46 protein-coding genes, 1 tRNA gene, 1 rRNA gene and 5 pseudogenes (1 of these 53 running past the window's edge) are annotated in these 57671 nt (G+C 37.7%); 39 read left to right on the forward strand and 14 right to left on the reverse strand.

Features of this window, described 5'->3' with window-relative positions:
* Positions 1-106 precede the first annotated feature (106 nt).
* From rrf to tsaD, 6 genes are all read left to right on the forward strand, one after another.
* A 5S ribosomal RNA gene (gene rrf, locus AC2YHV_RS24300) occupies positions 107-222 on the forward strand.
* A gap of 66 nt (positions 223-288) precedes the next feature.
* Positions 289-362, forward strand: a tRNA-Met gene (locus tag AC2YHV_RS24305).
* 201 nt (positions 363-563) lie between these two features.
* The gene (gene tsaE, locus AC2YHV_RS24310; RefSeq protein WP_034306358.1) at positions 564-1016 is read left to right on the forward strand and encodes a tRNA (adenosine(37)-N6)-threonylcarbamoyltransferase complex ATPase subunit type 1 TsaE; all 453 of its coding nucleotides are present in this window, start codon (positions 564-566) and stop codon (positions 1014-1016) included.
* Entirely contained in the window at positions 1016-1708 is a 693-nt protein-coding gene (gene tsaB, locus AC2YHV_RS24315; protein ID WP_053533462.1) for a tRNA (adenosine(37)-N6)-threonylcarbamoyltransferase complex dimerization subunit type 1 TsaB, read from the forward strand. The genes tsaE and tsaB overlap by 1 nt, the downstream gene beginning before the upstream one ends.
* Before the next feature lie 21 nt (positions 1709-1729).
* Positions 1730-2182: a ribosomal protein S18-alanine N-acetyltransferase gene (gene rimI / locus AC2YHV_RS24320; RefSeq protein ID WP_053533463.1), complete on the forward strand. Its 453-nt coding sequence runs from the start codon at positions 1730-1732 to the stop codon at positions 2180-2182.
* Positions 2179-3192 carry a tRNA (adenosine(37)-N6)-threonylcarbamoyltransferase complex transferase subunit TsaD gene (gene tsaD / locus AC2YHV_RS24325; RefSeq protein WP_053533464.1) on the forward strand — a complete coding sequence of 338 codons (1014 nt, stop codon included), beginning with the start codon at positions 2179-2181 and terminating at the stop codon, positions 3190-3192. The genes rimI and tsaD overlap by 4 nt, the downstream gene beginning before the upstream one ends.
* Positions 3193-3470: 278 nt before the next feature.
* Here tsaD and AC2YHV_RS24330 read toward each other — a convergent pair whose 3' ends face one another.
* Positions 3471-5390, reverse strand: coding sequence for an ABC transporter ATP-binding protein (locus AC2YHV_RS24330; RefSeq protein WP_487374357.1), 1920 nt, complete (start codon positions 5388-5390; stop codon positions 3471-3473).
* Between the two features lie 133 nt (positions 5391-5523).
* On the opposite strand from AC2YHV_RS24330, the gene moaC reads away from it, so the two are divergent.
* A complete protein-coding gene (gene moaC / locus AC2YHV_RS24335; RefSeq protein WP_034306347.1) occupies positions 5524-6030 on the forward strand; it encodes a cyclic pyranopterin monophosphate synthase MoaC in 507 nt (168 codons plus the stop codon).
* A gap of 33 nt (positions 6031-6063) precedes the next feature.
* Positions 6064-6723, forward strand: coding sequence for a redox-sensing transcriptional repressor Rex (locus AC2YHV_RS24340; RefSeq protein WP_034306345.1), 660 nt, complete (start codon positions 6064-6066; stop codon positions 6721-6723).
* Positions 6724-6751: 28 nt separating this feature from the next.
* Here AC2YHV_RS24340 and AC2YHV_RS24345 read toward each other — a convergent pair whose 3' ends face one another.
* Together AC2YHV_RS24345 and AC2YHV_RS24350 are read right to left on the reverse strand one after the other, a co-directional pair.
* Positions 6752-6964 (reverse strand): YdiK family protein, encoded by a 213-nt coding sequence (locus tag AC2YHV_RS24345; protein ID WP_034306342.1) that lies wholly within the window; start codon positions 6962-6964, stop codon positions 6752-6754.
* On the reverse strand, positions 6961-7686 hold the full coding sequence (locus AC2YHV_RS24350; protein ID WP_034306339.1) for a CPBP family intramembrane glutamic endopeptidase: 726 nt from the start codon (positions 7684-7686) through the stop codon (positions 6961-6963). Before AC2YHV_RS24350 ends, AC2YHV_RS24345 begins: the two co-directional genes overlap by 4 nt.
* 333 nt (positions 7687-8019) lie before the next feature.
* Here AC2YHV_RS24350 and groES point away from each other — a divergent pair, with 333 nt between their 5' ends.
* Complete coding sequence (gene groES / locus AC2YHV_RS24355) at positions 8020-8304, forward strand: co-chaperone GroES (RefSeq protein ID WP_034306337.1); 285 nt, start codon at positions 8020-8022, stop codon at positions 8302-8304.
* Positions 8305-8362: 58 nt separating this feature from the next.
* Positions 8363-10000, forward strand: coding sequence for a chaperonin GroEL (groL, locus tag AC2YHV_RS24360; protein ID WP_034306335.1), 1638 nt, complete (start codon positions 8363-8365; stop codon positions 9998-10000).
* A gap of 490 nt (positions 10001-10490) precedes the next feature.
* Here groL and AC2YHV_RS24365 read toward each other — a convergent pair whose 3' ends face one another.
* From AC2YHV_RS24365 to AC2YHV_RS24375, 3 genes are all read right to left on the reverse strand, one after another.
* Entirely contained in the window at positions 10491-10637 is a 147-nt protein-coding gene (locus AC2YHV_RS24365; protein ID WP_127777491.1) for a BH0509 family protein, read from the reverse strand.
* Between the two features lie 435 nt (positions 10638-11072).
* Positions 11073-11546 (reverse strand): hypothetical protein, encoded by a 474-nt coding sequence (locus AC2YHV_RS24370; RefSeq protein ID WP_487374358.1) that lies wholly within the window; start codon positions 11544-11546, stop codon positions 11073-11075.
* A gap of 97 nt (positions 11547-11643) precedes the next feature.
* Positions 11644-11739: a hypothetical protein gene (locus AC2YHV_RS24375; RefSeq protein ID WP_487374359.1), complete on the reverse strand. Its 96-nt coding sequence runs from the start codon at positions 11737-11739 to the stop codon at positions 11644-11646.
* 338 nt (positions 11740-12077) lie between these two features.
* On the opposite strand from AC2YHV_RS24375, the gene AC2YHV_RS24380 reads away from it, so the two are divergent.
* From AC2YHV_RS24380 to AC2YHV_RS24420, 9 genes are all read left to right on the forward strand, one after another.
* On the forward strand, positions 12078-12656 hold the full coding sequence (locus tag AC2YHV_RS24380; RefSeq protein WP_403088730.1) for a hypothetical protein: 579 nt from the start codon (positions 12078-12080) through the stop codon (positions 12654-12656).
* A gap of 18 nt (positions 12657-12674) precedes the next feature.
* Entirely contained in the window at positions 12675-13049 is a 375-nt protein-coding gene (locus tag AC2YHV_RS24385) for a YhaI family protein (RefSeq protein ID WP_262871071.1), read from the forward strand.
* A 733-nt stretch (positions 13050-13782) separates the two neighbouring features.
* Complete coding sequence (locus AC2YHV_RS24390) at positions 13783-15828, forward strand: CocE/NonD family hydrolase (protein WP_487374360.1); 2046 nt, start codon at positions 13783-13785, stop codon at positions 15826-15828.
* Positions 15829-15854: 26 nt separating this feature from the next.
* Entirely contained in the window at positions 15855-17147 is a 1293-nt protein-coding gene (locus tag AC2YHV_RS24395; protein ID WP_095679975.1) for an MFS transporter, read from the forward strand.
* A 299-nt stretch (positions 17148-17446) separates the two neighbouring features.
* Positions 17447-18133, forward strand: a complete 687-nt coding sequence (locus AC2YHV_RS24400) for a TetR/AcrR family transcriptional regulator (protein WP_057276534.1) — start codon at positions 17447-17449, stop codon at positions 18131-18133.
* A 495-nt stretch (positions 18134-18628) separates the two neighbouring features.
* Positions 18629-19969 (forward strand): sensor histidine kinase, encoded by a 1341-nt coding sequence (locus tag AC2YHV_RS24405; RefSeq protein WP_222620050.1) that lies wholly within the window; start codon positions 18629-18631, stop codon positions 19967-19969.
* Positions 19966-20601 (forward strand): response regulator, encoded by a 636-nt coding sequence (locus tag AC2YHV_RS24410; protein WP_063574469.1) that lies wholly within the window; start codon positions 19966-19968, stop codon positions 20599-20601. The genes AC2YHV_RS24405 and AC2YHV_RS24410 overlap by 4 nt, the downstream gene beginning before the upstream one ends.
* Positions 20602-21134: 533 nt before the next feature.
* Entirely contained in the window at positions 21135-22466 is a 1332-nt protein-coding gene (locus AC2YHV_RS24415) for a peptide MFS transporter (protein ID WP_063574468.1), read from the forward strand.
* 755 nt (positions 22467-23221) lie between these two features.
* Positions 23222-23911 (forward strand): SH3 domain-containing protein, encoded by a 690-nt coding sequence (locus AC2YHV_RS24420; protein WP_240520808.1) that lies wholly within the window; start codon positions 23222-23224, stop codon positions 23909-23911.
* 3075 nt (positions 23912-26986) lie between these two features.
* On the opposite strand, the gene AC2YHV_RS24425 is transcribed toward AC2YHV_RS24420, so the two are convergent.
* A complete protein-coding gene (locus tag AC2YHV_RS24425; protein ID WP_487374373.1) occupies positions 26987-27466 on the reverse strand; it encodes a polysaccharide pyruvyl transferase family protein in 480 nt (159 codons plus the stop codon).
* A gap of 684 nt (positions 27467-28150) precedes the next feature.
* Between AC2YHV_RS24425 and nikA the strand changes: the two genes are divergently transcribed.
* The 7 genes from nikA (at position 28151) to AC2YHV_RS24460 (ending at position 34362) form a co-directional block, all read left to right on the forward strand.
* Positions 28151-29776 (forward strand): nickel ABC transporter substrate-binding protein, encoded by a 1626-nt coding sequence (nikA, locus tag AC2YHV_RS24430; protein WP_187050361.1) that lies wholly within the window; start codon positions 28151-28153, stop codon positions 29774-29776.
* 17 nt (positions 29777-29793) lie between these two features.
* Positions 29794-30738, forward strand: coding sequence for a nickel ABC transporter permease subunit NikB (gene nikB / locus AC2YHV_RS24435; protein ID WP_057276529.1), 945 nt, complete (start codon positions 29794-29796; stop codon positions 30736-30738).
* Positions 30735-31565, forward strand: a complete 831-nt coding sequence (gene nikC / locus AC2YHV_RS24440; RefSeq protein WP_057276528.1) for a nickel ABC transporter permease subunit NikC — start codon at positions 30735-30737, stop codon at positions 31563-31565. Before nikB ends, nikC begins: the two co-directional genes overlap by 4 nt.
* An 18-nt stretch (positions 31566-31583) precedes the next feature.
* Entirely contained in the window at positions 31584-32411 is an 828-nt protein-coding gene (gene nikD, locus AC2YHV_RS24445) for a nickel import ATP-binding protein NikD (protein ID WP_487374361.1), read from the forward strand.
* A 33-nt stretch (positions 32412-32444) separates the two neighbouring features.
* A complete protein-coding gene (nikE, locus tag AC2YHV_RS24450) occupies positions 32445-33266 on the forward strand; it encodes a nickel import ATP-binding protein NikE (RefSeq protein WP_487374362.1) in 822 nt (273 codons plus the stop codon).
* A gap of 369 nt (positions 33267-33635) precedes the next feature.
* Positions 33636-34127 carry a DUF2975 domain-containing protein gene (locus AC2YHV_RS24455; RefSeq protein WP_034306308.1) on the forward strand — a complete coding sequence of 164 codons (492 nt, stop codon included), beginning with the start codon at positions 33636-33638 and terminating at the stop codon, positions 34125-34127.
* 10 nt (positions 34128-34137) lie between these two features.
* The gene (locus AC2YHV_RS24460; RefSeq protein WP_063574460.1) at positions 34138-34362 is read left to right on the forward strand and encodes a helix-turn-helix domain-containing protein; all 225 of its coding nucleotides are present in this window, start codon (positions 34138-34140) and stop codon (positions 34360-34362) included.
* 238 nt (positions 34363-34600) lie between these two features.
* Here AC2YHV_RS24460 and AC2YHV_RS24465 read toward each other — a convergent pair whose 3' ends face one another.
* Positions 34601-35140, reverse strand: coding sequence for a VanZ family protein (locus tag AC2YHV_RS24465; protein WP_487374363.1), 540 nt, complete (start codon positions 35138-35140; stop codon positions 34601-34603).
* Between the two features lie 1263 nt (positions 35141-36403).
* On the opposite strand from AC2YHV_RS24465, the gene AC2YHV_RS24470 reads away from it, so the two are divergent.
* The 3 genes and pseudogenes from AC2YHV_RS24470 to AC2YHV_RS24480 all read left to right on the forward strand — a co-directional run bounded on the left by AC2YHV_RS24470 (position 36404) and on the right by AC2YHV_RS24480 (position 39771).
* The gene (locus tag AC2YHV_RS24470; protein ID WP_487374364.1) at positions 36404-38563 is read left to right on the forward strand and encodes a S8 family serine peptidase; all 2160 of its coding nucleotides are present in this window, start codon (positions 36404-36406) and stop codon (positions 38561-38563) included.
* A gap of 320 nt (positions 38564-38883) precedes the next feature.
* Positions 38884-39167: pseudogene (locus AC2YHV_RS24475) on the forward strand (tyrosine-type recombinase/integrase); the annotation flags it as partial.
* A gap of 52 nt (positions 39168-39219) precedes the next feature.
* Positions 39220-39771: a GNAT family N-acetyltransferase gene (locus tag AC2YHV_RS24480; protein WP_063574457.1), complete on the forward strand. Its 552-nt coding sequence runs from the start codon at positions 39220-39222 to the stop codon at positions 39769-39771.
* A 351-nt stretch (positions 39772-40122) separates the two neighbouring features.
* Here AC2YHV_RS24480 and brnQ read toward each other — a convergent pair whose 3' ends face one another.
* Entirely contained in the window at positions 40123-41487 is a 1365-nt protein-coding gene (gene brnQ / locus AC2YHV_RS24485; RefSeq protein WP_082854471.1) for a branched-chain amino acid transport system II carrier protein, read from the reverse strand.
* Positions 41488-42338: 851 nt separating this feature from the next.
* Between brnQ and AC2YHV_RS24490 the strand changes: the two genes are divergently transcribed.
* A complete protein-coding gene (locus tag AC2YHV_RS24490) occupies positions 42339-42488 on the forward strand; it encodes a hypothetical protein (protein WP_034306261.1) in 150 nt (49 codons plus the stop codon).
* 797 nt (positions 42489-43285) lie between these two features.
* Positions 43286-43720 carry an SRPBCC family protein gene (locus tag AC2YHV_RS24495; RefSeq protein WP_225989259.1) on the forward strand — a complete coding sequence of 145 codons (435 nt, stop codon included), beginning with the start codon at positions 43286-43288 and terminating at the stop codon, positions 43718-43720.
* A 703-nt stretch (positions 43721-44423) separates the two neighbouring features.
* Here the strand turns inward: AC2YHV_RS24495 and AC2YHV_RS24500 are convergent.
* Complete coding sequence (locus tag AC2YHV_RS24500; protein ID WP_487374365.1) at positions 44424-45809, reverse strand: cytochrome P450; 1386 nt, start codon at positions 45807-45809, stop codon at positions 44424-44426.
* 806 nt (positions 45810-46615) lie between these two features.
* Here AC2YHV_RS24500 and AC2YHV_RS24505 point away from each other — a divergent pair.
* A pseudogene (locus AC2YHV_RS24505) lies at positions 46616-46714 on the forward strand (NUDIX hydrolase); the annotation flags it as partial.
* A gap of 1011 nt (positions 46715-47725) precedes the next feature.
* Entirely contained in the window at positions 47726-48148 is a 423-nt protein-coding gene (locus AC2YHV_RS24510; RefSeq protein WP_487374366.1) for a DUF3992 domain-containing protein, read from the forward strand.
* Between the two features lie 147 nt (positions 48149-48295).
* On the opposite strand, the gene AC2YHV_RS24515 is transcribed toward AC2YHV_RS24510, so the two are convergent.
* Complete coding sequence (locus AC2YHV_RS24515) at positions 48296-48649, reverse strand: hypothetical protein (protein WP_487374367.1); 354 nt, start codon at positions 48647-48649, stop codon at positions 48296-48298.
* A 483-nt stretch (positions 48650-49132) separates the two neighbouring features.
* The gene (locus AC2YHV_RS24520; RefSeq protein ID WP_487374368.1) at positions 49133-50257 is read right to left on the reverse strand and encodes a cytochrome D1 domain-containing protein; all 1125 of its coding nucleotides are present in this window, start codon (positions 50255-50257) and stop codon (positions 49133-49135) included.
* 831 nt (positions 50258-51088) lie between these two features.
* On the opposite strand from AC2YHV_RS24520, the gene AC2YHV_RS24525 reads away from it, so the two are divergent.
* The 3 genes and pseudogenes from AC2YHV_RS24525 to AC2YHV_RS24535 form a co-directional block, all read left to right on the forward strand.
* The gene (locus tag AC2YHV_RS24525) at positions 51089-51274 is read left to right on the forward strand and encodes a hypothetical protein (protein ID WP_034306238.1); all 186 of its coding nucleotides are present in this window, start codon (positions 51089-51091) and stop codon (positions 51272-51274) included.
* 709 nt (positions 51275-51983) lie between these two features.
* A pseudogene (locus AC2YHV_RS24530) lies at positions 51984-52468 on the forward strand (recombinase family protein); the annotation flags it as partial.
* Between the two features lie 859 nt (positions 52469-53327).
* Positions 53328-53985, forward strand: a pseudogene (locus tag AC2YHV_RS24535) (collagen-like protein); the annotation flags it as partial.
* On the opposite strand, the pseudogene AC2YHV_RS24540 reads toward AC2YHV_RS24535, so the two are convergent.
* A pseudogene (locus tag AC2YHV_RS24540) lies at positions 53948-54267 on the reverse strand (hypothetical protein); the annotation flags it as partial. The pseudogenes AC2YHV_RS24535 and AC2YHV_RS24540 sit on opposite strands and share 38 nt — an antisense overlap.
* Positions 54268-54482: 215 nt before the next feature.
* Complete coding sequence (locus AC2YHV_RS24545; RefSeq protein WP_095394956.1) at positions 54483-55133, reverse strand: TetR/AcrR family transcriptional regulator; 651 nt, start codon at positions 55131-55133, stop codon at positions 54483-54485.
* 266 nt (positions 55134-55399) lie between these two features.
* Between AC2YHV_RS24545 and AC2YHV_RS24550 the strand changes: the two genes are divergently transcribed.
* The 3 genes from AC2YHV_RS24550 to AC2YHV_RS24560 all read left to right on the forward strand — a co-directional run.
* Positions 55400-56251, forward strand: coding sequence for an SDR family NAD(P)-dependent oxidoreductase (locus AC2YHV_RS24550; protein WP_063574438.1), 852 nt, complete (start codon positions 55400-55402; stop codon positions 56249-56251).
* Positions 56251-56376 carry a hypothetical protein gene (locus AC2YHV_RS24555; RefSeq protein WP_262983613.1) on the forward strand — a complete coding sequence of 42 codons (126 nt, stop codon included), beginning with the start codon at positions 56251-56253 and terminating at the stop codon, positions 56374-56376. Before AC2YHV_RS24550 ends, AC2YHV_RS24555 begins: the two co-directional genes overlap by 1 nt.
* Before the next feature lie 396 nt (positions 56377-56772).
* On the forward strand, positions 56773-57671 hold the 5' portion of the coding sequence (locus tag AC2YHV_RS24560) for a DoxX-like family protein (protein WP_487374369.1). Its footprint extends 16 nt past the window's final position; the window shows 899 of its 915 coding nt (coding positions 1-899); the start codon lies at positions 56773-56775; its stop codon lies beyond the right edge, outside the window.

Consider the following 57671-nt stretch of genomic DNA (forward strand, 5'->3'; position numbering starts at 1 on the left):
AAAAATGAAATACCTTCTTATTATCTAGTTTTGAAGGAATGAAAATTTCTTCTTGCATTTTGACTTCATACATGTTATGATAGTAAATGTGCTAAAAGATTAAATGTTTGGTGGCGATAGCGAAGAGGTCACACCCGTTCCCATTCCGAACACGGCAGTTAAGCTCTTCAGCGCCAATGGTAGTTGGGGGTTTCCCCCTGTGAGAGTAGGACGCCGCCAAGCTATAATCTTTGTATTCTTTTTGAATAAACGGGAATACTAAATTTATAAAAGAAACATTTATACCGTCGCGGGGTGGAGCAGTCCGGTAGCTCGTCGGGCTCATAACCCGAAGGTCGCAGGTTCAAATCCTGTCCCCGCAATCATGAAAAAAACGAAACCTAGGTTTCGTTTTTTTGTTTTATCTGTTATTCGAATAATATGTCCTTAACTTATTTGTTTCTTCTTTTGAAACAAGGTAAACTACATATAGAATGGTTTTTGTTCCATAATATTGCGTTTATGGTTCTCGACATGAACTATAGGACGGACGTTTTCCTAATAATGATAAAGGTGATTGATATATGCAACATGTTGAATGGATTTCTCAGAATGAGGAAGAAACAGCGCAATTTGCGCACAAATTGGCACAAAAGCTTTCCAGTGGAGATGTGCTGGCTCTAGAAGGTGACTTGGGTGCAGGGAAGACGGCATTCACAAAAGGGCTGGCTAAAGGATTGGGTGTTACCAGAATGGTGAATAGCCCTACCTTTACGATAATAAAGGAGTACATGGGTCGCTTACCTTTGTATCATATGGATGTCTATCGGGTAAGTGAATCGGAAGAAGATTTAGGCTTTGATGAATATTTTGATGGTGATGGTGTGACTGTCGTTGAATGGGCCCATTTAATAAAGGATCACCTCCCAGAGGAGATCTTGACCATTTATATCTATCGTTTGGGCGATACAAGCCGGCGTATCGTTTTGGAAGCCAAAGGCGAACGATATGTAAAGTTATGTAAGGAGATTATTTGATGAAGGTTTTAGCTATAGATACATCGAATTTCACATTAGGGATTGCACTTGTAAACGGGAATCAAGTAATTGGTGAGTATACGACGAACCTAAAGAAAAATCATTCGGTGCGGGTAATGCCAGCAATTGAAACACTGCTGAGGGACTGTGATACTAAACCGAAGGAATTGACTAAGATAGTGGTCGCTCAAGGTCCAGGCTCCTATACAGGGGTCAGGATTGGAGTGACGATAGCGAAAAGCTTGGCCTGGACGCTTCAGATTCCGTTATCAGGTGTTTCCAGCTTAGAGGTTTTAGCAGCTAATGGACGTTATTTTAACGGGTTGATATCTCCCTTGTTCGATGCAAGAAGAGGGCAGATTTATACTGGATTATATGAAATGGAAAAGGATTCTTTAAAGACAGTCATTGAAGATTGTAATATTCTATCCTCTGAGTGGGCGAATCAATTGAAGGAATTAAATCGTCCTGTTTTATTTGTTGGTCAAGATGTTGACATCCATCGGGTTGCAATTACTGATGCATTAGGTGAATTAGCGGTATTTGCTCCAGTACAGTCATATAATTCAAGGCCAAGCGAACTGGCCTTCATTGGTCTTGATAAGGCTGAAGTGGATGTTCACCAGTTTGTACCGAATTATATCCGCATGGCTGAAGCAGAAGCTAAGTGGCTTGAACAGCAGGGGAAATAAACAAGGAAAGCGACGATCATTATGAGTAAAACATTGACGTTCCGAAAGATGAATACGGCAGATATCGACCAAGTGCTTAACGTGGAAAAGCAGTCCTTTACTTTGCCTTGGAGCCGGGAAGCTTTTTTTAATGAATTGAATCATAATCAATATGCTGTATACATGGTGATAGAGGATGAAGGGAAAATTGCCGGTTATTGTGGTGCCTGGATCGTCATTGATGAATCGCACATCACCAATATTGCGATATTACCAGAATATCGAGGGCAAAAGCTTGGAGAAGCTTTGCTCAGGAAGATGATTGAAATCTCCATTTCAATGGGTGTGGTGAGGATGACACTTGAGGTCCGTGTCAGTAATGCCGTAGCCATTTCGCTTTATGAAAAACTTGGTTTCCAAAAGGGCGGAATCCGAAAGAATTATTATACTGACAATCAAGAGGATGCTTATGTTATGTGGGTGAATTTTTCATGAAAAAAGATCAAATTATTTTAGGAATTGAAACAAGCTGTGATGAAACTGCGGCAGCCGTCATAAAAAATGGAACGGAAATACTGAGTAATGTCGTGGCTTCACAAATAGAAAGTCATAAACGTTTTGGCGGTGTCGTCCCGGAAATAGCTTCCCGTCATCATGTAGAACAAATTACTATTGTTCTTGAAGAAGCACTGCTGCAAGCGGGTGTGACATATGAAGACTTGGATGCCATTGCCGTTACAGAAGGTCCCGGCCTTGTAGGGGCACTATTAATAGGTGTGAATGCGGCGAAGGCTGTAGCTTTCGCACATGGAATACCAATTGTCGGTACGCATCATATCGCTGGTCATATCTATGCAAATCGGCTTATTCAGGAGATTGAATATCCTGCGCTTTCTTTAGTCGTTTCGGGAGGTCATACGGAATTGGTGCTTTTAGAAGAACCGGGTTCTTTCAAGGTGATCGGGGAGACTCGGGATGATGCAGCAGGGGAGGCGTATGATAAAGTGGCTCGAACCTTGGGGCTCCCTTATCCTGGCGGGCCTCATATCGATAGGCTTGCGCAAGAAGGCTCACCATCTTTGAAACTGCCTAGGGCATGGTTGGATGGCAGCTATGACTTTTCTTTCAGCGGGTTGAAATCAGCGGTAATCAACACTTTGCATAATGCAGAACAGCGCGGGGAAAAAATTGAACCTAAAGATTTAGCGGCAAGTTTCCAAGCAAGCGTGATAGAAGTGCTTGTAATGAAAGCTGTGAAGGCTGCAAAGGAATATAATGTGAAACAGGTATTGCTTGCTGGAGGAGTTGCGGCAAATAAAGGCCTTAGGGAAGCATTAACGGAAGCTTTTAAGGATTTACCTATGGATATATCCATTCCGCCCCTCTATCTTTGTACCGACAATGCTGCCATGATTGGTGCTGCTGGCAGTGTCATGTTTGAAAAGGGAAAGCGATCCGGTTTGGATTTGAACGGAAATCCTGGATTGGATATAGAAGCATTTTAATGGACGAGAAGACAGGATCCGTCACTTTGGCATCCTGTCTTTTTATCGTGTTAATAAAATAATAGAATATTCTGTGGATAAAGTTTTTTTGATAATCATCCTGCATGTGTATAAAGGGGTGTTTTTGTGGATAAGTGGATATGTTTCTGTGGATAATGTGTATAACTCAAATTAATGGCTAATGAGCGGTAAGTGGTTTGTTAATAAGTTTGTGGATAACTTTCAAGTGACACTTTGGTTGGAAAAGAAAAAGACCGAGTCAATTGACTCGGTCTTTTTCATTCTTCCAGTTCAGCCCATTCTTCGAGAAGCTGATCCAAACTTTCTTGTGCATGATCAAGTTTTGTTTGGACTTCCATTACCTTTTCGTGGTCCTGAAAAACATTTGGATCACATAGGAGGTCATTATATTCGTTTATTTCGGTTTCAAGAAGCTCCATGGCTGCCTCGATTTCCTCAATGCGCCGTTTTCGCTGGCGTTCAGCTTTTTTTGCTTCTTTATCAATTTTGTAATTTGTTTTTTCTACAGCCGCATCTAAAGATTTAGCCTGATCCTGCTGTTCAAGTGCTTGGATTTCCGCTTGCTCCTGTTTCTTCTCTAGATAGTAATCATAATCACCGAGGAATTCTTCGTTGCCGTCTTTGGAGAGCTCTATCACTTTCGTTGCTATCCGATTTATGAAATAACGGTCATGTGAGACGAATAGAATAGTTCCCGGATAATCAATTAATGCATTTTCAAGCACCAATTTACTATCGAGGTCCAAATGGTTCGTTGGTTCATCAAGAATTAAAAAATTGCCTTTTTGCATCATCATTTTGGCTAGAGCAAGCCGGGCCTTTTCGCCCCCGCTTAGTGTGGAAACGGTTTTCAAAACATCATCCCCGCTAAATAGGAAATTACCGAGTACGGTGCGAATGTCCTTTTCCGGTTTAAGGGGATAGTCGTCCCATAATTCATTGAGTACGCGTTTATTGGAAACAAGGTTAGCCTGTTCTTGATCGTAGTAGCTGACTTCTACGTTCGTTCCAAAACGGAAATCTCCAGAAAGGGCAGGCAGCTTGGAAATGATCGTTTTCAAAAAAGTTGATTTTCCAACTCCATTTGGGCCGACAAGAGCTATGCTCTCTCCTTTTGTCATCCGGGAATTAATATTCTTTGATACCGTTTCCCCTTCGTATCCGATAGCCAGGTCCTGGAGGTGGAGTACTTCATTTCCGCTTTGCCTTTCAATCTGGAAAGAAAAATTCGCGGATTTTTCATCACCTTGCGGCTTGTCCAGTACATCCATCTTTTCGAGCTGTTTACGTCTGCTTTGTGCTCTTTTCGTTGTGGAAGCCCTTGTGATATTACGTTGGACAAAATCGCGAAGCTTTTCGATTTCCCCTTGCTGTTTCTCGAACAGTTTCATGTCCCGCTCATAATCCTCCGCTTTTCCCTCTAGGTAAGAACTATAATTACCATGGTATTTTTTCATGTTATTCCGGGAAATCTCATATACCAGGTTTACTACTTTATCTAAAAAATAGCGGTCATGGGAAACAATGAGGACAGCTCCCTGGTAGCCTTGTAAATATTGTTCAAGCCAAGAGAGGGTTTCGATATCCAAATGGTTCGTCGGCTCATCCAGAATCAATATATCCGGTTTCCTTAAAAGCAGCTTACCTAAGGCAAGCCTTGTTTTTTGCCCGCCGCTTAATGTGGAAATTGGGGTAGAATAGTCAAAGTCGGCAAACTGAAGACCATGCAATACGGAACGGATATCCGCTTCATATTGATAACCTCCCTTCTCTTTGAATGCCACCATCAAAGTGTCGTATTCATTCAGCACTTTTTGGTAAACCGTTTCGTTTTCAAAGATGTCAGGTCTGGCCATATCAGCCTCAAGGCGACGCAGTTCCTTTTCCTGCTCTATAAGATCAGTGAATACAGTAAGCATTTCATCCCAAATGGTCAATGCGGATTCCAATCCAGTATCCTGGGCCATATAGCCGATGGTGACGCCTTTTGGTTTGATTATTTCACCGCCATCATGGGAAAGCTGCCCGGCAATGATTTTTAGCAGAGTGGATTTGCCGGCGCCATTTCGGCCGACAAGGGCAATTCGATCTTTATTTTGAACTTCGAGCTTCATATTTGATAAAATAAGTTCAGCTCCATAATATTTCGATAGTTGATTGATTTGTAATAAAATCATAGATTTCACCTCAATTGATTACTGTTAGTTTAACGTATTTTAGTTATTATCGGCAACAGCTTGGTTCCAAGCTGAAAGAAAAGCTATTACATAAAGTGGAATAATAGTGTATGATTTAGGAGGGGTTACTTAAATGGGAGACTTAACGCATTTTAATGAACAGGGCAGGGCCAAAATGGTCGATGTGAGTGCTAAGCCTGAAACAACCCGGACGGCAGTGGCTCAGTCGAGCATTTTATTGAATGATGAAATATATGAATTGGTCACGAACCATAAAATGAAAAAAGGTGATGTACTGGCTGTTGCACAAGTTGCAGGAATCATGGCCAGCAAAAATACATCCAATATAATTCCGATGTGCCATCCCATTGCTCTGCAAGGGGTCAATATAGCCTTTGATTGGGAAAAAGAAGAACAAGGATATAGGCTTAGGATTGAAACGGAAGCTAAGACAAAAGGGAGTACAGGTGTGGAAATGGAAGCGTTAACAGCTGCATCCGTGACTGCCTTGACTGTTTATGACATGTGTAAGGCCATTGATAAGGGAATGGTGATCGGGCCTACATTCTTAGTGGAGAAAACAGGCGGAGTGTCTAGTAGCGATTATAAAAGGCAAGTAAAACGAACAGATAGAGATTAAGTTGAAAAGCATGTGTGAAGGCGGGGAAGAACAATGAACCATGACCCAAAGATACCGCAGGCAACAGCCAAAAGGTTGCCATTGTATTATCGATTTTTAAAGAACTTACATTCCTCAGGCAAACAAAGAGTTTCCTCGGCTGAGCTAAGTGAAGCCGTAAAAGTGGATTCTGCTACCATTCGCCGTGATTTTTCCTACTTTGGCGCGCTTGGGAAAAAAGGCTACGGCTACAATGTCAATTATTTATTATCCTTCTTCAGAAAAACACTTGATCAAGATGAATTGACCAAAGTCGCTTTAATCGGAGTGGGAAATTTAGGAACCGCTTTTTTAAATTACAATTTCATGAAAAATAATAATACAAAAATTGAAATGGCTTTCGAAGTATCTGAAGAAAAGGTCGGCAAGCGAATAGCTGATGTGCCCATCTACCATATGGATCAAATCGATACACTATTGCAAGAAAATAATATTACTGCAGCGATATTGACAGTGCCTGCACAGGTAGCCCAGACGATAACCGATCGTCTAGTCAAAGCTGACATAAAAGGAATATTGAATTTCACACCTGCACGGCTGACCGTGCCTCCATCCATAAGGGTCCACCACATTGACCTGGCCGTGGAACTCCAGTCGCTCATCTACTTCCTGAAGCATTATCCGGTAGTGGAAGAAGCCGCATTGGAGGAATGAAAAAACGCTGCATTTATGCAGCGTTTTTTTATTTTTTCTTATTTTTTTGTGCGGCTTTAATCTTAAAGTGCAGCATGATCATGCGTAATCCCGATCCAAAATCAAGAGTCGCAATAAGGACAAGTATGTAGGCAAAGAGTCCCCATCCAGAAGAATTGACGGTTTGAATTGCGATAGCGGTAAAAAGAGCCCCTAAGCCTGCATAAATGATGCCCATGAATAATGGTGATTGACGTTTCATAATAAACCTCCGATGAAGGCCTGTGCAGTATCTAGCATCTTCTCAATATCCTCCCGATATACCACTTGAAGGATGATAACAAGCGTGTTCATCGCAATATGAGCGCTCATGGAAACGAGAATGCGGCCTGTTTTCGCATAAAGGAAAGCAAAAGTGAAGCCCATTGCCGTATATAAAAGAAGATGTTCAAATTCACCATGCGCCAAGCCGAAAATAACTGAGCTGATTAAAGCTGAAATAAAGAAGTTAAAGCGTTTATGAAGTGATCCGAAAATAATTTTACGGAAAATTAATTCTTCCAATATAGGTCCAATTACTGAAGTGACGAAAATGACCATGGGGACTTTGTAAATGAGTGAAATGAGTTGCTGCGTATTTTCAGATTCAGACTCCACCCCAAGCATTTGTTCAATGCTTCCGGCAATGCTTTGCGCAAAAAGAGCCATGAACACTCCTGCAATTGCCCATAATATGGACATGGATACGGAAGTTTGGTTTCTCGTGTCCAGCTTTTCCCTCATATCCTTTCTCATTAAAAAAAGAATCAGGAATAAAGCAGCGAGAAAACTGAAAACTATCCAGTATGCTGCAGATTTCACTTCGAGTTCATCAGCCGGCATTCCGGTATAAGACCCGATCAGCATGAAAATGGGTACCCCGACAATACTGGATAATTGCATGGCAATATAAGTGATGATGACGAACCAATATTCTTTTTTCAAAAATGAAAACTCCTTTTATAGTCACCCATCCGCTTGGAACGCTACTGACATGGGGACAATCTATAAACGCATACTACAAAATGGTATCAAAAATTGGGGCAGAACACCACTTAAAGGTACCCCTAACATGACATTTCAATGACTAAGTTTAGGAAATCATTATGCTAAAGTAGTATACCCGTAATTTATCAGAAATTAATAAAAAATTTTCAATAAGATACTTGCAAAAAAGGCTCGGTTTATTTAATATTATAAATGTGTTAGCACTCGATGATGATGAGTGCTAATAATCATGAAACAAATTATCAAGAGAATATGAGGAGGTTGTTTCACTTGTTAAAACCATTAGGTGATCGCGTTATTATTGAACTAGTTCAAACTGAAGAAAAAACTGCAAGCGGTATTGTTCTTCCTGATACTGCTAAAGAAAAGCCACAAGAAGGTAAGGTAGTAGCAGTTGGTACTGGCCGTGTCCTTGAAAATGGCGAACGTGTTGCTTTAGAGGTTGCCCAAGGCGATCTAATTATCTTCTCAAAATATGCAGGTACTGAAGTTAAATACGAAGACACTGAATACTTAATTTTACGTGAAAGCGACATTCTAGCTGTAATCGGCTAATTATACATCATACTTAACTGAACGAAAATTTTCTTAAATTTTAGGGAGGTACTTATAAATGGCTAAAGAAATTAAATTTAGTGAAGAAGCTCGCCGCTCCATGCTTCGCGGTGTGGACGCACTTGCAGATGCAGTTAAAGTAACGCTTGGACCAAAAGGTCGTAACGTGGTTCTTGAGAAAAAATTCGGTTCGCCGCTTATCACAAATGACGGTGTGACGATCGCTAAAGAAATCGAATTGGAAGATGCATTCGAAAACATGGGTGCGAAATTGGTTGCTGAAGTAGCAAGCAAAACAAACGACGTAGCTGGTGACGGTACAACTACTGCAACGGTTCTTGCGCAAGCGATGATCCGTGAAGGTCTTAAAAACGTAACAGCTGGTGCGAACCCAATGGGTATCCGTAAAGGAATCGAGAAAGCGGTCAATACTGCAATCGCAGAATTGAAAGCCATTTCCCAACCTGTTGAAAACAAAGAATCAATCGCACAAGTTGCTGCAATCTCTTCAGCTGATGAAGAAGTGGGCCAACTGATTGCGGAAGCAATGGAGCGCGTTGGTAACGACGGCGTCATCACAATCGAAGAGTCTAAAGGTTTCACAACTGAGTTGGACGTAGTGGAAGGTATGCAATTCGATCGCGGATATGCATCTCCATACATGGTTACTGATTCAGATAAAATGGAAGCTGTCCTTGAGAATCCATATATCTTGATCACTGATAAAAAAATCACGAATATCCAAGAAATCCTTCCTGTACTTGAGCAAGTTGTACAACAAGGAAAACCGCTATTATTGATTGCTGAAGATGTAGAAGGCGAAGCACTTGCAACTCTTGTTGTGAACAAACTTCGTGGAACATTCAACGCTGTTGCGGTTAAAGCTCCTGGATTCGGTGACCGTCGTAAAGCAATGCTTGAAGACATCGCAGCTCTTACAGGCGGCGAAGTAATCACTGAAGAAATCGGACTTGATCTTAAATCTGCAACAATCGATTCATTAGGCCGTGCGTCTAAAGTGGTTGTTACAAAAGAAAATACAACAATCGTTGAAGGATCTGGAGATACAGCTCAAATCCAAGCTCGTGTAAACCAAATCCGTGTTCAATTAGAAGAAACAACTTCTGAATTCGACCGTGAAAAATTACAAGAACGCCTTGCTAAATTAGCTGGTGGTGTAGCGGTAATCAAAGTCGGTGCAGCTACTGAAACAGAATTGAAAGAACGTAAACTTCGTATTGAAGATGCATTGAACTCCACTCGTGCCGCTGTTGAAGAAGGTATCGTAGCTGGTGGTGGTACAGCACTTCTTAACGTATACAATAAAATCGCTGAAATCCAAGCGGAAGGCGACGTAGCAACAGGCGTGAAAATCGTTCTTCGTGCCATCGAAGAGCCTGTTCGTCAAATCGCTCACAATGCTGGACTTGAAGGCTCTGTAATCGTAGAACGCCTTAAAGGCGAAGCAGTAGGCACTGGCTTCAACGCAGCTACTGGACAATGGGTGAACATGATCGAATCAGGAATCGTCGATCCTACTAAAGTAACTCGTTCAGCTCTACAAAATGCTGGTTCTGTAGCAGCAATGTTCTTAACTACAGAAGCTGTCGTTGCTGACAAACCAGAACCTGCTGGTGCTGGCGGCATGGGCATGCCTGACATGGGCGGCATGGGCGGCATGGGCGGCATGATGTAATCATTCGCTAAATCCCTTAATAGAGGGGTTTAACGAGGATATAGAATGAGCTCACCTAACATGTGAATATCAATTTTAATGAAAAAGGCCTCTCACAGTTTACTGTGGGAGGCCTTTTCTTCGATGTTGAAAGGGAAACTTCATACATCCAATTTAACGAAAGACATACATATAGTTCTTGGCGATGGGGGAACAACAAATACTAGAGTCCTTAAAAGGAACTGTTAAAAGTTGATTGAAAATGTTTTTAACTTAGTGAAGGATCGCCCAAAGGCAGTTTTCCCTTTACAAGCATCTTTTGCTTCGGTTATTTTTGTATGAGTTTGATATGAAGCCCATAGTTGTAGATATATCAGGAGAGTCCATTAGTGGTAAAAGTGGTTTACTTCTACTCTGTCCATCGGTATGGGGGAGTCCTAAAGAATAAAAGTAAAAGCGGGAAACCATGAATTATCAATGTTTTTCCCGCTTTTATCATTTTATATTTGAGTTACATATAATCATAAACAGAGTCATCAAAATAGAGCCAGTGATAATATTCAATCTGTGAATCTGTCATCTTGGAAATGTCTTTCTCATTGAATTTTTGTTGCTCAATTAATTTCTGCACTTTGGATTTTCTTTCTACTTGGCTCATCTTAAATCCTCCTTATAGTATGAGAAGTAACGAAGTATTTAAATATTGAAAACGCTTTCTTTTTTCTTGTTTTTATTATATATCTCATTGTGAGATTAAACAAATATCAAATATAGATGATTTTTAAGGAAATAATATAGAAATGTTATTTATCTATTTTCTTTGAAGCAGTTAAAGAGGCAAGGTCGAATTCCCAAAGCCTGAGTTTTGTTAAAATATCAAGCCCAAATTCTAGTTACTTCCTTTTTCAGGGAATAACTCAAATGATTTTTGGTTTTCACTTTTAAATAAGGAAAAGCTAAATTTCACTTGTAGTTTACACATCAAAAAAACTATTTTTGTCTGTAAGTTATTGGTTCACTAGTGAACATGGCCATTCTTCTTTAGGATTAGCTTTCTTCTCATTTGCTATATAATCTCCCGCAGGACCTTATGTCAAAGAACCAAATCCAGGTAATGCAGCCAATACTGCCTGAAAACACATCTCGGGCTTACTATCTGAATATCATCTTCTGAGAGATCGATAAAATCTAGCTTCTTTTTTACTTCACCATCTTGATAAAAAGCAAGTGTTAACGAATTTTGTTTTAGGCCAAGTTTTGAAGTATCTTCTTTAGCATGATAAATATTTAAATCAATGTTTTTTGCTTTAGCTATACGTTCAATTTCCTTAGTAATGAAATCTTCTTCTTCTTTTCTACTCTCAAATGGTGACCTTACATATAAAAAGCCTGTTTCATACTTTTCAGCTTCCTCTAGACTCAATTCAGTTGTTTTACCATTTCCTTTTACACCATCACACCCACAAGCTGAAACATTCAATGTTACTATTAAATTATTAATTGAATGGGCGGGCATGATGCATCGCTTAAATCCCTTAATATAGGGGGTAACGGGAGATTCAGTCATGAATGCTCACACCAAACATGTGAATATTTTTAAAGTTGAAGGCCTCCCACAGTTTACTGTGGGAGGCCTTTTCTTTGATAGTTAAATTCGTTATGTCCTAATCGTTGTTGGATTTTTTAATTCCTACTACAGCTTCGATCAATTGGGAAGTGTAGGTATGCCTAAATAAGTGTGGAGTAATGTTCTTTTCCATTCCTGCTTTTTTCGGAAGCCGTTTAAGCTGGGTGTCAAATATTCGGAGCTTCTATGACATGTTAATAGCATTTCATCTATCTTAATCGTACGTAAAGAACCCTTTGTTTTTGGTGTTAAAAGTTGCCCATTTTAAGGGAATTGATCACCGATTCTTAAACCGGTATAGGGAATACACGATTTCTACTAGGGAAGCATCGCTGGAAAATAAGGGAATTATGAAATGTGAATTATATCGTTTCATTTTTGGAACGAGGGGATTTACTAAATATATTAGTATAAAGATAGAAGTGCGGAAACATTTACCCTAACCCCATTGTTAAAAGGAGTTTGACCAATATGAAAATTATTAGAGTTAGAGAAATTGGTGTTAAGAGAATTATAGTTCCAGCTGTTGCAAGTGCTTTTCTATTTTCAGCTTTTGCTCCATTTTCAAAAGCTTCTGCTTCTGAACTAAATGAATCAACAATTCGAACAAATACTGAAATTGGTTCTATAATAGTAACCGAGCAAACCAAAATTAGCCTAGAAGAAATAGAAAGTGTCATTGCTGACCAATCGACTCCCTCAAGTTTGTTAATGCAACAGGCCAACCCCGTCAACCCTTATGATGGTACTCAAATGTCATCTGAAATTATTCAACAATTAGAAAATGAGTCCAAAAAAAGGGGATTTAAAAAGACAGTTGTAGTGTATGCACTAAAGTATGGTGGTACAGCAATGGGCAAAATTGTTGGTAGTTTATCACCTGCCAATGGTAAGCTTTTGAAAAAACATGCTTTTGAAATTGGTGATGCATTAGACAGAATGTCTAATAAAATTGAAGCAAGATTAGTTGATTTCATGATACATGAATTAGGCTTTGCACCAAGTGCTGCTAGATCTATTGCTTGGGCAATTGCACTTTGGGTATTATAATAGTAGGAGTTGAATTTAATGGATGAGTTAATAGATGAATTTAAAAAGATGAAATATCATCAAAAGTTATTACTTACAATTGCTTTGGATAAAAATCCTGAACAATATACTTTTTTTCATTTCATTTTGAATAATGACCTGAGTGAAAAGGATTCAAAGGTAATTTTTGATATACTTCATGCTTTAGAAGATAAAAAAGAAGGTACTTACCAAAAGGGTAAATATGAAGCAGCCATTGCATCATTATTAGGAGATAATCCTTTAGTGTCCATGGATACCTTTGAAAAGGCATTGTTACATGTAAATATTGATGTGAACCCTATTTATCTAATTAAATCCTTGAGAAATCAATATTTTCAAGTTGATTTATGTAATTACCTCTTGGAACAATAAAGTATAATCTCAAAAAGCATCAGTATATTTATATTATTTCGGCAAACTAACTAAATATGCAAAAGCGAGACACCCCTTTTTCTATAGTTGCACTGACCTGAAAAATGAGAAAAGTAAAAACACCTTTTCGTTGAAAAGTAGGTATTGAATATCAGCCAATCAATGTAGAGGTTTTTTTTCTATTTCATGATAATCTCTCCTTTTGAAATTAATAGGGGTTTGAATGATTTAAAAATTCACCATCTAGGGTTGCAAACTTTTCTGCTAACCCAATTTTTATTTTTCATTCCAACGTATAGAATCTCGATTCTTAAAATTCAGGTTACACCAAGAATTTCCCAGTCCATCTAAGAGTAAAAAACCACTTTTAGATGGGCGGGCATGATGTAATCATCGCTTAAATCCCTTAATATAGGGGTTTAACGACGATTTAGAATGAGTGACCACCTAACATGCGATTATTTTTAAAGTTGATGGCCTCCCACAGTTTACTGTGGGAGGCCTTTTCTTTTTATGTAAAGTAAAAATTGAATATAATAATTCTGAAAATTTTAAGTTGTTTAACATTTCTTCGGGTGATATACTAATTTCACAAATATAATCATGATTATAAAATCACTTTGATTGTTTTGTAATTACGATTAAAAATTTATAGAAAGCGTTAATAGTAAGTTAAAAATAATGATAATGACTACTTTACGGCGGATGAAAATGAGTAAGAGGAGGATGAAAAGTGTCAACAGAATATAAAGAAAAAGAAATTATCACTAATTTTCCTTATGCATTTCAAACCATTGAAAACACTTGGATTGTTTTAAAAGATGGAACTAGACTTTCAAGTCGTATCTGGTTGCCTGAAGTTAGGGAAGGACAAAAAGTACCTGCCATTTTAGAGTACATTCCTTACAGAAAAACAGACGGTACAAGGGCAAGAGATGAACCGATGCATGGTTATTTTGCCGGGCATGGATATGCAGTTGTCAGAGTGGATATGAGGGGTTCGGGAGAATCAGATGGTCTGTTAAGGGATGAATACTTAAAGCAAGAACAAGATGATGCTCTGGAAGTTATTGATTGGATCTCAAAGCAAATTTGGTGTGATGGAAATATCGGTATGATGGGTAAATCATGGGGGGGCTTTAATTCCCTTCAAGTTGCAGCCAGAAGACCCAAAAATTTAAAAGCAATTATTACACTCGGGTTTACCGATGACCGGTATAACAATGATATCCACTATAAAGGCGGCTGCCTCTTAAATGATAATTTCTGGTGGGGGGCCATTATGCTGGCCTATCAGGTGCGTCCGCTTGACCCTCATATTGTTGGGGATAGCTGGCGTGAAAAATGGCTGGAAAGATTAGAGGAAATGCCTTTATGGATGGCGCAATGGATGGAGCACCAAACGAGAGATGCTTATTGGAAGCATGGTTCAGTTTGTGAAAATTACGATGACATTGAAGTGCCGGTTCTAGCCATCGATGGTTGGGAAGATTCTTATACGAATACCGTATTAAGTTTAATGAAAGGGCTTTCAGTTCCCAGGAAGGGGATTATTGGTCCTTGGGCACATGTATACCCTCATGATGGAGTTCCAGGACCAGCAATGGGCTTTTTGCAAGAAGCTGTTAAATGGTGGGACCATTGGCTAAAAGGAAAAGAGAACGATGTGATGGATGGACCAATGGTGAATGTATGGCTTGAGGAAAGTATGCCCCCTTCTTCCATTAAACCAGTAAGTAAAGGAGAGTGGGTTGGACTCGATTCCTGGCCATCAAATGAAGTTCTAACGCAAACTTATCAATTGACTCATGGTAAATTGCTAAAAGAAAGAGATGAAACAGAAGAGCGAGTATTATTAAAAACACCTTTAAATCATGGCCTTTTATCAGGTGAATGGATGGGTGCCGGAGTACCGGGGGAAAGTCCGTCAGATCAACGATTGGATGATGGTATGGCGATGGTATTTGAAGGGGATGTCTTAGAAAGTCCGTTGGAAATAGTTGGTTATCCAAGATTTGAAGTACAAATGACAAGTGACAAACCAAAAGCAATGCTCTTCGCACAACTATCAGATGTGGCACCAGATGGAGCCGTTACCCGTGTTTCTTATGGAGTAATGAATTTAACCCATTTAAATGGACATGATCAAGTAGACTTGTTAACCCCTGGTGAAAAGGTAAATGCATTTGTTAATTTAGACTGTTGCGGGCATAAATTTAAAGCCGGACACCGGATACGTTTGTCTATTGCAACAACTTTTTGGCCAATGTTTTGGCCAATGCCTGAGGATGCAACACTTACTCTGAATCTTGAAACCGCAAAGTTTTCATTACCGATCTTTAAAGGAAGCCGGGTATCTGGACCGAATATGAGTCCTCAATGCGCGCCATTAACTCCGACAACTATACTTTCAGAGGGAAAAGTCGATCGTTCCATTTCATACGATATTTTAACGGATACATGGACTTGCATAACCGATGGTGTAGGAGGGGTATTTGGTGAAGGGGTCTATCGCTTTGATGATATCGATGTTACGGTTGAACACAATTTGAGACGAGAGTTGACATTAAGTAATGCTAATCCTCTTTCGGCGAAATATACCATTTGTCAAAAAATGAGAATTGGGCGTGAGGGTTGGTGGATTGAAGCTGACATTACCGTTACGCAAACTTCTGATGAAGAAAGCTTTATGATTGTTGGGGAAATGGATGTTAAAGAAAACAGCCGACCGGCATTCCATAAGAATTGGGATCAAAAGATTGAGCGTTCAGGACTTTAAAAAGCCAGGGATTGGAGAGAAAAGTGATGAAAGGTAAACTAAGGAAAAATATACCTACTCTAGTCATATTAATCATTGCAGGTGAAATGATTTATACATTGCCTTATTTTCGAAACTATTATTATGATGTATTCTTAAATGCCTTTCACTTAACCAATACACAAATGGGTACGCTTGGCAGCGCTTATGGAGTTTGCTGTTTGATTTCCTATATCTTTGGAGGGTATGTGGCAGATCGATGGAGAACGAAGCACTTGTTGTCCATATCTTTATTTGCGACAGGGATTCTAGGCTTTGCTTTACTATTGTATCCCCCTTACCCTGTGTTGCTGCTAATCTATGCAGCTTGGGGAATAACATCCATCATGACCTTTTGGGTAGCATTAATAAAAGCCGTCCGTTCGTTAGCATCTGAAAATGAACAAGGAAAAGCATTCGGCTTTTTTGAAGGCGGACGCGGTGCTGCCAAAGTTATCGAATCTGCTTTGGTATTAGGACTCTTCGCCATTTTAGCAAAGCAACTGAGTGACAAGCTGGCATTGTCTTCTGTGATTATTTTCTATTCCGTGATGTGCATTCTTTTAGGGTTCATGATTATGTTACTTTATAAGGAACCAGATGGTAACAACAGTAGTGGTGAAATAAAAGAAAAGGAGGATAAAAAATTTGATTGGGCAATACTTTTGAGGATTCTCAAAATGCCAACAACCTGGTTGGCAGCCATTCTTATATTAACGTCTTATGCGATGATTAATAGTTTCTATTATATTACGCCTTATGCAACGGCCGCCTTTGGTGCTTCAACAATAATTGCCGCTGCATTGGGTTACTTTTCACAATATTGCCGCCCAATCGGAAGTTTCGGCTCTGGCATTATCGGGGATCGAATTGGTATTTCGAATATGGTCATAATTGGCTATTGTGTTCTGGCACTCGGTTTAGCTGCTCTCATCGTATTACCCGGAAAGCCTTCTTTCATCTTATTACTGTTAGTTTTTATAGCGATTATTTATATATCAATGTATGCATTACAGGCAACGCACTTCGCTATTTTGGTGGAAGGAGACTATCCTGTCGAAACAACAGGAACAGTTGCCATGCCCTTGATGATTATTGGGTATAGCGGAGAAATCTTTATGCCAATTGTTGCAGGTGCTTGTTTGGACCACTGGAGTGGTACAGACGGTTATAAAGTATTATTTACAATTTTATTAGGCTTGACGATTGTTGGGTTGATTACGGCTATAATTTGGCAAAGAGTAACGAAAGAAAAACGAAAAGAGATTTCGCTCCTGAAGAGAGAAATGAAAGCAAGTTAGCAAAAGGCAAGAGGGTACCCAAGTGATAGAATAATGAGGTTTTCTTAAAGATCCCCAAAAATGTAAAGAGGCTGGCGATAAACGTTTTGTTTTTTGCCAGCTTTTTATTTTTATACGTTTCTATTGTGGGCTAATGTTCTTTCGGCTTCCATGCCATAGTTTGGTATAATTTATCCATCAGCACTTTATTGATTAGCATGCCACTATAAAATATAGATAAGAATACAGAAAGCTTTGTTTTATAGGGTTCAGTGATTGAAATGGACCTATATCTTTTTAAAAATGTGAGGGGAATAGATATGAAAAAAAAAGAAATACAAATGGGCCGCATGTGGAAATACTTTGTGGACGCAACAGCTGAAATTATCGAAGAAGAAGGTTTAGAGAATGTAACAATAAGGAAAGTTGCGGATAAAGCGGGCTATAATAGCGCAACCATTTATAACTATTTTTCTGAAGTCTCCCATTTGATTTTTTTCGCTTCAATGAAATTCTTGAAATGCTACACAGATGAGGTGGCTGTTTATATTGAAAAAGGAAAAGATCCAATTGAAAAGTACTTATTAGCATGGGAATGTTTTTGTAATCACTCTTTTCAGCAACCACAAATCTTCCATGCGGTTTTTATTATGGACCTAGCTGATCAACCTGAAAAGTTGCTTGAAGACTATTACAAAATCTATCCATCTGATTTGATTAACATCCCTGAAGAATTAAAGACTATCCTTTTCGAACGTAATGTGTCAAAAAGAGGGCGATCCTTTTTAGAAATTGCACTAAGAGAGGGCTACATTAAAGAGGAAAACGTTGATGCGATTAATGAATTGACCATTTTAGTATGGCAGGGAATGTTTACGAATGTTTTAAATAATCGCAAAAGCTATGATTTTCAAACGGCTGCAAAAATCACCATGAACTATATAACAGAGATTGTACACAACGCAAATCTCTTTCATTTTAAAAAAGATCATGCCAATCGGCAGTAGCATTCTCCACCATTTGACAAATGAAATTTACTATATATTTGTTTTCCTAGCGACATCGAAAAAGCCTTAATCTATTGATCGAGAAGGCTTGGGATAATATCTTATTATTTCTTGTTTACCTTCAATAATCTTCCTAATGCGAAGGCACCGGCTCTTAGAGCGCATTTCTTGCCCCAGAAGCGCACCCTTTCCTTGAAAAACTTAGGTCGTTGAAACGGGACATACCTATAGAATATTAGCCATCCGTGAATGATATAAAACCTCAGTTAAAAATGACGTTACAAAACAGTTCAAGTACATAATCTTTGTTCAAGATTTAGAGTTTATTTGCAAGACTTTCGAGCATTAGAATCCATTTTTTTATAATTTTCATAATAATGATGAATTGCGTATAATGAGAATGGAAGGGTATACATACATTTAAATCAATACGAAATGAAAGAATGGTCATCATTCTATTCTAGAAGCAAATAATCGATTAAAGGTGAAATGATTATGATAGCTAGTCTTATGAGGTCTTGGACAATATGGATAAAAATTGGAGTAATTTTATTCGGGGTATTCTTACTGTCGTGGTTGGGTCCTGACGAAATTGGCCTTACTGATTTGCTTATTTCTTTAAGAGAAGGTGAAGAGACGGGAAATAAGCTAATGCTTGCCGTTTTTTTGTTAATTTCTTTAAATACAGTTTTAGCTTTGTTTCATTATATTGGTGCACTGCTGTTGGGAGACGAAATCGGTGCTCGTTTAAACCGTCCATGGTTAAAAATCGTCATTCCTCTTATTGTTATTCCTCTCGATTATATCGTGATAAATGCTTATTATTCTTTAACATACTCATTTAGCGCATATGCGTTGTTATTGTTGTTAGCCATCTTATTATTGCAAGCCTTTGAAAAGGATAGACTAAAGCCCATTATTAAAACGATTATTTGTTCTCAATTAATCTTTGGGATTGAATGGCTGAATGAGATTCCTTCTTTATCCCAATATGGATTTGGCCAAGGATCGATTTCAAAGGAATTAAAAGATATAGCGGTTCAAATTGGATTTGAGCAATCTTTAACATTGTACAGTTTAACTTTGTGTTTGATTTTTGTTATTAATGCTGTTATTTTAGCTGTGTATTTTTCTTTATCCGAACAAAGATGGCGGATAAAGCAAGAGCTTCATTATGCGCAGTTAGAAGCAATGCAGTCAAGATCAGGACGAGAAGCACTATATCTGGTCCATGATTTAAAAACGCCTCTCACAGCAATTGAGGGGCTAAATTCTTTAATTAGTTTGAAAGTGGACGATTCTAAAATTAAGGAATATTGTCAAAGGATTTCAGCATCGATTCATTCCGTTAGCGACATGATTTCCGAGATTTTATATGATGATAAAAAACATTGGTGCCGTATAAAAGATTTAGTTGAATATGTCGAAGCAAGCAGACTGAGCGGGACAAATCTTAATCTGAAGGTAGACTTTCAAACAGATCCTGAAATTAAAATTTTAATTAATAAAATCCGAATGACAAGGGCATTGGTGAATTTAATTGACAATGCTTATGATGCAGTGAATGGAGTGGAGGATGGAAAGATTTTACTTAAGGTAAAAACCTATGAAAATGAACTTTGGTTGGGCGTATCAGATAACGGGAAAGGGATTTCACCTAAAGAGCAGGTGGAAGTATGGAAAGCTGGGTTCAGTACGAAATCGCATCCAGGGATGGGATTAGCTTTCGTGCGACAAGTTGCTGAAGGACATGGTGCATCGGTGGAAATTGACAGCAAGCTTGGGCACGGGACAATAATTTGGATTAAACTAGCTGAGGGGAGTGTGTCAAGATGAACATTTTAGTCATAGATGATGATGCATCAATTCAATACATGCTAAGTGAAATTTGTGAATTTGCCGGCTGGAATGCAGATACGGCGAACAATGGAAAAGAAGGGTTGAATGTGTTTGCAGAAAAAGGAGCGGATGTTGTTTTAGTGGATTATCATATGCCGGAAATGGACGGAATAAAAACAGTGGGTGAGCTTCGTAAACTTAATGCTGATGTTCCGATTCTTGTATTAACAGTCGATGAACGACAGGAAATTGCTGATCGCTTTCTTGAAGCAGGCGCAACGGATTTTGCGTTAAAGCCTGTAAAGGCGCCTGATTTGATTTCAAGAATTCAACTGCATGCCCGCCTAGCAAAATTAACCCAATCAGCTCCGCAGCAAAAATCCAGTGAAGAGAAGGATGTATTTGTAACAAAGGGAATTAGTAAGAGAACACTTCGTCACGTTAGTGATTTTCTACATTCTAATCGTGAGCCTTTTTCCGTTGATACAATTTCTAAAGAAGTTGGATTGGCTTATCCGACCGTCTATCGCTATATTATGCATTTACTTGATGAAGGAAAAGTGGAAACTATTGTGAGTTATCAAAAAATAGGAAGACCCAAAAATTTATATCAATGGATTGTTGACTAAGAAACTGCCTTAATACAAGGCTTTTTGAGTTTGTAAACAAAAGGGGTTCCAATCAACGTTCATATTTTAAACTCCCTTTTTTTTAAAATGTAGGCAATCCTAACTAAAATCGAGTTTGTCAACAGTCTGAAACTGCCTTAATACAAGGCAGTTTTTTTATTATGATGGGGGGTCTCCGTTGCTGCACAACCATTAATGCAACAAGACTTTTTTTCTTTTTTTTCTGTATTTTTATATTTTCTGATAATATAAAATTATTTTACAACACTAAAGATTCTTTAAAATATAAATAACTTCATTGGTTGTCTTCAAGTTAAATGAATGAATTTATAAGTTAATGCTCATGAAGATTTTGCTATCAGATTCTTTTTGCACCAGAGCGAAGATTAAAAAATGAAAACGCTTACTGATGGTGAGTTGGATGGAGTGAGTGGCCATCATCGTACCAATCAATTGTCTATTAAAATAAAGACCATGCAATTATTTTGTGAATGTAACGATTGGTGGTTAACCATATTGAGGAGGACTTTATTATGCAAGCACTATTAAAAGAAGAAGTTCAGCAGCCAAACCAGTCCAGGAAAAAGCATCCTCCAGGACTGTATATGCTGTTCGCTACTGAGGCATGGGAGCGCTTCAGCTATTACGGAATGAGGGCAATCCTTGTTCTTTACTTAACGGCAACGGTTGTAAACGGCGGGCTTGGAGTCGACAAATCTGCGGCTATGGGCATATACGGATTCTTTACTGGTGCCGTTTATATTACGCCAATGATTGGCGGATACTTGACCGACCGTTTCATAGGCAGAAGATTGGCGATCACGATTGGCGGTATTTTAATGGCGCTGGGTAACTTTTCGCTATTCGCAAGTCAGAGTTTAACAGCGCTTTACATTGGTCTTGGTTTATTGATCATCGGTAATGGTTTCTTCAAGCCAAACATCTCGACAATTGTCGGTGATCTTTATGAAGACAATGATCCGCGTCGTGATGGGGCTTTCACCATCTTCTATATGGGTATTAACGTTGGGGCTTTCTTCGCCCCATTAGTAGTCGGGCTTATGAACTATAAATATGGGTTCTTGACAGCAGCAATTGGCATGATTGTAGGACAGTTAGTTTTCAACTTATTAGGCAATCGCTATTTAGGTGATATCGGTAAAGAACCTACCGGCAAACCGAATGTTACAGCTGGTAAAAAATCAGCTGCACCGTTAACGAAAAGAGAACAAAAACGTACAGCGGCTATCGTGATTTTGGCAGTCTTCGTCATTGCTTTCTGGGCCGCTTTCGAGCAGGCAGGAAGTTCATTGACATTGTATGCTAATGACCAAATTGATCGGAATGTATTTGGCTTTGAGGTTCCAACTGCCTGGTTCCAATCATTGAACCCATTATTCATCGTGATTTTAGCGCCAATTATGTCTGCTTTATGGTACAAGCTTGGCAGCTCAAAACGCGGTGACTTAAAAACCCCAACGAAGATGGCTCTCGGTTTAGTCACTGTTGGTTTAGGTTTCTTAGTACTGCTTCCTGCCGTTATGTACACAGGAAACGATACAGCGCTAAAAGTGAACATCCTGTTCATGATTGTAACGTATTTCCTTCATACATTAGCCGAACTAATGATTTCACCAGTTGGTTTGTCAATGGTAAGCAAAATTGCTCCAATCAAGCTAGCATCTCTTCTAATGGGAGTATGGCTGGCAAGTTCCGCAGTGGCCAATATGGTAGCCGGACAATTAGCTGCATATACGCAGTCTTTAGGTTACCTGGAAATCTTTAGTGTGATTGGTTTTGTAACAATTGGTTTAGGTATTGTATTGTTGTTTCTTTCGAAGCCAGTCGCAAAGCTGATGAAATAATGAAAAAATGAGCTGACCCAAAAGGCATATAATGTGCCATTTGGGTCGAGCTTTTTTTAGTGGGAAAATAATAGAATCGGTCCAAACTGGTGTAGCGGGTCTCCACAACGACCCATACCAGAAAGGAACGATTCTCTGAAGTTTTATTTCTGTTTGCTTAATCTTATTGTGTTTCAGCATTTTCACGAGTCTTTTATCAATTTGAATGATACGGAACATAAGTAAACAAAAGCAAATCAATGGGAAGTTCTTATAAAACAAGTCAAAGCTATATTAGATGAGAAACAATAATAAACACTTAGGTGGATTAATAAACTTGGTTTCAATAATCGACCAGCCACTTTTAGTAGAAAAGCACTTAGAGCTGGTTATGTAAAAGAGCCTATGAATTAGGATGTAATTCACTCCACTTAAGTGATTATATGAAATTTGTACGAGTGGTAACTTGCAACAAAAAAGGGGAATCTTGGGATAAGGCTGGCCAGTTTTCCAAAGGCACGGGACCAGGCGCCAGGCCCAACCAGATGTAACATCCGCAATTATAAGGGGAGATGGAGGCTATGCAAGAGAAGGAAGGTAAGTGAATAGGTGATCTAATCCTATATGGAAACAGAAGAAAGGAAAAGGGAATCTTATCGCTATCCCTAACGACTTCTGGATAGGCTATACTTATCTAGACAGAAAATTTAAGGTCGGGTAGACTACAGATACAACTAGTTATAGAAAAGAGGTCCGATATGCGACGCGATATACAAATGAATGAACGAGCTTTCTCTTCCAAGGAAGTGGCAGAAGAAGTGGGGATTGCAACTCCCACTGTTCGAAAGTATGGTCAAATCTTAGAGCGGAATGGATATGAGTTTTTGAAAGATGGAGATCGGCGTATCTTTGTTAAATCTGACATCGGAGCGCTTATAGCGCTACGCGATACGGACAAGCCCCTAGACGATACAGCTAAAGACCTTGTGTATCAACAAAAAGAAAGATTAGAAGGATCCAATGAAACACACATAGCGATACCCGATACATATGAAAATTCACCCCACGACCCCAATCAATTAAACGAGGTCTTAATGTTTTTAGTCAATGAACTCGCAGCCACACGTGAAATGAATGCCCAACTGACAAACGATATGTCACAGCTTAAAACAAAGGTTTCCCGGCTCCAGCAAGATCATCATGTTATAAGTTCTAGTATTGGAAATTCAGCGCAAAGAACTAATACTAAAATTGAACAATTAACTGAACAACAAAATACCCATTACGAAACATTGCTGGAACAAGAAAAACAAAAAAGTGAACTCTTACAAAAAGAAATACAAAATATGCGGGACGAACAGAAAAAAGAATGGAGTTCACAAAATGAATTTAATAAACGTTTAGAAGAGACTATACAAAAACGTTCCGAAAAATGGCGGGGACTTTTCTCCATATTCAGAAAATAAGGGATGACTGTTAAGGTTTTTTGCCTATGCGAATCCAAAAAACCTTTAAAAAATTCATAGTGCCATATATGATTCGCGTAGCTGAAAAACAGAATGAAGAAAGAATATTTCAACTTTACAGGTTTGGCACCTGTTTTGTAAAAGCTCGGCGATACCAATGTATCGGACGTTCTACCAAAGGCAAGCGAAGGCTCAATTGAAATTTCATTGGAGCTTTGTTTAAGCGATATGCATCTAAAACAAAATGCACAATTTGAAGCAAGCAAAAAAGGCAGTTTAATGAAATGAGAGTTGAGACAGTTGAGAACTTGCATTCAAAAACAAGAGTCATCCTTAATAGAGGTGCTCCAGACAGGGATTGATCGGCTCTTTTTTGTGTGTTGCGTATCGCTGGGCGATATAACTTGCAAATAAATTCGAATCTTTAGGTTTAATAGAAAAGTGACGTTTGATGCAAACATGATATACATCCGAATGAACGAGTATTCTTTGTATTCTTTTCTAAGGAAGTGGCAGAAAATGTGGGGATGCATACCCACTGTTCAAAAGTATTGTCAAAACTTAGAACGAAACGGATATGATTTTTTAAGATGGTGGTTACCTATCTTTATTCAATCTGACATCGAAGCGCACATAGCGTTATACGATACGTGATAAGGGCATGTCCCTGGAGCGTACAACTAGAGATCTTATGTATCTATAAAAAGGTAGATTAGAAGTAACCGATGAAACAGAGATAGCGATACCCGGTATAAAGACAACTTACCCCATAATTCCAAACAAATAAATGAGATTTTAAATGTTTTAACCAATGAACAACTCGCAGCTACGCTTGAAATGAACAATCCACTGACAAGGATATGGCTCAGCTTAAAACAACGGTTTCCCAGCTCCAGCAAGATCCATGGCCTCAATAGTGTTCCTCAAGAAAGGGGCTTATCGGTTCTTTTTTATGTTTCGTATCGGTGTGCGATATAACATGAAAATAAGTCCACAGATTCTTCATCTTTAAAAAGAAAGGGAAGTCCGATATGAAACAGGATTTACTTCTGAATGAATGAGCATCCTCTTCAAAGGAAGTGGAAATGCAAAATCAATGCTCGAAAGTATGTCTAAAACTTAGAACGAAATGAATAACCATTATTAAAATGTGGGAATTTACACACCTTCTTTCAATCCGACATCGAAACGCTTAAAGCTAAAGCGATACGCTATACGGGGAACTCCCTAAACGATAGAGCTAAAGGACCTTGTATCAAGAAAAAGAAAGATTAGAAGGAACCAATGAAACAGAGATAGCGATACCCGATACATATGACAATTTAACCCTTGCTCTCATTCAATTAAAAGAGAGCTTAATTTTTAACCAATAAACTCGCAGCTACGGGTAAAATGAACATTTAACTGACAAACGATATGTCATAGCTTAAAACTGAACGACAAAAAAACCATAAAGAAACATTACTTCAATAAGAAAAAGGTTTCATTACTTTTTTTAGTCTCTTTGACTATATTGAGATGTTAAATAACAGTTTAAACCGAGGCAATCAAATCAGTAGAAATTCCTTTGTTCTAACTATTCAGAATCACTATTTTTCATATTTCAACAATTTCCCGAGAAATAACTACAAATTCTGAGTAGATATCGACAAAATTAGAAGGTTCTAAAAGATGTAGTAAAATATTGGTGAAAATTATGACCAATTGAGTTAAAAACTTGATTGAAAACGTTTATGGGTATTGAGTATGGAGAAGTGACGAATTATTTCTCTTTTGAATGAAATCGTATGTGTCTTTAGAAGAACACACCTTTCAGAATTAAAGAAATTTTCAACCAATACACTCGCTGCTCTACGCGTGAGGTGAACATTTAACTGACAAACGATATGTCATAACTTAAAACTGAACAAAAAAACCATTAAGAAACATTTCTTCAAAATAAGAAAGTTTCTTAATGGTTTTTTAGAGTCTTTTACGATATTGAGGTGTTAATACCAATTTAAACCGAGGCACTCAATTCAATAGTAGAAATTCTTTTGTTCTAACTATTTAGAATCACTATTTTCAAATTTCAACAATTTCCCGAGAAATAACTACAAATTCTGAGTAAATATCGACAAAATTAGAAGGTTCTAAAAGCTGTAGTGAATCATTGGTGGAAATTATGACTAATTGAGTTTTTTAAACTAGGAAATAAGATAGGAAGCGTGGTTGATTGAGTTAAAAACTGATTGAAAACGTTTATGTGGTATTGAGTATGGAGAAGTAGACGAATTATTTCTTTTTTGAATGAAAGCGTATGTGCTTGGGAAGAACACACCTTTCAGGATTAAAGAAATATAAAGGGGTGAATGAGGGACAACCTACGATAGTATTGAAGGCAGCTAAATTGCCGCGAGTAGCAACCTGTGCTAGCTCAAACACCACAAAAAGACCTAAAAGCAAGTCAAAGAGAACAAGGCTAATGCCGAAGACAAAAGGAGGTCCCAAGGCAAGGGATACAAATGTCTCGTAGCGAAGCCAAGCCAAAGCAGGTAAACAATGATAGCGTTTTTTATAGGTAAATGGGAGCCATCAAACTAAAATAAGGAAGGCAGCTAGATCCCCGCGAGTAGCAACCTATGATAGTTGACAAGTACTATGCAATCTCTAATTGGTTTAGAAAATCCACTATATAAAACGTTACAAGCTTAGCACCTTAAACAGGTGCTTTTTTATGTTCATACTTAATAAACACTCCTTTTAAAAGGAGTGCCTTCTTGTTATGAAATTTCAGAGTGATAACTATCTGGTAATTTACTAAAATTTACATACTAAAGCTATCTAAACCTTGTTGGGTCAAAGTAAAAGAAACAATTGCCCAATTTTGAAGCTTTTTCGAAGTGGACAGCAATAACTTTATTGTTTTCCTTGTCCTCGGGTTTGTCCTCTTACTTGTTATTTACATTATTCCAAAACAGTTAGAGTTAACCGCAGAAAAAAACTCACCCCCGAAACTTGTGTCTGGAGGTGAATTTTAAGGATTTAGAAAATATATTTGAAACTATTTGGAATTTTGGTATTGAAATCTAAAACTTAGTCTACTTTGAAATTATTTTTTATAGGTTCAATTATTAAGGGACTGAATTGTTCCTTTCTATTTTTGTATTGTTCGATTATCTTTTCATTATTTAGTTCAATTTCCCGGATCCCTTCCATAATATCGAGAGCTAGTGTATCGGAATCGGTTGAAACGACTAAATTCTCCAGCCCAAGGGACTGAAACAAATCAAATACTTTAAATCTGTATCCGAGGGCGATACAGGGGACATTTCCTGCTAAGGAAAGGATATTAGCGTGAAGTTTAAAGTTAATGCTCAAACTGCAGACAGAGAGTTTTTCAATAAGCTCTTCCTCTGAGTATAGTGATGGATCATAAGTCACATTCAACGGGTCATTCAATTTATCGTAAAGTCGTTTGGAGGCCTCCCGGTCACTGCCCCAGACAACGTACAATAAAATTTTATAACCCGACTTTATTAATTTTTTGGATACTTGAAGAAGCGCATTTTCAATAGCAGCTTCTTGGGAATGTCCGAAAGCTTTAAGTCTTTACAGGCTCTCAGGAAAATCATGCAGATGTTTGCCCTTGTCCATGCTATTCAGTAATGGAAAAACGGAGTGCAGCTGTAAACAGTCCACACTCCACTTCGTCTGGATCGCCAAACCAAAGGAACAATGGCGCTATACAAAAAAATGAGAAAATGTCAGGTGACACATTCCCAGTCCTTTAACACTATATATGTTTCGGCATTCTCAGCAAGAGCGTTTGGGACATTCACAAATCTAAACAGCGATTAAATGTCCGCCCTCCGATGTCTTCTACGTATAAATAATTATATCAGAATAATATTATTGGCTTTATCCTCTTATAAGGTTAAGGGGATTGGAACTGATGATTGTGTTATCAAAAAACAGGTGAATGTTAATTATTTCTTCACGACGGAATGTAATTCATTTTGGTCAGGTTCCTAACTTTTCACGAACAATACCGGTTTTAAAAGAGGGCGAACGTGTAAATATTCGGAGTAGCATCATCATTCATGGCTGAAAAGAATATTGGGGGTCTACGTATCTACATATGATTTCTTATAAACATAATTATATTTTTTGAGAGTTTCGACATTATATTGACAATAATATAGTTACTCATTACAATTGAAAATAATTCTCAATATGGTACAGGGGGCACCAATGGTTATGTCAAAACGAAGAAACAGCAAAAAAGTGTTATTTATATCGGCAATCGTTTTAATTCTATCAACGCTTTTACTTGGATGTACAAATGAATCAAAAGAAAATTCAACTTCAAACAAAGACAGTAAAGACATGCTTACTTTGGCTTGGCCGAGGGATATAGGTGAAATGAATCCGCATGTCTATAATCCTTCTCAATTATTTGCTACATCCATGATATATGAACCTTTGGTCAGCTACCAAGATGGAGGTAAGCTAAAACCGCATTTAGCTGAATCTTGGGAAATTTCCAAGGATGGGAAGGAATATACGTTCCACCTCCGTCAAGATGTGAAATTTTCTGACGGTACAAGTTTTAATGCTGAAATTGTGAAAAAGAACTTTGATACTATATTGAAAAATGTTGATTTACATAGTTGGTTGGGCTTTATTACGAAAGTGGATCAAACGGAAGTAATTGACCAAAACACATTTAAACTAACATTAAAGGAGCCATATTATCCTACTATTCAAGAGTTAGCCGTTGTTCGTCCAGTCCGATTCTTAGGTGATGCTGGATTCCCTAAAGATGGTGACACTTCTAAAGGTGTTACAAAACCAGTCGGTACAGGCCCATGGGTTTTGGAAGAATATAAAGCAGATGAATATGCTATTTTCAAACGCAATGAAAATTATTGGGGTGAACTCCCTAAAGTTAAGAAAATCAAAGTCAAGGTCATTCCTGATGCGGAAACCCGTGTTCTTGCTTTTGAAAAAGGTGACCTGGACCTAATTTATGGTGAAGGTGCTATCAGTCTGGATGCTTTCAAACAATTAGAAACAACAGGTAACTATGAGACTAGTATTTCTGATCCGGTTGCGACAAGACAACTAGTTATGAATACGAAGAAAGAACAACTTTCAGATTTACGTGTTCGTCAAGCGTTACAATATGGATTTAATAAAAAAGCAATGGTTGACGGAGTTACTTCAGGTTTGGAAGAGAAGGCAGATTTCATTTTACCGACAAACTTCCCGTATACTTCAGACATTGATGTAACACCGATTGATTATAATGTCGAAAAAGCAAAAGCTTTATTAGATGAAGCGGGATGGAAGCTTCCAAAAGGAAAAAACGTTCGTGAGAAAGACGGAAAGCCGCTTGAAATCGAGTTAATGTACGACTCTGCAGAATCGATTCAAAAAGCAATGGCCGAAACATTACAATCTGAGTGGGCGGCACTAGGTGTTAAATTGAATATCGTTGGAGTTGAGCTTACGGTACAAATTGAAAGATTCAAAGCTAATGATTTTGAATTGAATTTCTTTAGTAACTATGGCGCTCCATATGATCCACATACTTTCGTAAATGTCGTTGGTTCAAAAGGATTTGGCTTTAACGAAGCCATTTCATCTTATCCGAACAGAGATGAGTTGTTAAAACAAATTGCAGATGTTCCTAGAACAACAGATGAAAAAGAACGTCAAGAACTTTACTCAACTATTTTGGGATCACTGCAAGACCAAGGAGCGATTGTGCCCATTTCTTATATTAAGAAAATAGCTGTTTACCAAAAAGATGTATCTAATTTTACATTCCCTGCTAACAGGGATGAACATCCATTCACAGGAATTAGCATCGAGAAGTAAGTTACAGGAGGGTTTTCATGGGCACTTATATCTTGAAACGAATTATGGCCATTATTCCCATCTTTCTCTTGGCCACTCTTCTTACGTTTGGAATGATTCACCTTTCACCAGTGGACCCAGCTGAGGCATATTTATCTGCAGCACATATCCAATCTACAGATGAGATATTGGCTCAGAAAAGACATGAGTTTGGCTTAGATCAACCCCTCCATGTTCAATATGTAAATTCTATTATTAAGATATGCCAATTTGATTTTGGCATATCTTATCTTTCGAATAAACCTGTTTGGGAAGAGGTAACCTATCGAATGCCAGCGACCATTCAGTTAGCTTTAGGTAGCATCATATTAGCTATCCTGGTCAGTGTCCCTCTTGGATTTTTGGCAGGCATAAAGAAAAACAGTGGTATTGACCATTTTAGTCGCCTTCTCTCTTTTTTCGGGGCGTCCATCCCTTCTTTTTGGCTTGGTTATTTATTGATTTTTTTCTTTTCTGTTAAACTCGACCTATTTCCTGTCGAAGGAATCGGGACTTGGCAACATCTGGTTCTTCCTTCCGTTACTTTAGCTTTGCCATTAATAGCTTTGTATACTCGACTATTACGTGCTAGCGTTCTTGAAAATTTACAGGAACCTTATGTCCTTTTTGCTCGCACAAGAGGGATTCATGAAAAAGTCATTATGGGAAAACATGTATTGAGAATAGCCATATCCCCCATGATTACTGGACTGGGGATGAATTTAGGAAAGCTGCTGACCGGAACCATTATCGTCGAAGCGGTCTTTTCCTGGCCAGGATTCGGTCGTTATTTCATTGAAGCTATTTTTAATCGGGATGTTCCTGTCATTCAATGCTATGTGCTTTTAGCTGCGGGACTATTCATTTTTAGCAACTTGATTGTTGACCTAATCCAAATGTGTATCGACCCACGCATCTCCAGAAAAGGAGGGCAACGTCAATGATAACAAGTCTTCGTATTATGATGAGAAGTCAGAAAGTGATTGTCCTTTGTTCAATAATATTAAGCTTCCTATTTATCATCACCATCTTGGCTCCTTGGATTGCACCTAATGATCCTATTGCTGTCAATTTAGCTAATAAACTACAGCCATCTTCCTTTGAGTATCCATTGGGAACGGATCATTTAGGAAGATGTACGTTATCACGCATCTTATATGGAGCTCGCATTTCGTTAGGATTTGCTACATTAATCTTTATTTCATCTTTAGGCATCGGTTTGATTGTCGGAACCATTGCTGGTTATAAAGGCGGATGGGTGGACCAGGTGCTAATGAGACTGTGTGATGGTGTTATGGCATTTCCGAACCTTTTGCTCATTCTTGGACTTGTTGGTATATTGGGACCTGGCCTTAAACAGGTCATCATAGCATTGATGCTTGTGCAATGGGTGTATTATGCGAGAATTTTCCGAGGAATGGTACTTAGTCTAAAAGAACAAAACTATATAGCGGCAGCTAAAATAAGCGGTTCTTCTCAATGGAAGATAATAAAGAAACATATTATTCCAAATGTTCTTCCTCCGCTCGCTGTTATGGGTACATTAGAAATGGGTTGGGCCATCATGGATATATCGGCCATGTCGTTTCTAGGTTTGGGCGTGCAGCCTCCTACACCAGAATGGGGAGCAATGATTCATGAAGGGAAATCCTATATTCGGACGAATCCAGAATTAATGCTATATCCAGGTTTGATGATTATGCTTGTTGTCGTCACCTTCAATTTATTAGGCGAAGCGCTATCAGAACGTTTTGGAGTCAAACGTCGTTAATAAAAAGGAATGAGAAGATTGAGAACAGAACGGTCGAGTGTATTAACAGTGAGCGATCTACATGTAAAAGTACAAACAAAGGAAGGTGCATCCACCCTCGTTCAGGACATTAATTTCGAACTGGAAAAAGGGAAGGTATTGGGCCTTGTTGGGGAAAGCGGAAGTGGCAAAACCGTTACGAGTATGTCCATTCTACAGCTTCTTGATCGGAAAACAACTACAATTGAAGGGAGCATTACCCTTCAAGGACGAGAATTAAATGGTTTGGACGATAAAGAAATTCGTGGAATTCGCGGCAAGGATATTGCCTTTATTATGCAAAATCCGATGAATTCATTTACGCCTGTTTTTACAATTGGCAATCAATTTGTCGAAACGATTAGGTCTCATACCGCATTGAATAAAAAACAAGCAAAAGAGCTTGCCATCGAAGCGATGCAAAATGTAAACCTGCCAAATCCCGCGAAACTATTAAAAAGCTATCCTTTTCAACTGAGTGGAGGTATGCTTCAACGCGTGATGATTGCGATGGCTGCATGTTTACAGCCATCCGTTATTATTGCTGATGAGCCGACGACTGCACTCGACGTACATAACCAATTACAGGTACTTCGCCACTTGGATAAAATCCGTTCTGAATATGGAACATCCATTTTACTCATTTCTCATGATCTTGGCGTCATTTCTGAAATGGCAGATGATGTAGTCGTTATGCAACATGGCAGAATTGTAGAAACAGCAAATGTGTATGAACTATTTGATAATCCGCAGCATGAATACACAAAGAAACTGCTAAATGCCCGCCTTAGCATTAAACATGAAGAGCCTATCACCCATATGTTGTAATATATGGACTGCATTTTTTTGAGGGGTGAACAAATGAGTTTATTACAAGTAAAAGCAGTAACTCATAGCTATAATGCTCATACGTTTTTAAAATGGAAAGAGCATTCTAAAAAAGTACTCACTGACATTTCCCTCTCCATTGACGAAGGAACATGTTTAGGGCTGCTTGGCACGAGTGGAGCTGGAAAAAGTACATTAGGAAAAGTGATCCTTGGCTTAGAACGTCCACAGCAAGGACAGGTTCTGTTTCAAGGGCATGATATCTATACTGCTGATAAGCTTACTCGACAAAAGATACGCCGAGATCTACAGGTCGTCTTTCAGGATTCATATTCAGCTGTCAATCCACGAATGACCGCTGAAAGTATTGTAGGCGAGCCATTGGAAAACTATGAAAAACTAACCGTAGCCGAACAAAAAAGAACGGTTATTGAGTTATTGGAAAGAGTGGGCCTAAGTGAAAAGGATTTAAAAAAATACCCACACCAATTTAGCGGTGGACAATTGCAAAGAATTAATATTGCTAGAGCAATTTCTCTTAAGCCACTGTTAATCGTCTTGGATGAATCCGTGAGCAGTCTGGATATGGTTAATCAAACACTGATTTTAGAATTATTAAGTGAGTTGAAAAAAGACTTCGGCTTATCTTATCTTTTTATTACACATGATATTAAAGCGGCATATTCAATTTCTGATACTTTGGGTGTACTGGAAAAAGGGGAATTAATCGAGCATTACAATTCAAAAGATCAGTTTTTTTCGTCAGAACATCCTGTCGTTAAACAGATGAGAAGTTCTATACTCGCTGAGCATCCGCGTTTTCGTTCTCTTCCAATGAGGATTAACAAGTCCTAGTTTAGAATATATCTTTGCCGGTTTCCGTTTGAAAATCGAGGCCCTTGTTTATCTCATATTTGAGGAGTTGCAATAGCATACTTTATACTGGTTATTCGTTTTTTACGATTTAGCGATGTGGGCGTTTCGTTATTATGACTAACGTTGAATATCTTGCTGCCATCTGGCAGCTCCTTTTGTTTTTGCAACTAAAGGGGAAGTTGGTTTCACAAGCTATCGAGCATTTCTCTGTAATGGGGAATGCTTTTTATTTTTTTCTTATAAATGTATAAACAATAATAATGTAATTAAATTCAATAATATTTTATTGTGAAACAATAAAAAACATGTTAAATTCAAATTAACATTTAAATAAATGAGGTGCTTTTCATGAAACGAAGTTCAACACTCTTCTTAAAGGTAGCTGTCATTTTTATCGGCATTCCGGTTCTTGCTTTGTGTCTATTTTTGTTGCCTCAGATAGCGAATGAAGCAAATGAAGCAGCAGAAAGAGGTTCAGATTTGGCTTATGTGGTATATGGCCTATTAATGGTTATGTATGTGTCGGCAATCCCATTTTACTTCGCTTTGTATCAATCGTTTAACCTATTAAGCTATATTGACAAGAACCAAGCTTTCTCGGAATTATCTGTAAGAGCGCTAAAGAAAATCAAAAAATGTGCCATCACAATCAGTGGCTTGTATGTGGTGGCCCTGCCATTCGTCTTTATCCTAGCGGAAGTGGATGACGCACCGGGTCTCGGACTAATCGGAATGGTCATGATTTTTGCCCCCATGGTGATTGCTGTCTTTGCGGCTGTCCTTCAAAGACTTTTACAAGAAGCCATCGATATAAAATCAGAGAATGACTTAATAGTCTGAGGTGAATAACATGGCAATAATAATCAATATTGATGTGATGCTGGCTAAAAGGAAAATGAGCGTAACGGAACTTTCGGAAAGGGTTGGAATAACGATGGCTAACCTTTCTATATTGAAAAATGGAAAAGCAAAAGCGATTCGACTATCCACGTTAGAAGCGATTTGTAAGGCTTTGGACTGTCAGCCGGGAGATCTTTTGGAATACAAAAGTGAAGAGCGCACTCAAGGAGAATAGATCATTTAGGTAGGCTGCTGCGGCAGCCTTTTTCTTATGGAACTGACGGGGTGGAATAGTTGAATAGTGGTCTTTCTTCAACTATTGGGCCTGATTTTTTTTCTGTTTTTAGAGAAATGGAATTTAAAAAAGCCATCCAAAATAGGTGGCTTGTGACATTTGTCATTCTTGTTTTATAAATAATGAATCTGCTGTAAACCCTATGTTAATTTTCATGAAACAGCAATTCTCTAATTACTTAGGAAACTTTATAAATAATAACACCACTAATCCTGAGATATATTAATAACAGCAATAATGCAACAATGCATATCGTTCCGATTGAAGCTAAAACATTAAGGATTTTAGTAGCTTTAGTACTGAACAGCTTACAAAATACAATATAAACTCCAACTCCAATAATTCCACCTAATGTATTTCCCATAAAGTCAGTTATATCGCTAGCTCCTATAGCAAAGATGAATTGCAATCCTTCAAATAGCAAACTAACTCCTGCTATTACTGTAATCCTTTTCAAGAAAGACCAAATTGATTTTAGCATACTGATATAAATTCCAAATGGGATAAATGCAAGTACATTATAGATTATTTCATTAAAATCTATTTGGTTATTAACATTAGCTGAACCAGCAAAAGGGATTAAGTTGATTTCCCTAAAATCCGGCAAGCCTTGGAATGAAAATTGCATTTTAAAGACTATAATCCATGTTAATGCAAATAAATATACGGCCAACAAGCCAGCAGTTATTTTTTTTGATTGTTTTTTTGATTTTTCCATATAAATCCTCAATTCCTAATTCATTTTCAAATTAATAACCTATGCTTTAACCTACTTTACACTATGCTATCATCTCCGAAAATTTTCTAGATTTGATCTTCTACTTTATCTTGGGATACCGGTATATCTTAAGAATAAAAGCTAATGCAAAAACCAATAAAATCCCCACTTTTTCATTTTTATTCTCCTCCATAAAGTAACTTTTATATAGGATAGGAAAAACATCTAAAATAAAAAGTGGGGTAAATATTAAATTTTTCTTAAATTTTCACTTGGAATTTATTATTAATCTTCTTGGAAATCCGCCATTGGTAATTGTATCTTTAAAAATTAAATTGCGATGTTTGAAGATAGATGCGAGGTTTTGTATAAAGTTGTGATCCTTTATCTTTTTAATCAAAGATTTCTAAATGAGTTTTGATTAAACTTTTTTATACAATGGAGAGTCCATAAAAGGAAAGGAAACCATTTTGATTTCTTTTATTAGCCATAGCTTGGGGTTTACATAAAACTTTTAATCAAACTTTAATCAAAACCAACACCAATAATTAATGGATTTTGACATACCGTCCAGAGAAATTCACGTCGATAAAGTTGTTCCGATAAGAATCGCTTTTCTTAATGAACGAACAGGGGCGTTAGCTGAAGATCGGAGCTGTCTTAAGGCAGCTTTTTTTTATGGAACTACCATGAAAATAAGTTCCTTTAAAAATGAAAAATGGCAAAGACCCTCCTCAATCGTTAAAAAAAAGAGGAGAGCGTAAATAATTAGTCTATGGATTAGGGTTGACTGGATTAAGGTCAGTATCAGTATTGACACTACCTAACCATTTTCATTCTTTGTGGTGAATCGCCGATTTTTGCGCTTCATGGATGGCTAACAGGTGCGTTAATTGATGAAGGAACACAAAAATGACCAATCTTTTTTATAAAAGAATAATCCAATTAAATAGTATTAGGGCATGTTTTGATTAATCTTTTTTCAAAACATGCCCCTTCTATTTAGTCATTCACCTTATTAATATACATTTTTTTCTAAATGAATACTTGAATATTTAATTCACATCTATTAAACTTGTGGTTAGTTGTTATAAAATACCAAGTTAGGAAAAGTTTAGTTATTTTCTATTTTTTTAACTAAAAAAATACTGAATTTGATCCTTTTTTGGCAAAAGAATTACATATCTAATAAATGGATATTGGAGGTTTTTGTTCTTACCAAATTATTATCATGAAAACAAAAAAGCTGAGGGAGATTAGAGAATGAGAATATCAAAAAAGATAATAGGTATATGCGGGGCTGTAGGATTATTATTTGGGGGGACAACAACATTTGCTGCCACTTCTGCGAATACTCCTCAAGTTGTTAAACATGAGAAAAAGGTAGAAGGAAACATACAAGAGGAGATAATAAAAGTAGATAGTAGCGAAGTTAAAAAAAGGGAAATCCTTACTTATTTTAATAATAACAAACCAAAGAAGTATAAAGAAAATGAGGTTATCGTAAAATTTAAAAAGAATTACTCCATAAAAAGTCTAGGATCCCTGAGCACTACTTTAGGTTTAACAAATACAAAAGAATTGAATAAAGAAGGAACACATGTAATGAAATTTTCCAAAAATAAAAAGATGGCAGAAGTGTTAAAAGAACTTAACGCTTCTTCTAATGTTGAGTATGTAGAGCCAAACTATGTATATCAACCGACAGCAGTTACAGATCCCCTATATAGCGAACTATGGGGACTTAAAAATACTGGACAGGAAATATTAGGACAAGTTGGTAAAAAAGGTATTGATATAAATACGGAAGCAGCATGGGCTAATACAAAGGGCAGTTCCTCTCTTGTTATTGGAGTGATTGATACAGGAATCGAAATTAATCACCCAGAATTAAAAGATAGAATTTGGGTAAACACTGAAGAAATTCCTAACGATGGAATCGATAATGATAAAAATGGATATATAGACGATGTAAACGGCTGGAATTTTTATGATAAAAATAATAAATTGTTCATACGAGGAGAGGAAGACTTCCACGGAACTCATGTTGCAGGAACAATAGCTGCAAAAGCAAATAAAATTGGAGTTACCGGTATTGCTCCAAATGTTAAAATTATGCCTCTCAAGTTTCTCGGACCATATGGAGGGTACGAATCTGATGCGATTGTTGCCATAGAATATGCTAAGGCAAAAGGTGTAAAGATTTTGAATAACTCATGGGGTGGAGGAGAAAATTCACAAGCATTAAAGGATGCTATTAAAAACTCAGGCACCTTATTTATAGCTGCGGCAGGTAACTTTGCAGAGAACTCGGATACAAGTCCAATGTATCCTGCTGCTTATGATTTGCCTAACATTCTTTCTGTAGCCTCTATTAACAATACAGGAAATCTTTCAGGTTTTTCTAACTACGGTACAAAAAGCGTAGATGTCGCTGCTCCTGGTGAAAGTATTTTAAGTACAACCCCAAGTGTGGAAGGCGACTATTCTACGGCTTATGAATATCTTGATGGAACATCCATGGCTACCCCGCATGTTACAGGAGTAGCAGCGTTAGTAAAAAGCGCACGTTCATCGTATACTCCCATTCAAATCAAGGATGCCATCTTGAGAACCACTACAAAGCTGTCTTCATTAACAGGAAAAGTTGGTACGGGAGGACTTGTGAATGCAGGGAAAGCTGTTAATTTCGAGGTAGATTCTGATATCCCTGGTATTGCTTGGAAGGGAGGAAGTATCAGTACCTCACTTGATGCAAGTAAAGATAAAAATGATGTTTATTCTATTAAACTATTAAAAGGGGAAAAGGTGAAGGCTACACTAACTGGTGATTCCGGGACGGACTTTGATTTATATTTGTATAACGACACTACAAAGACTGTAAATTCGAGCAACGGCATTGTAGCACATTCAGAAATTACAAATTCATCCAAGGAGTCCTTTACTTTTACAGCTCCTAAAACAGGCACATATTATTTGAATGCCCACGCTTTTAGTGGAGCTGGAAAATACACTCTTTCTGTTACAGAAGGCATTGGAGCAGGAACATATGAAAATACAAGTAAATATTTTGGATATGAAGGAACATGGAATAAAATATCCGATGGAAGTGCGTCGGCAAGCTCATACACAAGTACAAACCAAACCGGTTCAACGGTGAAAATTGTGTTTAATGGTACAGGAATATCCTATAAAGCTATAAAAAATGACAAACAAGGAATTGTAAAAGTGACATTGGACGGAAAATCAGCAAACTATAGCTTGCATGCTGCTACTCCTAAGTATAAAGAAGAAATCTTCAGTAAAACAGGACTAACTGCAGGTAAGCACGTATTATCTATTGAATGGACTGGTCAGGCAGATCCTGTTGCCCGTAAAACTTCTACAGAGGTGAATGTTGATTCCATCTCAGTTTTAAAATAGTTGTTATATATATATATGTATACCTTTAGCTTCATCCATAAAGAGGATGAAGTTAAGGGTTTTTGTGTTCGGGAAAGTGGGGGAAAGGTTCCCATAATCCTATCTTTAATAGCTATGTATTTCTTAATTAATCATTAGCCCGGTTAAATCCTTCCATATATCTAGTAAAAATGAATGCCTAAAAGTTAGAAATGTATGATTTTGTGAAATTATCGTACATTCAAATCATTGGTACATAAGGGTTTGAAGAAGGGGAGGTCGATGATGATGACACAACAAAAAATGTGCAGCCGATCCGGGATCAGCAGCAGTTAGAAGATATGAAATGGGCGCTGAAGCGCCATTGTTCGGAGCGCGATTACATCCTGTTTGTTTTAGGCTGTGAGACCGGCTTACGTGTTGGGGACCTACTCAAACTCACCACGAAGCAGATCCGGACCTTAAAGGCAAACAAAACAAGATTCTTCGGGTCAAGGAAGGCAAAACGCAAAAAATCCGCGACATGTATATCGCGAATTGCTTTGAAGAGGTCTTTGAGTACGCCCAAAGCGTCCCGAGTCCCTATTTATTCCCGTCCAGGAAGGGAGAACGCCCCATTCGCCGCCATAGAAATTTCTTATGGAACTATTAGTATCCAAAATTAGGGGGGAATTCTAATGATATATGATAATTTAAATAAAACAATTACCACTAAAAGGCTAGTACTAAGAATTTTTCAAAAATCTGATGCAGTAGCAGTTACTAAACTTTGTAATAATTATAATATTTATAAAAATACATTGTACCTACCTTATCCATACACTATAGAGGATGCTTTATCATGGATTGAGCATCATCTTGATAATTTTAATGCTAATAAGTCATATGAATTTGCTATAACAGATAAGGAAAGTGGAAAATTATATGGAGCTATAGCGTTATCTAACAACCAAAAGTTTAATAATGGTGAAATAGCCTATTGGATTGGTAAAAAATTTTGGGGAAATGGATATGCTACAGAGGCAGCGCAAGCTATATTACATTTTGCATTTGAAGAAAAGCAATACCATAAAGTATTTGCTCGTTACTTTAATTCAAATCCAGCTTCAGGAAGAGTGATGCAAAAATTGGGCTTGAAAAAAGAAGGGATATTAATTGACCATGTGAGGAAAGAAAATCGATTTGAAGATCTAGTATATTATGGAATTATTAACTTAGTAGGATTATAGATTATACTGCTTATTTGTAATCAGTTCCGTTTTTAGGTGGAGATATGCTGAATTATTCGCCAAATGGTGGACCGACGGTGAATTAATGGGTTCAACCAGAAACATCTGGCTGCACTTATTTTACTAAAGGAAGTTTGGGTGAGGCAGCCTTTTTCTTATGGCACTAACGGGGCAGGTTAGTTTAATAACGAAAAAAGCCCAATTCTCAATTTTAATGCTGAGAAATTGGGCTTTTTAATATCGAAATTTCCTTAACGTTGTAAATCTGCATTTTCCTGACGCTACCCCTTATAGAACGAACAGGTGCCGTTCGATTAAAATGTCAACAAATAGAAAAAATGGTTGACATTTTTAAGAGATTTTTTTTCTTTTAACTATTCTAGTTGGATGATTAAGACCGAATTTCACTCGTATTATGCTACTGCTAAACCCTATAAATCCTCCAACAATTGCTGGGATAATCCACCCTAGTCCTACATCATACAGAGGAAGAATTTCATGAAAGAAATTATTAATGGATGAAAAGCGTATACCAGCTCGGTTTAATCCATCAAATAAACTAATGATAAATGTTAAAAGTAAGCTTCCTTGATACACTTCAGCTTTCCCTTTAAATAAAGAATGAAAAAACGTTAAGAAAATTAATACAATAGCTAATGGATAAATAGCTGTTAGGAGAGGAATTGAAACTGCAATTAACTGTGTTAGCCCAATATTGGCAACTATTGCACTAAAAATAGATAAACTAATAGCAATTGTTTTGTAAGATACCTTTGGAAATAGTTTATGGAAGAATGAAGAACAAGATGTAACAAGTCCTACGCTTGTTGTTAAACAAGCTACTGTAATCATTAACCCTAATAATATCCCGCCATAAGCTCCAAAATAATAATCCGAGACTTTTGCTAAGATGGTACCTCCATTTTCAAGGTGTCCAAGTTTTTCTACACTTGAAGCACCCATATAAGAAAGAGCTGAATACATGGTTGCTAGGAAAAAGGCAGCAATTCCAGTTGCTTTTGCACAAACAACCATAATTTGTTTTTTTGTTTTTGCACCTTTTTCTTTAATGGCATTAATGATGATGATGCCAAAAACAAAAGATGCAAGCGTATCCATTGTTAAATAACCTTCTCTAAACCCATTAAAAAATGGTTGAACTGAATAATTCTTAATAGGTGCTTGAAAATCTCCGATTGGATGTTTAAAAGCAACTACTACTAGGATTCCAATGAACGTTATCTTGATTGGTGTTAGTATTTTCCCGACAATTCCGACAACTCTCGCGGGATTGATTGAAAAAAGGCACGTAATGCTAAAAAAGATGAGTGTAAAAATAAGTAAAGGTGTAGAGCCTGAATTTTCGGATAAAAAAGGTTTTACACCGATTTCAAAAGAAACGTTTCCTGATCTAGGCAAAGCAAATAAAGGACCAATGGCTAAATAAAGAACGGTTGTGAATACAATACCAAATACAGGATGTACCCGACTTGCTAACGACTGTAAATCATCTTTCCCCGAAAAACCAAGTGCTAACACACCAAGTAACGGTAGGCCGACTCCTGTTATTAAAAACCCTGCATTTGCTGACCAGATATTCATTCCTGCTGATTGACCAAGCATTGGTGGAAAAATTAAATTTCCTGCCCCAAAAAATAGAGCAAATAACATTAAACCAATAACTACTATAAATGAAAATGGTACTTTAGTAGGCAAATTAAACCCTCCATAAAATAACTGAATTTCACTTTTTGAAAAAAGTAATTTTCAAAAAATTATTCACAAACTAAATACATAAGATTTTATCGTATTATGACTAGATAAAATTAATTTCAATGTAAATTTTAAGTTTCTCCTTTTGGGCGGCCTTATTTAATATGCAATAGGTTCTTTAAAATTTTAACGACAAGCAGAACTATTACTACCATGATAACGATTAAATGATAATCGGTGTGAATTACAGGGAATTCCCCTTAGCTCCCTATTAGTGATGTGTAATTATTAACTGAAATACCATTTTATTGATATTAATATATTGTAATATATACTGCTTACTCTTTAAAGGATAAAAAGGAGGAAAAAACAAGAAATAAAGTTGTCATTAGGAGGTATAAAGTGGATTATGGACTATGGCAGGTTAGTTGCAGAAGGCTATTCTATTTTCAAATAAGGGACATAAAATTAATAGAACCCGACACAATAAAAATGAACTATATAAGGGAAGGTTTTATATCGGTGTTGAAGGTAACCTTGAAAAGTACTTTTTTTATTTTCAATGTATCTAACTTTATCACAAAGTGTTCAAACGGAAGAAAATTATAAAACAGAAGGGAAAGTAGTTTATCAAATCCACTATGATTATAAATCAAAAGCATTTTATGTTAATTATAACAATGAAATGAATACCATTTGGCGATGAATTATTTTACTAAGTTTTTAATGTTTTTACTGATATATGCAAAGTTAGCGGTACACTAATAAAGTAATAAGGTTTACTTCAGTCAAATAAGGTATATTATATTGATTGAATAGATTCTCTTTAAAGACAAGAAAAGTAGGTGAACAAAGTGGGAAAATATCAATTGGATACCAAAGGTAAGGTAGCTGTGACAAAGTTTCATGAAAAACATATGCCTGCCAAATTTGATAAAAAGCAGCAACTTGAAAAAATCCGTGCGGAGTATTTGAAAAAAAAGCAAAAACAAACAGATAAATAATATGATTTAAAACATAGGAAGACTAAAATCTCCCTATGTTTTTTTTATTCGAAGTTCTTTTTTCAATGGATGACACAGTTTATTATTGTTCCATAAATTTCAGATTCGGTGACAAAAAACTCGTCATCAGATATCCATTCTTCACTGAAAATTCTATAGAGCAGCCGTTATTTTGGATACACCAGTAATCTCCAGCAGAAATTTTAAAAACATTTGGATACTCACTAGGCTTAGGATGCTTCTTAAATCTTTTTATTCTTATGGAATTTAGAAGTTAAGTTAGGTGGGGTTAATTGAGTGGACAAAGACTTTTTTTGGTCTATATTTACAACTATATTTGGCATTATCGCAACCTGGACTGGTTTGATTTATACGACTCGTTTTCGGTTTGATAATAGCAAGTTTTTTGAACACATCAAATATATAACGCCCTTACCACAAACAGTTAATTATTGCTTTCTTAAAGTTTTATTTATTTTCGGAGGATTAATGTGTGTTGTTTTGGGTCAATACGGAATTCTTTAAGGTATTCCTTATAGAACTTACGGGGCAGGATAGTTCAATAAGGAATACTGTTAAGTGACATTAAGGTCGGTTAAAAACGCTTGTCCTGTTATTCCATTAAAGGGCCGGATTTTGTAGGGTTGGAAAATTTTGATTCTACAAATAATTGGAGGATTAGAAGAAGGAAAGCTATGATAATTAGAGATGTAAGTTTATGCTTTTTTATGTAATAATTATTTTGTGGAAATGAAAGTTACAATTCATACATAGTGAAGGTGGGGATCATAGTGGCAATGGGAACGCATACTGTAGTAGTTCCAGTGGATGTACAAGCAGTTTGGGATTATGTCAGTGATCTCGAAAAATGGGCAACGACAGTACCAGCCTATAAAGAACATGAAATCATAAATGACAAGCAATCTATTTGGACATTTGAAGGTAGTGTGAAAGGTATTAAAAAAACAATACAAGCGCAGGTAGATATTACCGAATGGAATGAACCTTCAAACATTAAGTTTGAACTAAAAGGTTTATCAGATAATTTTACAGGAAGCGGTCACTTTACTGCAGAAGATGTTAATGGTAAAACAATAATGACTTGTACGGTGGAAATCCATGCAGGCGGATTATCCGGTGCGGTGTTAACACCAATTATTAAATGGGCTGTTCCAAAAGTAGCATCTCGTTTAACGGAATCTATCGCACGTAAAATTGCAGTATTCTCATAGTATTCAAAGATTGAAAGCCAATTTATTTTGGAGATACCTACTCTGAAGTATAGATGGTAACATTCTGAAGTAACCAATATAATGATGAGCTCTACTAGAAATTTTATAATTAGCGGAAATGGGGCTGTCCAAAAGGAGGGCCTCCTTTTTTCAATATTCCAGAATCGCTTTTCTTAATGAACCAACAGGTGCGTTAGTTGAATTACAGGGCGAAAACCGGCTTCTTAATATAAGGGAAGTTGTAAGAGGGTATGGTGATGTTGCTGCAATTTTTTCACAAATCAAGATAACCAATAATTCACAATAGTAAGCTTAATTTTGTTATATACATCATTTTTCAAGGGATGGTGCAAGGGACGGTAAGTAATAAAACCCAATAACAAAGATACGATAGGAATAATTATATACTGTGGCCCAAAAGTAAAGGATGCTAGACCTAATAATAGAGTTAGCATCCCATAAGGATTTTATCCTTTGACCTTTGATTCTGAAACAGAGAAAAATCCTTCCAAAGGGTTTTGGAGGGGTATTTGGCATGGCCAAAAATAGTATATGGAAATTTCAGAGAAAGATATTGACCTCCTATTAGCTGGTTTACTTTAAAAAATAGGGTTGATGCTGCAGTCTTTTTTATGGAACTAAAGGGGGGATCTACCTTAGGTGTAGTGTGACAATTTTGTTCATTAATACAACTTATATTCATTTAAATTTCAGAAGCTTCTGGTTGGAAACCTCCTATATTTCTATCTTCGACTACCATGCGCAATCCACGCTTCGGTCTGAGTGTAATAGACGGAAGTGGCTTTACTTCATGATGGTCAGGCGCCAGCCTTATCCGGTATCGTTGAGCAATGCATGCTAGGACAAGCACAGCTTCCATCACTGCAAAATGATTACCGATACAAACTCTCGGACCTCCGCCAAATGGAAAGTAAGCGAACGGAGGTAGGGTTTTCATAAAGTTGTTTTCAAATCGCTCAGGTTTAAAGGAATCTGGATTATCAAAATACTCAGGCTTGTGGTGCATCACATACTGACTCAACAGGATCATATCGCCTTTTTTAAAAAGATACCCTCCAATTACTACATCCTCCGCCACTTCCCGTTGTATGATATAGGCAGGCGGGTATATGCGCATTGATTCATAGATAACATTTTGTGTGAATGTTAATTTCATAAAATCGCCAGTTGTTAGATTACGGTTGCCGATTACGCTATCTATTTCATTGAAAAGTTTAGTTTCCACATCAGGGTGTTGGGAAAGCAAGTATAAGGTCCAGGAAAGCACATTTGCTGTTGTTTCGTGACCGGCAAGGAAAATTGTCATTAACTCATCACGTAACTGCTTGTCTGTCATAGCTAAGCCATCCTCATCATCTCGGGCATCCATTAGAATCCCAAGCATGTCCTCATGTCTCTCTGCCTCTGTTCTACGTTTTTCAATAAAGCTATAAATCACCTTATCAAGTCTCTGTTTCGCAATGTTATATTCACGGTTGTTTTTAGTTGGAACCCATAGTGGCATTTGAAGTGTTCGCATTCTTTTAACGGCAATTCTCATGAAGGCTTCTATAGGTTCCCCAAGCATGCCATATCCTTCTTTGAGGTTCATGCTGAACATGGTCTTGCTGATAATACCCAGTGCAAGGCTCATCATATCCTCCGTAATAATCCTTTCTTCTCTGTTTTTCCAAGTGGAAATATAGTCCATTGTTATATCAATCATATCCTGACCATAATTGCTAATATGAGACTTTTTGAAAGAGGGCTGAATAAGCCTTCTTTGGCGCATGTGATATTCTTTTTCACTTGTAAGAAGACCTTCTCCGAGTACTGGTTTTAAAGCAGAGAAGTCCTTTGATTTCAAGAAGGATTTTTGTTTTGTTACAAGTACCTGCTTAATTAAATCTGAATTTGAAATAAGGTAAACATTATGGAAAGGTCCAAAACGAATTTTAGCAACTTCTCCATATTCTTTTGCTAAACGGGTAAGAAAGCCAAGTGTATCTGAAATAAACTCCTTTGAATGGCCAGTAATTAATTTTCCTTTTGGGCCTGGAGAATGATTTGAAAAATTTGTGTCACTCATTGGTTTGTTTCCTCCATTTCGGTATAATTACTTGTATTCATTCTATGAGGAAAGTATTGATTGGTTTGGACAAGTTGTTAATAAGAAGGACTAACAAATACAATATTTTTTTAAAAAGATAGTTAATCAATTTGAATGAAATTATAAGTGTGTATAAAGGAATACTATTAATAAACGAAATCAAAGTGTTTATGAAATTGTAAAGGCACCCATCCCTGGTTGTCACAATCGATGGTGGTACTCTGTGGTAAATTGTTGAAAGTATTGCATGGTATTTGTAAAAAGAAAGTCCATTTTAATGAGCAGAATATGATGAAGGATCTCTACTGCCTCTCAGAGGCAGCGTAAGCATTTCTAACTATCGATTTATAACAAGAAGGATGACACGGTGAAGCCAGCAACTTTACTAAACTAAGACCAAGAGTCCCCGGGGCAGCTTAGCAGGCCTCTGCCTTATGAATAGACCGAACGAAGGAATGTAAGCGCAAATGACGCTAAGAGACATGGGAGGGTACGTCATCATAAGTTTCGCAGAGATCTATTGTGCATCACATAGTGGAGAAAATAGCTAATGATTTCCATTAGTTTTAGCGAAGCGTACGCTCATTTTAGTAATAAAAGCCAGAATTTCAATACTCTGTTTAATAGCAGAATAAAAAAATAATTTCACTAATACACCGAGTGGTGCAAACCGTTGATACATCAATGTTTATAGAGGGAGGATAGTTGCATAGGTTTGTTCAATAAAGCAGTGTATTGAAGCAAAGTGTTAAAATATTTATTAGAAAATTAAGAGGTGGTATGGTGTGAAGAGAGTAGATGTTGTATATGCGTTAATTTATGACGATATAACAGAAAAAGTATTAATGGTTAATAATCATCATTCAACTTGGTCACTACCAGGTACGAGGTCTTCTGGTACTTTAAAGTTGTCGCCGGCCAGGAGTGAAAATAAATGAAGTGGAGAATAGGTTGTATGTATAAATGGAGTGAGTGGACTGAGAAAATGATTGGGAAGGTAAAAGAATAGTGGTTTGGAGATAAAGGAAATGGAAAGTCGGAAAGAGTAAAAAAAATGCATATGATGTGAAAATTATAGATGCTGTTTGCTGATTTGTTTGTAGTGGTTGCTTAGTTTTGAAGAAAATAAGAATTCGGAGGATTCCGAAATGGGGACATCTAAAAAATATGGATTTTGTTTATGATGTTTTGAAGTATGTTCTTTTAAAATCCGTCGTTCATACTGTTTTATTTGGCTTTCTAAGGCGTTTTAACTTTTTTGAGTAACAAAGTAAGTGTGAATTGTTTGGACGCTAAACGGCACTTAAGGGAGGCTTAAAAAGTCTTAAGGCTTTGCTGGTTAAATAAGTCTTAACGGGCAGGTTGATTTACCGTTTCTAAATGTACCCATGCAAATAGTTCGGTCCATCTTTCCTGCAAGGTGACTGATTCTACACTCGCAGCGACCCCTGGATGATTCCTGGGTTTTTAGATACGGCCATTCTTGTAAAAGTTCACGAATAGCTTTCACTTCTTTTCCGGACAATGTTTCATGGGGGGGTATTACCATAATGATGAATAATTTATACAAATCTAGTTTACAGCACATTTTAGACTGACTTAACATAAGTCATATTATCAGCACAAACTAAGAACTTTCTTAAATAGGCGGTACAATGAATAGTACTTTACATAAAATACATTAGTTCAATAAAAGACGTAATTATTTTTGTTAATAATGGATAGAGTTTACTGTCACGATCGGTCCAAAGATAAAGTGGTCTAAACTTGTCCTTATTAAAATGAAGATAAATTATATAATTTTAACAGTAAATATTGAATTGATGGGATTAAAAAGGATCAATATTTTACCGTATTATGGGTATTAATACTACAAGAAAGGAAGAAAATCAGAGATGAATTACTCAGACTGGTTTACAAAAGCGCACCCATCTCTCATACCTCCCCAAGATTGCAAATCAATTTTCCCTCCAAAACCTCCCGTACCCAAACCCCAAACGTTCTTAACAACCGATGAAATTTGTGGGAATTTTAATATTCCATGTGGTTCCTCAAACTTTACCGTTTGGAATACTACCGAAGTCGCTCCATCAGGTACGGTAAGCGTATTTTATTCAGATGGATGCACAGCAAATCTCACTGTTTCTGTTACAGATTCGTCTGGTTTTACGGATATGTTTGAAGTTCCTCCTCAGTCTACTGTCTCTCGAACATACAGTGATCTGGTTATGGTTAGATTGACATGTCCAGTGGGAACCGGAAATAACAGGTGTACAGGGAAATGTTGTCTTACTATTCATTATCCAGTACAAGTCTAACAGAATAATAATGTTTACTGAAAATGTACCGTAGATACCGTTTTACCGTTAGTAAAATAATTGATAAAAATTTGACAGGGGCAACAAAAATATCCTAACTAAAAAAGGGATTGATCGCAATGGATTGATCCCTTTTTTCCTTATAAATTAAACCACTCTTCGGCTAGCATTAACGCAAACTTGACCAGTAACAGGAGATCCCGCCGTACCAGAAGCAGCAACCAACGTTCCTATGTCTGATACAAAAACAGTTTGACTATCTCCTGGAGCCACTCCTGTACCCGCCACTGAGGGGATAATCGGTACACCATCATTAAACAAAATGGCATTAGTACCAGGAGTGCTCATAAACAAGTTGGTCAGAGTAACATAACCAGATAATAATGGACCAGGATCATTATCAAATACCAAAACTCCACCCACTACGTCACCAGCAGATGTCGTAAAATTACCACATGTAGAAACAGTTACAAACTGAGGATCTGGACAACAACCACACATATAAATCATCCTTTCATTAACTAAATTTGAATTGTCTGAAGAACAGACAACCCTACCTTATTAGATGCCTTTTTATGCTAATTGGTCACGGTTATAGCTGAGTCTCTTGGTGAAAATCTCACACCTGCGGAAATCCATAATACTACCCGAGCCTTGCATGGAGGATAACCTTTATATATAGATAAGAGTGAATTTAATAAAAAAACAGGTGAAAAGGCTGTTATATCAGTATCTTGATAATAAGGTGGTTTAAGATCAATTTAATAGAATATTAGGGTTAAACTTATAATTAACTTATACGAATAAGAGTACTTTTTGTAACAGATAGTCCTGCAGTAGTAGAAAATGCAACCAATGTTCATATGTTTGGTACGAAAACCGTTAGGGCTTTTCCTATTCAAAAATTATAAGTTTTAAATTTCTCATCGAAGGTCTTTATAAAAAATATAAAAATCTTCAATAAATTAGTAATTATTAGTTAATTCAGCCACGGCAGATTGTCCCGATTCCTATCCCCAAAGGATTGGTTCCTACAGAAACAGTGCCGATTACTATATTTGTGGTTGCATCTACTACTGAAACTGTCCCGTCTCCAAAATTCGTAACATAAGCTTTTGTCCCATTTGGTGTGGCACCTACATCAGCAGGTGTAGATCCTACAGTCACGGTTGCAATTACTACATTCATCGCTGTATCTATCACTGAAATAGTACCGTCTGTACTATTTGTAGTGTACGCCCTTGTCCCATCTCGTGTAAGCGATATAGCTAAAGGGTTGGACCCAACAATCACTGGGGCTCCAATTATCATGTTTGTAGCTATATCTATCACTGAGACTGTGCCATCTCCCCAATTCGTAACATAGGCCCTTGTCCCATCCGGAGTAATAGCTACTCCTGAAGGGAAGGCTCCCACGATGATAGTATCAATTACCAGGTTCGTGGCCGTATTAATTACTGAAACTTCACCTGGATTACTTCCGAAATTCGGGACATATGCACGCGTTCCATTTGGCGTAATCCCCACATCGCTAGGTAAGAAACCAACAGTTACTGTTGCAATTACCATATTTGTAGCTGTATCTATTACCGAAACTGTGCCGTCTGCGCTATTTGCGACATACACACGTGTTCCATCTCGCGTAATAGTTGCTCCCTGGGGATTCGCACCAACCGTGACGGTTGCAATTATCATATTTGTGGCTGTATCTATTACCGAAACCGTTCCATCTCCTTCATTTGTGATATATACACGCGTCCCATTGGGTGTAATCACCGCATCCACAGGTCGAAGTCCTACAGTTACAGTTGAGATTACCATATTCGTGGCTGTATCTATCACTGAAACCGTTCCATCCCCATAATTCGTAACATAAGCTAGAATATTACACGTTGGGACAGGAGCTCGATGAGCAGCGTCAACGCAAACTCGACCAGTAACAGGAGTTCCAGCAACATCTTGAGTAACACTCAAAACTCTTATGTTTGCCACAAATTCTGTTAGACTATCTCCTGGTGCCACTGCTAGGATAATTGGTGTAGCATCATTGGACAAAGTGACAGCAGATTGGCTACTAAAATTGTTGGTCAGAGTAACATAACCAGACAATACTGGACCACCAGTATTATCAAATACCGTTTCTCCTGGAGCTTCACCAGGATCATTAAATGTACCACACGTAGAAAGAGATAAAAACTGAGGTTTTGGACAGCACATCTAACATATTCCTCCTTTCATTAACTAAAAACTGTGGTTATCCAGACGGACAACCCTTCTTTATTAAATTCCTTTTTATTTGAAATGGTCACGGCTAAAACATAATAAAACAAAAAGATCCAAACCATAGCTTCATTTTTTCAAATTTGCAATCATTGGAAACGATACCCCTAAAAAAGATAGGATATTGTGTATCCTTCCACATAATCACCCTCTTGGTAATCATGATAAAATCCGTCTTGATCAATTAGAGAATGAATCCTTTATTACACTCAAATCAGGTTATAACCACAACATAAAACGTATATTAAAATAGATTGGTGCAACATCTCTAAAGGAAATCTCTCCTGCTACCAAAAAGATTATTGAATATGTAAAAAAGCTGTTAGGGTCGAACTTGGTATAACTAATGATGTAGATTGTATTCATGTTCAGTTAAGAGAACCGCCCAGTAGCAATTTTGATATGTTAAGTGGATAATGTGAATGTTTATACTTAAACTAACGGTTGCGTTAGTTCACTAAAAGAAAAAAGGAGAGTACATATTATACATGGCTAATATGTACTTTCCTTTATTTATTAAGATTTTTTATAATTAGGTCTAGATAATTTTGAAAAACTAACAAACATTAAAGGACCGTCAATAGACCTGTTTTTTGTACGAAAGAAGGATAGCACCAAGTTTCGACGAATATATTAATATACTTTTTGGAGGTGTTGGATATGGGGATTTGTTGTGGAGAGTGTCACGTTGAATTAAAGAGTGATGATTATGTCACATTGGATGAATTTAGCACGCTGAGGCACACATATTGCGGTTATGATCTTATTGCCGAGCTGATCAAAGACATCGGGACTTATCGAAATATCAAAACAAAGTATTGGTTTTCCCGTGAGCGTACTAAATGAAAATCGGTAAAATCCTGGAGTTAATTATAACTGATACACCAGCGAATATTGGCCAAAAGGGCTGATGTTCATCTTTCAGAAAAATCACTAAGAAAAGCTTTGAATAAAGCTGGTTCAGCCTTTTTCGCCTGAATTTCTATACTCATCGATATGGATGTTGAACTTATGAAAGAACTAAAAATACAAGCAATCATTCATGATAGGACGGTTTATGAACTAGTTGAAGTGCCGTAAGTCACTATTTAGCTGAATTAAAGGGATAATGATGTGTCTTTGAAATAAAGTCACGATGTTTATAATAAAGTGCATCATTTTACCCCTTTAGATAATATCATCTAAAGGGGTATTTTTATGTCCAAGAGATAAAGTACATCTGAAATTTAAAAATGGTTCAAGGGGATTTTTGAGTGGTAATGGAGTTGTTCCGTTAAAGGGTGCGATACTTTAATAAGAATTACTTTTCTTATAGAAATAACGGGTGCGTTAGTCTAACAAGCGAACAAAAAAGTCGATTCCTTATCAAAACAGGAAATCGACTTTTTTTAGTTTAAATTTGCTTAAGAGTACAGAATTTCGAAATGTTAACGGTACCTCTAAAAGTGGGAATCTAAAAGTTATAATATATAGATTAACCTGGAGCGAAAACGCTTCAGGCTTTCTTTTTGTTGTTTTATCGTTTGTGTTCGTAAAAGTACACTTACATGAACAAGAATATGGTTACAATAAGATTTTTATGGAGAAACAGAGTGGTGCTAAATCTGATAGGGAGGAACTCGCTAAGGCTTTGGACTATTTAAGGGAAGGTGCAAGCTAGTTGTTTACAAAATGGATAGGTTAGCACGTTCCACCTTTGACCTACAAAAGATTGCTTAGGATTTAGAAGAACGTGGAATAGCTTTAGTATTCATCAAAGAACGGATTGATTTTAGTACACCATCAGAAAAGCTAATGTTTACTATGCTGGGGGCTATTGCTGAGTTTGAACGTGATTTAATCAAGATAGAACCACTGAGGGACGTGAAAGGACAAGGGCACAGGGTAAGCATATGGGACGAAAAGGACGTTAAGAAAGCGTTAAAGCTGTATGAGGAAAGAGAATCTAACGGTTTAAGCGTTAATGATATAGCTATAAATGACCGGATTCCACGATCCACTATTTACGCTAAAGCGAAAGAGATGATTAGCAATAGCTAATTGTCTTTTTTCTTATTGAACTCTCCCAGTATGATAGGTTTATTTCTCAAATGCTCAAAGGGGTAGGTTAATTTCAACAAGGGATTTAAAAACTGCACAAGCAGCTAGTCCAGTATGTTCATACACTTCAGGAAAACTATAAAGGAAGTGTTTGACATACTATGGCAATTTCCCCTTTTCAAAGGCTTGTGAGTAATGCAAGTGATGTATTTCTTGGTTCTGATAGGGATCAAGCTGCAATGAATGCAGCAAATAATACAGGCGATCATCCAGATTTTGTTGCCCGTCGTGTTAGCCCCCTGCCTGGCAATCTTTACAAAAATTTGAAAATGATACAATTGCACAACCTTTTTCCCCCTTTGGCTCGGTTCCCAATCCTGAGTATATTTGGGATCAGCCTATATCAGATGGTCAGACCGTATCTTTTGCTATTGCTTCTGAGCCGTTTATAGTCTCTGCCGGTTTAACTGCGTCATTTAGTGTTTCTTTAGGTGCGTTTGCTGACAATGCCATGGAAGCAAAAATTGAACTTTTTGAAGAAATTGGAGGTACGTTTGTAAAGGTGTCCCCTCAGCCTGAGGGGTTAGATGAATTTTTATTGATCGCAGGCGAACCCAATAATCCTGCCGTCGGATTAACAATCAATAATCCACCCTTTACCTTCCAAGATACTCGTGTGTATTCTACTCGCTTTACTACTCCGGATAATTTACCATCTGTCTCTAGAACGTTTAAAATCGTTGTTTCATTTGAGGTAACCAATTACCTGCAACAACCTATTTATTCTTCCAATCCATCCAGTTTGAACAATCCAGCAGCTTTACAATTTATGGTCGATATCTTCCTTGCGCCAGAACCCTGTATTGAACCTCCACCAATAGCCACTCAAATCGTTTATGTAAATAAAGCTGGTAATGATGCGACTGCTGACGGTTCTGAATGTAATCCATTCTTGAGTCACTGCTGCCATGGCATCTATTCTAGATGCTTCACCAACTAAACGGTATGCTATTTCTATTGGACCAGGTAACTACACAGAACCATTAATACATCTAAAGGCAAACGTACAATTGGTGGGAACAAGTACTTTATTAACCAGACTATCGATACCTTTCGATATTAATGATCCATCATGGTTTGAAACTGGATTTCAAAATGATAATCGATCGGGATTTGTGGATTTGTCTTTGTTAGCTGCACCACTTGATTTTAACTTTGTGACTGCTAGTAGTTTTAGTGGGAAGTTATTCTTTGTTAGTGTTAACTTAACTCCCTTACCAACTTTCACAGCTTTAACGACTTCGGTTAATCAAGTCAATATTCGAGACTCGTTGCTATCTTCTGGTTACACTCAAAATGGAATTAACATGATAATGTTTGCTTCATTCGTCACTGGTGGAAATATCATTATTAATTCACAAGCTACTACGGATACCCAAGTTAATTTAGTGGGTGGAGGGATAAATGGAAATATCATTATTAATGTTCAATCTGGGCATATTCCAGTTGACCCTCTCTTACACGTGCAGCTAATTGATCAAGAGCTTCTTGAACAGTAGTCGGTATTGGTGGGTCGTAATCCGCAGGAACAGCAGGTGTATAGGCTAGCCCAAAAGCATCATCAACTCTAATTAATGTTGTCCCGTTCCTACAAGAGTCACTCGAGACCGAATAGGTATAGAGTCTACTGTCGCTCTGACTCTTGTACTTACATTATTAACCCCATTAACGATTAACCTTCCTGAATTAGGGGAAGGACTGAAAATATTTTCCGTTATAGCAAAACTGGTTAAATTCACTTTAGGAGGTTAAGAAGTAAACAATCCCCTAATCAATTAAATAGTATAAGGGCATGTTTTGATTAATCTTTTTCAAAACATGCCCTTTCTATTTATTCATTTATCTAGGTTGCTTGTAATAAAAAAATACCCTCGTGTCGTTTTGAAATAAAGTTGCGACGTGTTAAAAAATAAAGAAAAGACACCTTAAGGTGCTCTTTCCCCCTCTAGAAGCCTCAACTCGAAAATAACGAACCGACAACCAAAGACAACGTTTGCTCGTAAACGGCATGTGCGGACTGCACATCACCAAAATGTCCGCACATGTAAAGATGGATAACACCGTGGAGCGACGCCCAGAAGATACGGACGACGGTTTCCGTGTCATACGGACCGGTAATCAGTCCCTGCTCTTGCGCATTACCAATTACCGTCAACAATTGCCGCATGGCTGTTACGGTGCCGTGTATGCTCTCCTCGTCTGGTTTGAAATCCGCGAAGGCTCCTCCGAACATCAGCTTGTAATAACCGGAGTATCGCTGTCCGAATTGCCAGAAGGTTTCGCCTAAATTAAACAGCTGCTGCATCGGATCGTCAGCGCGCGGCGTTCTCTCGAATTCATTGGCGAGAAGCTTGCAGCCATCGAGATAAAGCTGCTGAGCCAGTCCATCTTTATTGACAAACAGGTTGTATATGATTTTGGTTGAGCAATTCATCTTCTGCGCAACTTTACGCACCGTCACAGCTTCAGGACCCTCATCGTACAAAATCGTTGCCGCAGCATCGACGACGAGCTTTCGAAGATTTTCAATATTTTTCAAGCGAGCCTCCTGATACGTTTCCAACTTTTTCGTATTTGCATCGAAGGAATTATTTTGGTCTGTCATCGCTATCACCCTCAATTAATACATTTTTAATAAGAAACAATGTTTCCAGCTCTTAACAGGAATTTTAATATAATTGTCGGAGCGTTGTCAATGTTGCAAGGGATGCCAAAAACCAACGATTCAAAAAACGATGTTGACTTTCTTAAAAAGCTTAGTTACAATGATTTCAATTAGAAACAGTGTTACCGGAAGGTATCATAATTCTTAAGAGAGTCAAAAGTAACACTGTTTCCTAATTGTAAAAAAGTGGATAGGGGAGTTGCACAATGAACATAAAAGGAAATTGGGCGCTTGTCACGGGAGCTTCATCCGGCATCGGAGAGCAATTCGCCCGACAATTGGCCAAAGAGGGTGGCGACCTTGTACTCGTAGCCCGATCGAAAAACAAGCTGGAGAACCTGGCATCGGAGCTTAGAAAGAAATACGGCGTCAAGGTCGAGGTGATTCCTACCGATCTTGGCAAAGAGGGCGCGCCAGGCGAGTTATATCGGCAATGTCAACTTCTGAATTTAGAGATCGAATTGCTGGTCAACAACGCCGGCTTTGCCACGCACGGTTTGTTTGAACAAGTGTCAGGCGTGCGCCAGCATGAGGAAGTCATGCTTAATGTTGCCGCTGTTGTAGATATGACGCACTTGTTCTTGCCGGATATGTTGTGTAGAAACTCCGGGGCCGTTATCAATGTCGCATCGACCGCCGGATTTCAGCCCCTTCCCTATATGGCCGTATACGGAGCAACGAAAGCCTTCGTCTTGTCGTTTACCCAAGCCTTGTGGTGGGAAAACCGCAACAGTGGCGTCCAATTTTTCACGCTTTGTCCCGGAGCGACGGACACCGGCTTCTTCAACGTCGTAGGCGCGGAAGAAGCCGCCGTCGGTAAGAAAGACACACCGGAGCGGGTAGTGGAAGTTGCGCTTCGGGCATTGAAGGACGGGAAACTGTATGTCGTTCCGGGTACACAGAATTATATAGGTACGCAGATCGGACGATTCATGACGAGGAAACAGGGACTTCGTCTCGTTGGCGGCATGCTTCGTCCACGCGACGGCTCCGCCAACAATAAGAAGTCGGCCGGTCCGTCCGATCTTGCAGGATGGATGATCGAGGAGGTGCACTGATGGCTAAATCGGCAAATATTTCAGCTAATGCTTCTGTCCATCAACCCATCCGGGAAAGTCATGGAAAGCTGGCACATTCAATTCGAGAAGGCAGAATAAACTTTAGATACACTGAAATTGATTAAAATATTTTATAAAAATTGAACTGGAATATTCTGAATAGTAATCTATTTTGATCAATCTTTTTTCAAAATAGATTCTTTTTATTTATCGTAAAATGTGGGTTTGCGAGATATCTTTGATTAAACTTTATTTAAAAGCTACACCTCGAAAGAGGGTGGAGTTTGATTGAATTACTAGTAGGATAAAGAGGTGGAAGTACATCGAGTAACCAATTGTACGAACGGGGCAGGATAGTTAGAGAGTGCTGTTTAACCTCTGTTCAACAATTGGGTCAGAAAATTGAGCAATAAAATAAGTTATTAGATTGTCTTTCAAACTCTATCACTCTTACAGCGATTTCATAAATTCTAACATTGTGTAATGAAACTTATGTTACTTTATTAATAGAGGTGACATTTATGAAAAACAAACCGATCTATGTGGAAATTCCAATTCAGGCAACTATAGACGAAGTATGGCGTATGACTCAAAAGCCTGAACTACATGAACAATGGGATTTGCGTTTTTCTTCTATTACCTATTTACCGAAAAAATCAGAAGATGATCCGCAATCCTTTTTATATGAAACGAAATTGGGATGTTGGGTAAAAGTCGCTGGCTGGGGTAAAAGTATCGGTACGCATAATAAGAAGGATGGTTCAAAGACATCTTCTCTTCACTTTGGTACCGATCAAAAAATTTCGCCAATTTGTGAAGGAAAAGGATATTGGCAGTATATTCCAACAGATAACGGAACCACATTTCTCACCCAATATGACTATGATGTACGTTATGGTTTATTTGGACGGCTTTTAGACATCTTTTTTCGGCCAATCATGGGGTGGGCAACAGCTCTAAGCTTTGATGTGCTAAAACGCTGGATCGAAAAGGGGGAATCGCCACGATCACAGTATGTACGTTTCATTATTAACACTATAGTAACAATGCTCTTTTTCTTTGTTTGGCTTTATCATGGGCTAATACCAAAGATGATTGCCAAACATCCTGAGGAAGTATCGATGCTATCTAGTTTAACTTCCTTGGAGGGGGCTGCTGCTGTAAAGGGTGTAGGGATAATAGGCGTTCTCGAGATTTTATTTGCAGTGGTATGGCTTCTTTATCGTAAGAAAAGACATTTACTTGTTCTGCAGATGATTGCTTTTCCAGTATTGACCATTAGTGCCTTGATCGCTAGTCCTTCATTCTCATTACACCCGTTTAACCCTATTACATTTAATGCTAGTCTGTGGGTTCTTTCCATTATTAGCTTCTTACTCGCAACTGATTTGCCATCGGCAACAAGTTGCAAGCGTACGAG

It is taken from the genome of Peribacillus sp. SRI_006 (genome assembly GCF_057586375.1).

Bases quoted from the DNA above. Each gene is read 5' to 3' on its own strand.
- moaC (WP_034306347.1), top strand. From the start codon at position 5,524: ATGGGAGACTTAACGCATTTTAATGAACAGGGCAGGGCCAAAATGGTC.
- nikE (WP_487374362.1), top strand. From the start codon at position 32,445: ATGAGTTTATTACAAGTAAAAGCAGTAACTCATAGCTATAATGCTCAT.
- AC2YHV_RS24470 (WP_487374364.1), top strand. From the start codon at position 36,404: ATGAGAATATCAAAAAAGATAATAGGTATATGCGGGGCTGTAGGATTA.
- AC2YHV_RS24415 (WP_063574468.1), top strand. From the start codon at position 21,135: ATGCAAGCACTATTAAAAGAAGAAGTTCAGCAGCCAAACCAGTCCAGG.
- AC2YHV_RS24375 (WP_487374359.1), bottom strand. From the start codon at position 11,739: ATGGAAAAGAACATTACTCCACACTTATTTAGGCATACCTACACTTCC.
- nikC (WP_057276528.1), top strand. From the start codon at position 30,735: ATGATAACAAGTCTTCGTATTATGATGAGAAGTCAGAAAGTGATTGTC.
- AC2YHV_RS24465 (WP_487374363.1), bottom strand. From the start codon at position 35,140: ATGGAAAAATCAAAAAAACAATCAAAAAAAATAACTGCTGGCTTGTTG.
- AC2YHV_RS24410 (WP_063574469.1), top strand. From the start codon at position 19,966: ATGAACATTTTAGTCATAGATGATGATGCATCAATTCAATACATGCTA.
- AC2YHV_RS24480 (WP_063574457.1), top strand. From the start codon at position 39,220: ATGATATATGATAATTTAAATAAAACAATTACCACTAAAAGGCTAGTA.
- AC2YHV_RS24380 (WP_403088730.1), top strand. From the start codon at position 12,078: ATGAAAATTATTAGAGTTAGAGAAATTGGTGTTAAGAGAATTATAGTT.
- AC2YHV_RS24550 (WP_063574438.1), top strand. From the start codon at position 55,400: ATGAACATAAAAGGAAATTGGGCGCTTGTCACGGGAGCTTCATCCGGC.
- nikA (WP_187050361.1), top strand. From the start codon at position 28,151: ATGTCAAAACGAAGAAACAGCAAAAAAGTGTTATTTATATCGGCAATC.
- rimI (WP_053533463.1), top strand. From the start codon at position 1,730: ATGAGTAAAACATTGACGTTCCGAAAGATGAATACGGCAGATATCGAC.
- AC2YHV_RS24420 (WP_240520808.1), top strand. From the start codon at position 23,222: ATGAATGAACGAGCTTTCTCTTCCAAGGAAGTGGCAGAAGAAGTGGGG.
- AC2YHV_RS24455 (WP_034306308.1), top strand. From the start codon at position 33,636: ATGAAACGAAGTTCAACACTCTTCTTAAAGGTAGCTGTCATTTTTATC.
- AC2YHV_RS24385 (WP_262871071.1), top strand. From the start codon at position 12,675: ATGGATGAGTTAATAGATGAATTTAAAAAGATGAAATATCATCAAAAG.
- tsaB (WP_053533462.1), top strand. From the start codon at position 1,016: ATGAAGGTTTTAGCTATAGATACATCGAATTTCACATTAGGGATTGCA.
- nikB (WP_057276529.1), top strand. From the start codon at position 29,794: ATGGGCACTTATATCTTGAAACGAATTATGGCCATTATTCCCATCTTT.
- AC2YHV_RS24395 (WP_095679975.1), top strand. From the start codon at position 15,855: ATGAAAGGTAAACTAAGGAAAAATATACCTACTCTAGTCATATTAATC.
- AC2YHV_RS24370 (WP_487374358.1), bottom strand. From the start codon at position 11,546: ATGACTGAATCTCCCGTTACCCCCTATATTAAGGGATTTAAGCGATGC.
- AC2YHV_RS24545 (WP_095394956.1), bottom strand. From the start codon at position 55,133: ATGACAGACCAAAATAATTCCTTCGATGCAAATACGAAAAAGTTGGAA.
- AC2YHV_RS24500 (WP_487374365.1), bottom strand. From the start codon at position 45,809: ATGAGTGACACAAATTTTTCAAATCATTCTCCAGGCCCAAAAGGAAAA.
- groL (WP_034306335.1), top strand. From the start codon at position 8,363: ATGGCTAAAGAAATTAAATTTAGTGAAGAAGCTCGCCGCTCCATGCTT.
- AC2YHV_RS24345 (WP_034306342.1), bottom strand. From the start codon at position 6,964: ATGAAACGTCAATCACCATTATTCATGGGCATCATTTATGCAGGCTTA.
- AC2YHV_RS24405 (WP_222620050.1), top strand. From the start codon at position 18,629: ATGATAGCTAGTCTTATGAGGTCTTGGACAATATGGATAAAAATTGGA.
- AC2YHV_RS24510 (WP_487374366.1), top strand. From the start codon at position 47,726: ATGAATTACTCAGACTGGTTTACAAAAGCGCACCCATCTCTCATACCT.
- AC2YHV_RS24365 (WP_127777491.1), bottom strand. From the start codon at position 10,637: ATGAGCCAAGTAGAAAGAAAATCCAAAGTGCAGAAATTAATTGAGCAA.
- AC2YHV_RS24340 (WP_034306345.1), top strand. From the start codon at position 6,064: ATGAACCATGACCCAAAGATACCGCAGGCAACAGCCAAAAGGTTGCCA.
- AC2YHV_RS24400 (WP_057276534.1), top strand. From the start codon at position 17,447: ATGAAAAAAAAAGAAATACAAATGGGCCGCATGTGGAAATACTTTGTG.
- AC2YHV_RS24495 (WP_225989259.1), top strand. From the start codon at position 43,286: ATGGGAACGCATACTGTAGTAGTTCCAGTGGATGTACAAGCAGTTTGG.
- tsaD (WP_053533464.1), top strand. From the start codon at position 2,179: ATGAAAAAAGATCAAATTATTTTAGGAATTGAAACAAGCTGTGATGAA.
- AC2YHV_RS24555 (WP_262983613.1), top strand. From the start codon at position 56,251: ATGGCTAAATCGGCAAATATTTCAGCTAATGCTTCTGTCCATCAACCC.
- tsaE (WP_034306358.1), top strand. From the start codon at position 564: ATGCAACATGTTGAATGGATTTCTCAGAATGAGGAAGAAACAGCGCAA.
- AC2YHV_RS24330 (WP_487374357.1), bottom strand. From the start codon at position 5,390: ATGATTTTATTACAAATCAATCAACTATCGAAATATTATGGAGCTGAA.
- AC2YHV_RS24525 (WP_034306238.1), top strand. From the start codon at position 51,089: ATGGGGATTTGTTGTGGAGAGTGTCACGTTGAATTAAAGAGTGATGAT.
- AC2YHV_RS24460 (WP_063574460.1), top strand. From the start codon at position 34,138: ATGGCAATAATAATCAATATTGATGTGATGCTGGCTAAAAGGAAAATG.
- AC2YHV_RS24515 (WP_487374367.1), bottom strand. From the start codon at position 48,649: ATGTGTGGTTGTTGTCCAGATCCTCAGTTTGTAACTGTTTCTACATGT.